Source organism: Pseudomonas graminis (assembly GCF_004364335.1).
GTDB classification, from domain to species: Bacteria; Pseudomonadota; Gammaproteobacteria; order Pseudomonadales; family Pseudomonadaceae; genus Aquipseudomonas; species Aquipseudomonas graminis_D.
Genome location: NZ_SOCR01000006.1, coordinates 383,634 through 441,304, shown reverse-complemented (window position 1 = coordinate 441,304; position 57,671 = coordinate 383,634). Strand labels below are relative to the sequence as shown.

Genomic DNA, 57,671 nt, shown 5'->3' with positions numbered 1-57,671 from the left:
CGATCGCGATCATCCCGCCGCTGTTCATGGGTGCGGTGTGGTTCGACTGGATCTACCGCGCGCTGGTGCTGCTGGTGGTCGCGTGCCCGTGTGCGCTGGTGATTTCCACGCCGGTGACGATCGTCAGCGGTCTGGCGGCGGCAGCGCGCAAAGGCATCCTGGTCAAGGGCGGCGTGTACCTGGAGATGGGGCACAAGCTCGATTACCTGGCGCTCGACAAGACTGGCACCATCACCCACGGCAAGCCGGTGCAGACCGATTACGTGTTGCTCGATGCTTCATTGGGCGAGCAGGCTGTGGCGATCTCGGCAAGTCTGGCGGGTCGCTCGGATCACCCGGTGTCCCAAGCCATTGCCAAGGCTGCGCAGGACGGCACCCGGCTGCCGGTTGAGGCGTTCGAAGCCCTTGCCGGGCTTGGCGTGAAAGGCGAGGTGCAAGGGCGTTTGTATCACCTGGGCAATCACCGCTTGGTGCATGACGCCGGGTATTGCTCGCCGGAACTGGAAGCGCAACTTGAAGCGCTGGAAAGCCAAGGCAAAACCGTGGTGCTGCTGTTCGACGCCTCCGGCCCGTTGGCGTTGTTTGCGGTGGCTGATACCGTCAAGGACAGCAGCCGCGAGGCCATCGAGCAACTGCATGCGCTGGGCGTGAAGACGATGATGCTGACGGGCGACAACCCGCACACCGCCAAGGCCATTGCCGCGCAGGTGGGCATCGATCAGGCCCAGGGCAATCTGATGCCGACCGACAAGCTGCAAGCCATCGAAGCCCTGTACGCGAAGAACCACCGGGTGGGCATGGTCGGCGACGGCATCAACGACGCGCCAGCGCTGGCCCGGGCGGAGATCGGCTTTGCCATGGCGGCGGCGGGTACGGACACCGCCATCGAAACCGCCGACGTGGCGCTGATGGACGATGACCTGCGCAAGATCCCGACTTTCATTCGCCTGTCGCGGGACACGGCTGCGGTGCTCAAGCAGAATATTGCGCTGGCACTGGTGATCAAGCTGATCTTTCTGGCGGTGACCTTCGCCGGGATGGCGACCATGTGGATGGCCGTGTTCGCCGACATGGGCGTGAGTTTGCTGGTGGTGTTCAACGGGTTGCGGTTGTTGAAGAAGTAATACTCACCCTCAGGACACTGATGGTGCTCAGACAGGCCTCTTCCCGGTTAAAGCCGGTCCCACTAAAGGCACCTGCGCAGCCAGTTCTGTAGGAGCCGGCTTGCTGGCGAACGCGTCAGGCCAGTCACTTGTTTAGTCGACTGACCCAATGCGTTCGCCAGCAAGCCGGCTCCTACAAATTCAGGCCGCTGTCCGGGCATCGAATATCCATTCCGCCGCGTACGTCGTTGGCAGAGGCAAGGCTACTTCCCGTATTTCTCCCGCCCCCAGGCGATCATTTCTGTCAGCAAACTCTTCAACACCACCTGCGTCGGCTCCGCCAGATCCGGGCGGTAGTGGAAGGGCACAAACTCATCCATGTACGTGCTCTGCGCCAGTTCCAGTTGCACGGCGTGGATGTGGTTGGCCGGGTCGCCGTAGTGGCGAGTGATGTGGCCGCCCTTGAAGCGGCCGTTGAGCACATGGCTGTAAAGCTTCGCGGCAGCGCACGCGGTATCCACACGCTCGGCCAGCGCTTCATTACAGCTCGCGCCATTGAAGGTGCCGAGGTTGAAGTCCGGCAGCCTACCGTCGAACAGATGCGGAATGTGCCCACGAATGGAATGCGCGTCGAACAGCAGCGCATAACCGAACTCGGCGCGCAGGCGTTCGAGCTCGCTGCGCAGGGTGTCGTGGTAAGGCGTCCAGATCTTCTCCAGATAAGTGGCGCGTTCTTCCTTGCTCGGCGCCAAACCTTCCTTGAACAACGGGTCGCCCTCGAACAGCGTCGAGGGGAACAGTCCGGTGGTCGCGCCGGCGTACAGCGGCGTGTCGTCGGAGGGGCGGTTGAGGTCGATGACGAAGCGCGAATATTCCGCCGAAAGTACGCTTGCCCCCAGATCAGACGCAAAGTCATACAGACGCGGAATGTGCCAGTCGGTGTCCGGCAGGCTTACAGCCTCATCCACCAGGCCGTCACGCACGGTAGGCGTCAGGTGCAGTCCCGGATGCGGCATGCTGATCAGCAGCGGTACGCGACCGCGAGTGAAATTCAGAACCTTGTCCACAATATTCCCCTGATTAGAGAGTGCGTTCCACGCCATGACGCACGACGCGTTTGTCCAGATCGCCGCCCAGCCAGTAGGCGAGGTCGGCGGGCCGTTCGATGTGCCAGGCGACGAAATCCGCCGTTTTGCCAACTTCCAGTGAACCATGGGTCTCGGCCATGCCCAGCGCCTGTGCTGCGTGGACAGTTGCGCCGGCCAGGGCTTCTTCCGGGGTCATGCGGAACAGCGTGCAGGCCATGTTCAGCATCAGCCGCAGCGACAGGCCCGGCGATGTGCCCGGATTGAGGTCGGTGGAAATGGCGATCTTCACCCCGTGTTTGCGCAGGGTATCCATCGGCGGCAATTGAGTCTCACGCAGGAAGTAGAACGCCCCTGGCAGCAGTACGGCGACCGTGCCTGAGGCCGCCATCGCGATGGCGTCTTCTTCGGTCATGAACTCCAGATGGTCAGCCGAAAGCGCCTGATAACGCGCCGCCAGACTCGAACCGTGCAGCGAAGACAGTTGCTCGGCGTGCAGCTTCACCGGCAGACCCAGCTGGCCGGCGGTGATGAACACCTGCTCGACCTGGGCCGGCGAGAACGCCAGGTATTCGCAGAACGCATCAACGGCATCCACCAGATTTTCCGCCGCGAGCGCCGGCAGCATCTCGCTGCAGATGTGGGCGATGTAGTCGTCGGCGCGGTCTTTGTACTCCGGCGGCAAGGCGTGGGCGGCCAGGCAAGTGCTGCGCACGGTGACCGGCAGGTTTTCCCCCAGCTGACGGATGACGCGCAGGATTTTGCGTTCGCTGGCGAGGTCCAGGCCGTAGCCGGATTTCATCTCGATCGTGGTCACGCCGTCCCTGAGCAGGTGCAGCAGGCGGCGTTCGGCGCTGGCGTAGAGTTCTTCTTCACTGGCGGCGCGGGTGGCGCGCACGGTGCTGGCGATGCCGCCGCCTGCTGCGGCGATCTCCGCGTAGCTGACGCCCTGCAAGCGCTGCTCGAATTCACCGCTGCGGTTACCGCCGAACACCGTGTGGGTGTGGCAGTCGATCAGTCCGGGCGTCACCCATGCGCCGTTGAGGTCGACCCGCTTGACGTCGCCCTGGTCCGGCAACGCGTGGAGTGGACCGATCCAGACGATCTGCGCTGCATCGGTCACGATGGCGGCGTCCTCAATGATCGAGTACGTGCCGTTCGCCATGGTTGCTGCGTGACAGTGGTGCCAGAGCGTTTTCATCAGTACCTCCAGAGAAAAAATCGATCTTGCCTCAGACACGCACCGCAGGAGCCGGCTTGCGTCAGCTATTCGATGTGGCCTTGATCAGGTTCTGCTTGGGCTTGACCCAGATCCAGTAGGCAACCACCAGCAAACCAATCCACACCGCTCCCACCACCAGCGCAGCCTGGCTGTCCGGGAAATAGCCCAGCACGCCGAACACAAACACCATGAACAAGGTGGCGACGATTGGCGCGACCGGCCAGAACGGCACCGGGAATTTCAGCTGGGCGACTTCTTCTGCGCTCATCGAGCGGCGCATGGCGATCTGCGTGACCAGAATCATCAACCACACCCAGACCGTCGCGAAGGTCGCGATCGAGGCGATCAGCAGGAACACGTTCTCAGGAATCAGGTAATTCAGCACGACGCCACAGAGCAGCGCGACGCCCATCACCAGCACGGTCATCCATGGCACGCCCTGGGCGGACAACTGAGCAAAACCTTTGGGCGCCTGACCCTGAATCGCCAGGCCATACATCATGCGTCCGGCACCGAAGATGTCGCTGTTGATTGCCGAGACGGCCGCGGTGATCACCACGATGTTAAGGACGGTGGCCGCGGAGGAAATCCCCAGGTGATCGAAGATCTGGACAAACGGGCTGCCCTGACTGCCGATCTGCTGCCACGGGTACAGCGACATCAGGACGAACAGCGTGAGCACGTAGAACAGCAGAATCCGCAGCGGCACCGCGTTGATCGCGCGGGGAATCACGCGCTCCGGGTTGCGTGCTTCACCGGCGGTGATGCCGATGATTTCGATGCCGCCGAAGGCAAACATGACGACCGCCAGCGATGCCACGAGGCCGCCGATGCCGTTGGGCATGAAGCCGCCGTAGGCCCATAGATTGCTCACGCTGCTGACGCCGCCGCCCGAGACCGTGCCGATGCCGAACAGCATGATGCCGAAGCCTGCGAGGATCATCGCGATGATCGCACCAACCTTGAGCAGCGACAGCCAGAACTCCGTTTCACCGAACACCTTCACGCTGCACAGGTTGAGCGCGCCGATCAGAAAGACGATGCCGAGCACCCAGATCCAGCGTGGCACCTCCGGAAACCAGAAGCCCATGTAGATGCCGAACGCGGTGACGTCGGCCAGGCAGACGATGACCATCTCGAATGCATAGGTCCAGCCGAGCACAAACCCTGCGAGCGGACCCAGATACGTGGTGGCGTACTCGCCGAACGAGCCGGACACCGGATTGCGCACGGCCATCTCGCCGAGGGCGCGCATGACCATGTAAACCGCAGCGCCGGCGATGATGTACACCAGCAGCACGGCGGGCCCGGCCAGTTGGATGGCCGACGCGGAACCGTAGAACAACCCGGTGCCAATGGCCGAGCCCAGCGCCATGAAGCGAATGTGACGCGCGCTGAGCCCGCGTTTCAGATCTGTAGCGTTTTGCGATGTCATTTCACACGTTCCTAGTCTTACTTTTTGCTGCGAAATGAGAGCTGCGCACATCCCTGTAGGAGCGCGCTTGCCCGCGAATTCGGTGTATCAGTAGGCATATCCATGGCTGACACACCGCAATCGCGGGCAAGCGCGCTCCTGCAAAAGCGTCGCGCATACATCATCATTCCAACGACAGGCCATCCCTGCCTGTCCCGATCAGAAGCTCGGCAGCAGGTCAGCAGAAACCAGGTCGCTCAGGCAGTTGGAAGCCAGCAGCTCGATGGCGGCCTCGATATCAGGGGCGAAGAAGCGGTCTTTCTCGTAGAACGGGACTTTTCCGCGCAGCGTGGTGCGGGCAATTTCCAGTTTTTCCGAGGTCTTCAGACCGTTGCGCAAGTCCAGACCCTGACACGCAGCCAGCCATTCTACAGCCAGCACGCCGCGAGTGTTCTCCGCCATTTCCCACAGACGCTTGCCGGCGGCTGGCGCCATCGACACGTGGTCTTCCTGGTTGGCGGACGTCGGCAGGCTGTCGACGCTGTGCGGGTGGGACAGGGCCTTGTTTTCACTGGCCAGCGCTGCGGCCGTGACCTGGGCAATCATGAAACCGGAGTTCACGCCGCCGTTGGCCACCAGAAATGGCGGCAGCTGCGACATGTGCTTGTCCATCATCAGCGAGATGCGGCGTTCGCTCAGCGAGCCGATCTCAGCGATGGCCAGGGCGATGTTGTCGGCCGCCATGGCAACGGGTTCGGCGTGGAAGTTACCGCCGGAAATGACTTCGCCTTCGGCCGCGAACACCAGCGGGTTGTCCGACACCGCGTTGGATTCAATGGCCAGCACTTCGGCGGCCTGACGCAGTTGGGTCAGGCAGGCGCCCATGACTTGCGGCTGGCAGCGCAGGGAGTAGGGGTCCTGAACCTTGTCGCAGTCGCGGTGGGAATCGGAAACCTGACTGCCCTCGCCGAGCAGGTCGCGATAGGCCGCAGCCGAATCAATCTGACCGCGTTGACCGCGTGCCGCATGAATGCGCGCGTCGAACGGCGCGCGGGAGCCGAGCACGGCTTCGACGGTCAGCGCGCCACAGCTCAGGGCACCGGCGAAGAGGTCCTCCGCTTCAAACAGGCCGCGCAACGCATAGGCTGTCGATACTTGCGTGCCGTTGAGCAGCGCCAGGCCTTCTTTGGCCGCCAGCGTCAATGGCGTGAGCCCGGCGATGGCCAACGCTTCCACGGCATTCAGCCATTCGCCCTTGTAGCGCGCCTTGCCTTCGCCCAGCAGCACCAGCGACATGTGTGCCAATGGCGCGAGGTCGCCGGATGCGCCGACTGAACCTTTGAGCGGGATGTGCGGGTAAACCTCCGCGTTAATCAGGGCGATCAGCGCGTCGATGACCTGACGGCGAATCCCGGAGAAGCCCCGGCTGAGGCTGTTGACCTTGAGTACCATGATCAACCGGACCAGCTCGTCGCTGATCGGCCCGCCAACGCCCGCGGCGTGGGACAGCACCAGCGAGCGCTGCAGGTTTTCCAGGTCGGCGCTGGCGATGCGCGTCGAGGCCAGCAGGCCGAAACCGGTGTTGATGCCGTACGCGGTGCGGTTTTCGGCGAGGATCTGCTCGACGCACGCCACGCTGTCTTCAATCTGCCGATTGGCGCTGGCGTCGAGGGTCAACGACACGGGTTGCTGATAGATCGCGCGCAGTTGGGCGAGGCTCAACTGCCCAGGGATCAGATTCAGCGGGGTCGCCTGATGGGTGTCGGTCACGATGCTGCTACTCCTGAATGGGTATCGGTCGTCTGCACTGAACCGGCTCCTGCCTGTCCTGCGCGGGGGGCGCTTGCGCTGCGACCGTTGTTGTCGGTGTCGGGGTTAGCGTCTGCCGCGTAGTCGCGGCAACGCTGGAATACGGTTTCCAATGACTCTTCGTTCTTCAGCAGGGTCACGCTGCTGGCGATGTCCGGGGCCAGCCAGCGGTCTTCGTCGTAGGCTGGCACGCGCTCGCGCAACAGTCGCCACGCCGCTTCGGTGCCGACGCCAAAGCGCGGGCCTTTGAAAAATTCGAACGCCTGGGCGGCCAGCAAATACTCGATGGCGAGGATCTGTGTCACGTTTTCCAGCACCTTGTGCAGCTTCAGGGCGGCGCTGGTGCCCATGCTCAGATGATCCTCCTGCAGGCCGGAGGTCACGTAGTTATCGATGACCGCCGGTTGTGCCAGCTGGCGGTTTTCCGCGCACAGCGAGGCGGCGACGTATTGGGTGATCATCATCCCGGAGTTGACGCCCGGCTGACTGACCAGAAACGCCGGAAGGCCGCTGACCGTCGGGTTGATCAGCCGGTCCAGCCGTCGCTCGGCAATCGAGCCCAGCTCGGCCATGGCGATCGCCAGCAGATCAGCGGCCATCGCCACGGACTGGCCGTGGGGATTGGCCTGGGAGACAACGCGATACGCGTCGGGCGTGCCGAGCAGCAGCGGGTTGTCGGTGGCGGAATTGAGTTCGATCTCGATCTGCCGCGTTGCATGGGCGAGCTGGTCGCGCGTGGCGCCGTGGACCTGCGGGATCGAGCGGATGCTCAAGGCGTCCTGGGTGCGGATGCCCTGACTGTTGGCGAGCACTTCGCTGCCAGCGAGCAGGCCGCGCAGGTTTTTGCCGACTTGCTGCATGCCGGGGTGCGGCTTGAGGGCGATGATGGTTTCGTCGAAGGCGTCGAGCTGGCCGCGCAGGCCCTCGAAGGTCATGGCGCTGATGACGTCCGCCCACTGCATCAGGCGATTGACGTCGGCAATCGCCAGGCAGCTGAGGCCAGTCATGCACGGCGTGCCGTTGACCAGACACAGACCGTCCTTGGCTCCCAGCTCCACCGGCGACAGGCCTTCTTCGCTGAGTGCCTGCAACGCCGACATCACTTGCCCGCGATAACTGACTTGGCCCACGCCGAGCAGCGCGACACCGATGTGCGCCATGTGGGTGAGGTAACCCACAGAGCCCTGGGACGGCACTTGCGGGGTGATGTGTCGATTGAGCAGGGCGAGCAAGGCCTCGACCACCTGACGGTGAATCCCGGATTTGCCCTGGCTGTAGTTGATGATCGCGGCACAGGTGATTGCGCGGGTTTGCTCATCCGGTAACGCCGGGCCAACGCCGCAGGCATGGCTGAGCAATGTGTTGCGCGACAGTCGACCCAGTTGCTCGCCCGCCAGCGACACATTGCACAGCGCGCCGAGGCCGGTGTTCACGCCATAGGCGCGCTCCCCGCTGGCAACGATGCGCTGCACGATCGCCTGGGCATTGTCGATGCGCGCCCACGCGCCTTCGGATAACGACAGCGTCGCGCCATGACGGGCCACGGCGGTCACATCCCGCCAGCTGAGCGGGCCTTCGCCGATGATGATCTGTTCTGCTCGCGACATGACCACAGCGTCCTTAAAGAGTCGCCACGCGCCGCTGCACGAAACGATCAACGTAATCGTCGGCAGGCGAGTAGAGGATTTCTTTCGGTGTCCCGACCTGAATCAGCCGACCGTCCTTCAGAATGGCAATGCGATTGCCGATGCGCACGGCTTCGTCGAGGTCGTGGGTGATGAACACGATGGTTTTCTTCAGGCTCGACTGCAGCTCCAGCAACTGGTCCTGCATCTCGGCACGGATCAGCGGATCGAGCGCGCTGAACGCTTCGTCCATCAGGATGATGTCGGTGTCAGCCGCCAGCGCCCGTGCCAGGCCGACACGCTGACGCATGCCGCCGGAGAGCTGATGGGGGTACTTTTTCTCGTAGCCTTTCAGGCCCACCGTGGTGATCCAGTGCTGCGCGCGCTCGGCGCATTGCGCTTTGCTCTCGCCACGAATGGTCAGGCCGTAGGCGACGTTGTCGATCACGGTCTTGTGGGGCAGCAGGCCGAAGCTCTGGAACACCATGCTGATCTTGTGTCGGCGGAAGTTGCGCAGCGCTTCCATGTCGTAGGTCAGGATGTTCTCGCCATCGACCAGGATCTCGCCGCTGGTGGGGTCGATCAGGCGATTGAAATGCCGCACCAGGGTCGATTTGCCGGAACCCGACAGGCCCATGATCACAAATATCTCGCCGCTGGAGATTGACAGCGACAGGTCGTTCACGCCGACCACGCAGCCGGTCTGCGCCAGCACCTGATCCTTGCTCTGATTCTGCTGGACCATCGCCAGTGCATCCTTGGCGCGGTTGCCGAAGATCTTGTACACGTTCTTGACGACGATCTTGCCGCCCGGGCTCACCGCACTGTCTGGGCTGCCCGGGTTCGCTGGATTAATTATCTCGACGCTCATTTGTTCGCCTCATGCCGTGGACGGCCGTAGGCCTGCGTAATGCGATCGATCACGACCGCCAGAATGACGATGGCCAGGCCCGCTTCCAGACCGCGTCCGACGTTGAGGGTCTGAATGCCGACCAACACGTCTTCGCCCAGACCGCGGGCACCGATCATCGAGGCGATCACCACCATCGACAGCGCCATCATCGTGGTCTGGTTGATTCCCGCCATGATGCTTGGCAGGGCCAGCGGCAGTTGCACGCCGAACAGTTGTTGCCAGCGGTTGGCGCCGAACGCGTTGATCGCTTCCATGACCTCGCCATCAACTTGACGAATGCCCAGATCGGTCAGGCGAATCAGCGGCGGCGCGGCGTAGATGACGGTGGCGAAGATCGCCGGGACCTTGCCCAGACCGAACAGCATCAGCACCGGAATCAGGTACACGAAGCTGGGCATGGTCTGCATGATGTCCAGCAGCGGCATCAGCACCGAACGCAGGCGATTGCTGCGCGCCGACAAAATGCCGAGCGGTATGCCGATGACCACCGAGATGAGCGTGGCGACCAGCATCAGCGCCAGGGTCTGCATCAGCTTGTCCCACAGTCCCACGGCACCGACCAGAAACAGCAGGCCGACGATGACCACCGTGGTGGTGACCTTGCGGGTCGCGTGCCAGGCGATCAGGCCGACGATGGCCAGCAACAGCCACCACGGCGCAACGCGCAGCAGGCCTTCGAGCTTGACGATGGCCCACAGCAGCGTGTCGGAAATGTGCCGGAACACGTCGCCGTAGTTGGTGACCAGCTTGTCGACCCAGTCATTGACCCAGTCGGCGATGGAGAACGTGAAGCTTTCGGGGAACATATCGTTATCTCGATGTTTAGAGTGGCGGCCTGGTTCCTGTAGGAGCGTGGCTTGTCCCGCGATATGTCGCGAAGCGGCAGCAAAATCAAACGCTGCGGTGTGTCTGACATACCGCGTTCGGCTTATCTACGACCGGTTCCCGGCCGCTCGCGGGACAAGCCACGCTCCTACAGACAGCGGTGCCTGTCAGAGAGAGGCATCCACCTTCTTCGCCGCATCCTCGCTCACCCACTGATGCCACACTTCCGGGTGTTCCTTGAGGAAGATCTTCGCCAGCTTCGGCGACTCGATGCGCTCCTTGGTCATGCGCGCCAGATTCTGGTTGAGCAGATCGATCGGGATGTTGACCTTCTCCATCACCGACACCAGTTCAGGCGCCTGTTCGTGGAATGCCTTGGACAGGCCGACCTTGATCTCGATGGTCTTGTTCACGCCGGCTTTCTCTTCCAGACGCACCATGTCCACCTGGCCCATCAGCGGCGTTGGGGACCAGTAATAAGCCAGGATCGGCTCGCCACGCTTGTAGCTGGACAGAATCGCCGCATCCAGGGCCGGGCCGGTGCCCGGGCGGAAGTTGGTGTACTTGCTTTCCAGGCCGTAGCTTTTCAGCATTTCGCTGTTTTCCAGCTCACAGGTCCAGCCGGCCGGGCAGTTATAGAAACGGCCTTTCTCCGGCTCTTCGGCGTCCTTGAACAGGGCTGCGTATTTACCCAGATCGGCGATGGACTTCAGGTCCGGCGCCTTGGCTTCCAGCTTGCGCTTGGCATCGCCTTCGATCACGTAACGCGGCACGTACCAGCCTTCCACCGCGCCCTTGACCGGCGAACCGACGCCGACGACTTTGCCGGCGGCCTCGGCCTTGTTCCAGACTTCGCTGCGGCCGACCCACTCTTCGGCAAACACTTGAATATCATTGGTGCTCAGGGCGTTTTCCATGGTGATGGAGTTGCCCGGCAGGCTGTCCACTTCGCAGCCATAGCCCTTGTTCAGCACAACTTGCAGCACGTCGGTCAGCAGCATTGCGCTTTCCCAGTTCAGGCCGGCAAATTTCACCGGCTTGCCGGACTCACACCATCCCGCAGCCTGACTGGCGCCACTGGCGAGCACGCCCGCAGTGAGCAACGTGGATAGCAGGGCCTTTTTCGTGTTCATTGAGTGACGCTCCGGTCTTTTAGTGGATGACGGCAGTAACGAAAACAGACGGCTTCCAGCCAAGGGGAGAGGCACTTGTCGGCCTCGTCCCGCTTCTCTCTCCAGCATGCCCCCTGCAACAGACGTGCATGACGAACGGTCAGTTCACCGCGACGTGCGCAGGGGCAACGGTGCGACTTGCCTCAGGCGCCCCAGAATCCGTCGGCAGGATCAGGCGATCGGCCACGTTACCCGGCCACATCTTCGCCGCCACGTAGTACAGCACAGCAGGCACGATGAGGCCGATGATCCACGAGATGTCGGTGTCATCGAGGCTCGCCACCAGTGGGCCTGTGTAGAAATGCGTGGAGATGAACGGCATCTGAATCAGCACGCCCAGCACGTAGATCGCGATGCCCATTGCGTTCCATCGGCCATAGCGACCGTTCGGGTCCGACAGCGCCGGGATGTCGTAGCGCTCTTTGGTGATGCAGTAGAAGTCCACCAGATTGATCGCGCTCCACGGCGTGAAGAACGCCAGCAGAAACAGGATGAAGGCCGAGAAGTCCTTGAGGAACGAGTCCTTGCCCAGCAGCGCCAGGGCTGTGGCGATGCCGACCATGGCGAAGATGTACGTCAGCCGCAGCGCGCTGGAGATGTGCCGGTTGCCGCGAAAGCCGCTGACGATGGTAGCGATGGACATGAAGCTGCCGTAGGCGTTGAGCGTGGTGATGGTCACCTTGCCGAACGCGATACTGAAATACAGTGCTGCCGCCACTGCGCCGGTCCCGCCAAGGCCGACGATGAACGAGACCTCATGATGGGCAAAGTTCTTGCCGGCCAGCGCCGCCGCGAACACGCCGAAGACCATCGACGCCTGCGCGCCGATCACCGACCCCAGGCCCACCGCCCAGAAGGTTTTGCCAGCCGGGGTGCTGCGCGGCAGATAGCGTGAGTAGTCCGCAACATAAGGGCCGAAAGCGATCTGCCAGGACGCAGAGAGGGAGATCGCCAACAGGAAACTGCTTAGCGAGAAGTGCTTGTTGCCCAGCAGCGCGCCGACGTCATTGCCTGCCAGCAGCGCGGCGAACAGGTAGACGAAGGCGATCACACCGATGAGGCTGGCGACCCGGCCGATCATGTGGATGACCCGGTAGCCCAGGATCGTCAGCACCACAATGGCGGCGGCGAAGATCACCACGCCTTGCCAGTCCGGCACGTTAATCAGTTGCGCCACCGCTTGCCCTGCGAGCAGCGAGCCGCTGGCGGAAAAGCCGATGTACATCAGGCACACCAGCACCAGCGGAATCACCGCGCCATAGACGCCGAACTGCACCCGGCTGGAGATCATCTGCGGCAGACCGAGCTTCGGCCCTTGCGCCGCATGCAGCGCCATGACGCCGCCGCCGATGAGCTGACCGATGAAAAGCCCGATCAGCGACCAGAACACATCGCCGCCCAGCACCACCGCCAGCGCCCCGGTGACGATCGCGGTGATCTGCAGGTTGGCGCCCAGCCAGAGGGTGAATTGACTGAACAGACGCCCGTGTCGTTCGGCATCAGGAATGTAATCGATCGAACGCCGCTCGATCACGGAAGCAGGTGCAGCACGATTATCTGGAACAGCCATCTCAAACATCTCCCCTCAAGCGAGTGTCGGCACGCGTACTTGTGCTGCCGAACTTCTGTAGGAGCGCGCTTGCCCGCGAAGAGGCCGGTACATCCGCAGCATCAACTGCGTCTGACATCAGTCTTCACGAGCAAGCTGGCTCCCACAGGTGCCTTGTGCACCCCTGGCATTGATCAGTTATTGATCATCGGCAGGTTCAGGCCCTGCTCTTTGGCGCAGTCGATCGCGATCTGATACCCGGCATCGGCATGACGCATCACGCCGGTGGCCGGGTCGTTGTGCAGGACGCGGGCGATGCGTTCGGCGGCTTCATCGGTGCCGTCGCAGACGATGACCATGCCCGAGTGTTGCGAGAAGCCCATGCCGACGCCGCCGCCGTGGTGCAACGAGACCCAGGTCGCGCCGCTCGCGGTATTGAGCAAGGCGTTGAGCAGCGGCCAGTCGGACACGGCGTCGGAGCCGTCCTGCATCGATTCGGTCTCGCGGTTCGGGCTGGCAACGGAGCCGGAGTCCAGGTGATCGCGACCGATCACCACCGGCGCCGACAGCTCGCCGCTGCGGACCATTTCGTTGAAGGCCAGGCCCAGCTTGGCGCGCTGACCCAGGCCGACCCAGCAGATGCGTGCCGGCAGACCCTGGAAGCTGATGCGCTCACGGGCCATGTCCAGCCAGTTGTGCAGGTGCGCGTCGTCCGGGATCAGTTCTTTGACTTTGGCGTCGGTCTTGTAGATGTCTTCAGGATTGCCCGACAGTGCGGCCCAGCGGAACGGACCCACGCCACGGCAGAACAGCGGGCGAATGTAAGCGGGCACGAAACCGGGGAAGTCGAAAGCATGGGCGACGCCCACTTCCTTGGCCATCTGACGGATGTTGTTGCCGTAATCGAACGTCGGCACGCCCATTTTCTGGAACGCCAGCATGGCTTCGACGTGCTCGGCCATGGATTGCTTGGCAGCCTTGACCACCGCAGCAGGCTCGGTGGCGGCGCGCTCGCGGTACTGCTCCCAGGTCCAGCCTTTTGGCAGGTAGCCGTTGAGCGGGTCGTGGGCGCTGGTCTGGTCGGTGACCATGTCCGGGCGCACGCCACGGCGGACCATTTCCGGAAGGATCTCGGCGGCGTTGCCGCACAGCGCGATGGAGATCGCCTTGCCTTCAGCGGTGTATTTGGCGATGCGGGCGAGGGCGTCGTCCAGGTCAGTGGCTTGCTCGTCGACGTAACGGGTCTTCAGGCGGAAATCGATGCGGCTCTGCTGGCATTCGATGTTCAGCGAGCAGGCGCCCGCCATGCCGGCAGCCAGTGGCTGCGCGCCGCCCATGCCGCCGAGGCCTGCGGTCAGCACCCAACGGCCTTTCAGGTTGCCGTCGTAATGCTGGCGACCGGCTTCGACGAAGGTTTCGTAGGTGCCTTGAACGATGCCCTGGCTGCCGATGTAGATCCAGCTGCCGGCGGTCATCTGGCCGTACATTGCCAGACCTTTGGCGTCCAGTTCGTTGAAGTGTTCCCAGCTCGCCCAGTGAGGGACTAGGTTGGAGTTGGCGATCAGCACGCGGGGCGCATTGCTGTGGGTCTTGAACACGCCGACCGGTTTGCCGGACTGCACCAGCAGGGTTTCGTCATCGTTCAGGTTGGTCAGGCTCTCGACGATCTTGTCGTAGCACTCCCAGTTACGCGCCGCACGACCGATACCGCCATAGACCACCAGCTCGTTCGGGTTCTCGGCGACTTCCGGGTCGAGGTTGTTCATCAACATCCGCAACGGCGCCTCGGTCATCCAGCTCTTGGCGGTCAGTTGCGTGCCACGGGCTGCGCGGATTTCCACATCGCGGCGTTTGGTCCATTGCTGAGCAGGGGTGTTGTGGTCAGTAGTCACTTAACAATCCTCGATGATCAATCCGGCCTGGACGCGGGGGTCCGTGACGAACGTGGGAATAAGGTTCTGCATGAGTGCCGCCGTTGTCATCCGAACTGGCGAGCGCGCCTTTTAACGACTCATGCTTACTTGTACATACAAGCATATGCAACCAAGGGGCCAATGTTAGCTTTGAATGCGGATAAAACGCGTTTGGAGGCTCTGGCGCAGGCTTTTCAACGATCAACAGGACGGGGGCGGGGAAAGGCTCGAGAGCGGTTGCAGGAAGGAAATTGTTACTTTTCGGTGCGAACGCCCCAGCACAGTGCGTGGTTGGGGGTAACAAAGGGGTGGTGAGCGACCAGGATTCTCCGTAGGAGCCGGCTTGCTGGCGAACGCAGTAGATCTGGAATAAAGATGTCGACTGAGACGTCGCATTCGCCAGCAAGCCGGCTCCTACAGGCTGCGTGTGATTTCGACCATCATCCACTGCAACCGGTGTAGGAGCGCGCTTGCCCGCGATTAGGGTGTTTCAGGTAACGGTGAAGTTGGCAGGCCTGACGCATTCGCGGGCAAGGTGGATCGCCACCCCGGTCGCTCCTGCATTGAAATCGGCGATTGAGATCAGTGCCGAGCCAGCTTGCTGCGCAACAGCCACACCCCGGCAAGGGCTGACGCGATTGAGCCGAGCAACACGCCCACTTTCACTTCATCGATCAGATGCGCGGCGCCCGGGAAGGCCAGGTTGCCGATGAACAGGCTCATGGTGAACCCGATCCCGCAGAGCAGGGCCACGCCATACAGCTGGGGCCAGTTGCTGCCTTCCGGCAGTGTCGCCAGGCCGGACCGGATTGCCAGCACCGCCGCGAGAAACACACCAATCTGCTTGCCGACAAACAACCCCAGCGCCACACCAAGCGGCACCGGATCGACCAGATTGCCGAGGGTAATCCCCGACAGGGACACGCCCGCGTTGGCGAAGCCGAAAATCGGCACCACCGCAAACGCTACCCAGTAGTGCATTTTCTCTTCAAGAAACAGCAGCGGCGAGCGGGCTTCCTCCTTGCGCGTGCCCAGCGGAATGCACAGCGCCAGCGCCACACCGGCCAACGTTGCGTGGACGCCTGATTGCAGCACGAAGAACCATAACAGCAGGCCGAGCAGCAGGTACGGCAGCAGTCGTTGCACGCCCATGCGGTTCATGATCACCAGCACGGCCAGCGTCGCGAACGAGGCGCCGAGCATCGGCATGTTCAGGCCGCTGCTGTAGAACAGCGCGATGATGGTGACGGCGCCCAGGTCATCGAGAATCGCCAGCGCGGCCAGAAACACCTTCAACGACGTCGGCACTCGCTTGCCCAGCAACGAGAGCACGCCGAGCGCGAAGGCAATGTCGGTGGCCGCAGGAATCGCCCAGCCGCTCAATGTTTCGGCGTTGCCCATGTTGATGCCGATGTAGATCAGCGCCGGCACCAGCATGCCGCCCGCTGCCGCGAAGCCGGGAAGTGCGCGCTGGCCCCAAGTGGCAAGGCCGCCGGCCAGGACTTCGCGTTTGATTTCCAGGCCGACCATCAGAAAGAAGATCGCCATCAGGCCGTCGTTGATCCACAACTCGATCGACAGCCCGCCCCAGACGCTGTGCAGCGCGGCGAAATAAGAAGGAGCGAGGGGGGAGTTGGCGACGATAATTGCTGCGAGGGCGGCGCCCATCAGCACGAGGCCGCCTGCTGATTCCGATGCGAGAAAACTGGCAAGGATGGCGAGGGCTCGTGGGCTTTCTTTGTTGTTGAGCGTCGTCATGTTCGTCCCTGTGCTGGCGAAAAAAAGACGCAATCTAACACAGGGGCGGCGGGACTCAGACGCGGGACAGTTCGATCACGCACACGCGGCTGGCGCGAGGGGCGTAGAGCACCGTCTCCAGCAGCGTCCCCGGTGAATTGTCCAATTGTAAGCAGTCATGTTTTTCGAGTAATTGCGGCGGGTGCTCGCCGATGTTGGCGGCCATCTCCTCGGCTGCACTGAACACGACGAACACGTCAGCCGAACTGAAAAACCGCTGAGGCTGCATCACGTCGATCCATTGCAGCCGCGCACGGTAACGGGCTGGCGAGTAGATCAGGTTGAAGTCGCGGATCGGGCCGTCGAGCAGCGTGCATGCCACAACGCTGTCGCCGCTGAACGCGAACGGATCGGACGGCAGCAGTGCCTCGCTGTCCTTGCCATCGATATTCAGCGTCATGCCTGCGCCTTGCAGCACCGTGATGATGCGCTGATAACCGGGGAACACCGAAAAGCCGCCCGACTCGCCGATGTCGGCAATCGACAACCGCCAGCCGAAGCCTTCCAGGCCCTCGCCGGCATCGCGGGTGATTTCCTCAGTGCTGCCGCCACCGTTTTTCCAGGGCATGCGCGGGTAGTCAGCGGCGCGCAGAACAGTCAGTTGAGTCATTTGCTGAAGCGTCCTTCAAGGCGGTGGCGTGAACCAGGGTGGATCAGGCGTGCGGCAGTCACCGGTTGGCGGCCGGACCAGGTTCGCCGACGCACCAGCAGGCACGGCTCGCCCTTCTCGATCTGCAGCAACTTGCACTCGTCGGGCTCGGCAAGAATCGCCTCAACCACGTGTTCGCCTTCGGTCAGCGGCGCGACCTGGGAAAGGTAGGCGTAGGGCGTTTGTTGGGTGAAATCCTGCTGCAGGTAGTCCGGCGCGACGAGGGCGTTGACGAAACGGTCTTCGATTTGCACGGGAATATCGTTTTCGAAATGCACGATCAGCGAGTGAAAGACCCGCTGGCCTTCACGCATGTCCAGCGCCAGCGCGCGTTCGGAACCGGCGGCTTCTTCGGTGAGAATGATCACCTGGCAGGTGTGGGCGTGTCCGCGGGCGGCGATTTCATCGGCGATGTTATGCACTTCGAACAGCGCGGATTGAGTCTTGGGCTCGGCGACGAATGTACCGACGCCTTGCATGCGCACCAACATCCCTTCGGCGGTCATCTCGCGCAAGGCACGGTTAATGGTCATGCGGCTGAAGCCCAGTTGCGTCACCAGTTCGCTCTCGGACGGCACGCGGTGGTGTGGCGGCCAGGTGCCGTTTTGAATCTGTTGGGTGATCATGTGCTTCACCCTGGCGTACAGCGGCGCCGGACTGTCACCCATCTGGGAAGCCAGCGGCAAATTGGCAGGTGGAGTCGGCACAGAGAAATCCTTGTTATGGCGTTATTCAGGCGAAAGAGGTTACAGCCTCCACGCTAACCATTAACACGTGTGCCGACAAGCGCGGCGCAGTTTACCGGCCGTATAAACGTCTGTATATGTATAGACAATTTCAAGCAAGCGGTGCCGAGTCATGTCCGTTTTCTTTGCCGAACGCGCGTTATTGCCCACCGGATGGGCCAGCAACGTACGTTTCGAGGTCAGCGTTGATGGCCTGCTGAGCCAGGTTCAGGCCGACGCCGAACGCGGTGATGCCGAGTTGCTCAACGGACCGGTCGTGCCGGGCATGCCCAATCTGCACTCCCACGCTTTTCAGCGCGCCATGGCGGGCCTGGCGGAAGTGGCCGGCAATCCCAACGACAGTTTCTGGACCTGGCGCGACCTGATGTATCGCCTCGTCGGGCAGATCAGTCCGCAGCAGCTCGGCGTTATCGCGCGGCAGCTGTACATCGAAATGCTCAAGGGCGGCTTCACCTCGGTTGCGGAATTTCATTACGTCCATCAGGACACCACCGGCAAGCCCTATGCCGACCCTGCCGAGCTGGCACTGCAGGCCAGTCAGGCGGCGAGTTCAGTCGGCATCGGCATGACACTGTTGCCTGTGCTCTACAGCCACTCCGGTTTTGGCGGCTTGACGCCGAACGAGGGGCAGCGCCGGTTCATTAACAGCACCGACAGTTATCTGGATTTGCAGTCTCGCCTGAAATCAGTCATCGCCGCGCAACCCGCCCAGGCGCTGGGGCTGTGCTTCCACTCGCTGCGCGCCGTGACCCCGCAGCAGATCAGCGAGGTGACGGCCGCCAGCGATCCCCATTGCCCGATCCACATTCATATCGCCGAGCAGCAAAAGGAAGTCGACGATTGCCTGAGCTGGAGCGGTCGCCGGCCATTGCAGTGGCTGTACGAAAACGTCGACGTGGATGCGCGCTGGTGCCTGGTTCATGCGACCCATGCGGAGGCGGACGAAGTGGCATTGATGGCGAAAAGTCGTGCGATCGCGGGGCTCTGTCTGACCACCGAAGCGAACCTGGGCGACGGGATTTTCCCGGCAGTGGATTACATCGCCCAGGGCGGGCGTTGGGGCATTGGTTCCGACAGCCATGTGTCGCTGAGCGTGGTCGAAGAGTTGCGCTGGCTGGAATACGGCCAGCGTCTGCGCGATCAGCGCCGTAATCGGCTGTACCGGCCTGATCAGCCCATGGTTGGGCGCACGCTGTACGACGCGGCCGTGGTGGGCGGTGCCCAAGCGATGGGGCAACCGGTAGGCGCTTTGGAAGTGGGCAAACGTGCGGACTGGCTGGTGCTCGATGGCAACGACCCGTATCTGGCGACCGCATCCGGCGATGCCATTCTCAATCGTTGGTTGTTTGCTGGCAGTGATCGTCAGATCAAGGATGTGATGGTCAATGGTCGCTGGGTGATCCGCGACGGGCACCATGCCGATGAAGAACAGAGCAGCCGTGCGTTCGCTCAGGTATTGCGGGAGTTGCTGGGCTGATGCATCGGCGGTGAATGGCCCGACAGCTTCGCGAGCAGGGTGGCGCTCCGCCCTGCTCGCAAATGGTTAATCCGCCTTGCCTACTTTCGAGTTCGCTACCCGCCAGATCAGCTTGGTGGTGTCGTAACCCTGTTGCTGGGCTTTCATCAGCAAATCGTTGCGCACTGCATCCGGCACATGAGGCGTGCGCGACAGCAGCCACAGGAACTTGCGGTTCGGGCTGCCAACCAGTGCCACCTTGTAGTCGGGGCTCACGTACAGCACCCAGTAATCACCCTTCGCCACACCCGGGAAGAGGTTCGAGAACCAGTTGTCGAACACGACCCACAGCTTGTCGGTCTTGCCCTGAATCTGCGGTGAAGCCGTTCCGGTTGCTTCCTCCCACTTGCCCTCGATCGTGCGGCAGCGGTTGGTGACAGCGATGTTGCCATCATCCTTCAGCGTGTAGTGCGCTTCGGACTGCGCGCAGTTGCGCTGGAAGAACATCGGCAGCCGCGCTACTTCGTACCATGTGCCCTGATAACGCTTCAGATCGACGTGATCAACCGTCTTCGGCGCCATGGCGTCAGCTTCAGGCTTAACCGCACAGGCACTGATCCACATGGCTACCAGCGCCACAGCGCCGATTTTCATGGCCTGACGAATACTCATTCAAGGCCCTGCCCGGTAAACAGCACGACCTTGTCGGCGGCATATTGGACGCTGATGAACGTTTTCGCATCGCCCCACGTACAGCTCGACATCCCCAACGCGCCGGAGCATTCGGTCGGGCTGCCGAGCAATTGCTCGACCTGCGCCTTGGACATGCCGGCCGAAATTTTCGAGTAATTTTCCTGAGTGACCTTGCTGCAGGCCGCCAGCAAAACGCACAACGACAACACCGCGAGAGTGCGCAAAGACATGAGATGAAGCTCCTGAATCGAAGGAGGGGCGGCGTCGCAGCGCCTAATGCCAGCAAATGATGATAACGGCGAATTCAGCATTCGATACATTTCTGTAGGAGCCGGCTTGCTGGCGAACCCGTCGGGACAGGCAACCAGGCGGCGACCGGCCCATTGCATTCGCCAGCAAGCCGGCTCCTACAGACACGCGCTGCTGCTCAATGCGTCAGTCAGCGCTGACATTGAAAAAAATGGCCGCTAAAAGCGGCCATTCAGAACGTTATTCCTTGTGATAAGCCGTGGCGCGTTCCACTTCTTCCTTCGAACCCAGGAAGACAGCAACACGCTGGTGCAGACCTTCTGGCTGGATGTCGAGGATGCGCTGATGGCCGTCGGTCGACGCGCCGCCGGCTTGTTCCACCAGGAACGACATCGGGTTGGCTTCGTACATCAGACGCAGCTTGCCCGGCTTGGAAGGCTCGCGGGAGTCGCGCGGGTACATGAACAGACCGCCACGGGTCAGGATGCGGTGGACGTCGCCCACCATTGCCGCGACCCAGCGCATGTTGTAGTTCTTCTTCAGCGGGCCGTCTTCGCCGGCCAGCAGCTCTTCGACGTAGCGCTTGACCGGGGCTTCCCAGTGACGCTGGTTGGACATGTTGACCGCGAATTCCTGAGTGGACTCCGGAATCCGGATGTCTTCGTGGCTGAGGACGAAGCTGCCCATTTCGCGGTCCAGCGTGAAGCCTTTGACGCCGTCACCCAGGGTCAGCACCAGCATGGTCTGCGGGCCGTAAATGGCGTAACCGGCGGCCACTTGCTGGGTGCCTGGCTGCAGAAATGCCTTCTCGTTCAGCGCTTCGTTCTGGCTCAGGTACTCGTTCGGGCAACGCAGCACCGAGAAGATCGTGCCGACCGGCGCGTTGATGTCGATGTTGGACGAACCGTCCAGTGGGTCGAATACCAGCAGGTAGGCGCCTTTGGGGTATTTACCGGGGATCTGATAGGCGTTGTCCATTTCTTCGGACGCCATGCCGGCCAGGTGACCGCCCCATTCGTTGGCTTCGAGCAGGATCTCGTTGGACATCACGTCCAGTTTCTTCTGCACTTCACCCTGCACGTTTTCGGTGCCCATGCTGCCGAGCACGCCGCCCAGAGCACCTTTGGATACCGCGTGGCTGATCTCCTTGCACGCACGCGCCACGACTTCAATCAGAAAGCGCAGATCGGCAGGGGTGTTGTTGGTGCGGGTCTGCTCGATCAGATAACGACTCAAGGTAACGCGGGACATGGAGAGCTCCGAAATGGGGGATAAAAACGCGCACAGTCTAGCGTGAGCGGAGATTTAATACTGCCTGTCAGACCGGTTAGGTAGTGATTCGGTTCACGGGCTACATCCTGGTGGGACCGGCTTTAGCCGGGAAGAGGCCAGTGTGAACACCGCAAATCTTGCAGCGTGACGACCGACGCCTCCCGGCTGAAGCCGGTCCCACAAGGGACCGCCGTACCCAGTCGCATCGGTTGTACGTTAAGCGTAACGCGATCAGGGTGATGAATTGGCGGGCATCGTCTGCAATTTTTTCGATGCCGGATCGATTCAGCGTCATCACCCCGACACTTATAATTTGGCGCGTTATTTGGGACGAGACCCGCGCAGTGTGCCGAGCGCCATCCATGCCAGAAACATCACGCCGAGTATCAGCACGGCCCACAAACCAAGGCGCTTGATGTCGGGGCCACTGGCTTCCACGGGCGCGGCCGCAGCAACCGGCGCAACCGGTGTGGAGGCCATGGACGCGCTGCCCAGCGCCGCCAGTTTCTCGGGGCTGACACCGGGAATCAGCGTCGCCAATGGCAACGCAGCGCTTTTCACCATGGCGTTGCCAACGGCCAGACTGTAAGGCGGCGCACCGCGACCGAGGAACACCAGTTGCGTGGCGCGCACGGCAAAACTCAGCGTCGGCGCGTCGTTGCCCAAGCCGCCGCCACGGTCATCGACCTCAAGTTTCAGCTGCTGTACGACATTGCCGGGCAGCTCCATTTCGTCCTGCACAACGTCCTGACCGTTCTGGCTGAGCCGATAAAGCAGCCCGTTGTCGATCAGGTGCCATGGCGCGTTACTGTCACGGCGCCCATACAGCGTGGCGGGCGCGAGGCTGTTGGGTTGTGTGATGTCGATCCGCATGCGTTCCAGCGGCAGGGCCACTGGCAATTGCCACACATACACGCCGGGCTTTTCGACGCGACCATTGATGGCAGGCGACCAGCTCAACGGCAGCACGCCGGGCTGCGTGCCGATCAGTTGCACGCCGCTCAGCGTCGGCGCGGACAGGGGCGATTGCCACAGCAGACGCAGATAGCGGGCGCTGCGCCCCGGCAGATTCACGACGCGCTGCTCAACCAGTTCTTCCGCGAATGACAGCCTCGCTATCTGACCGTCACCCCAGCGCTGCCAGTGCTGGAGGTCGTCGCTGGCCTCGATGCTGAACCGCTGAAAGCCGTCGCGCTCGCTGCTCCAGTCCAGAATCAGTTGATCCAGCGGCGCGTTGATCGCGCTGGTGTCGAGCAGCCAGCCGCGCAGAATCTCTTCGCCCGCTTCAATTTCGCCCTGGGGCTGAACCTCCACCAGCGTGCCGTTTGGCGTGCGCTCGACGCGGATTTTCGGCTCGGCGTCTTTCGCGGCGTCGCTGTTGTATAGCGGGAACCACTTCACGGAGACCGGGCTTGCGTCGGCTGCCCGCTGGGGCGGGCTTTGGGTGATAGCGTAGGGTTGGGCCTGGCCGTCTGCGTTGAAAACGCGCACGTCGTTGAGATTGCTCTGGCGAGCGTTCAACTGCACGCCGAGGGGCAACTCCAGCCGATACCAAGGCCCCTCACCGCTGACGGTCAGGGGCGCATGGGTGGTGAAATCATCCGGCAGATCCTCCGCCTGACTGAGCGGGGTCGCGCAAAGCAGCCAGCCCAGCAACGGGGCAAGCAGGGCGGCCTTGATGACGAACTGACGACTCAACTGAACACTCCTTACGCACTTCATTTCGATGCCCGGTCCGCAATATCCGCCTCGGTCATTCCCCCGCTTCGGGCCGGATGCCGGGGCGGCAGGGGGGCGAAATATCCCACCACCAGCAACAGAACGCCAACGCCGATAAAGGAAATGATTCGCTCCAGACCGCCACGATTGCTCAGCTCGACGAAGAACAGTTTGGCCACGACGACCCCGATCAATGCGGCGCCGGCAATCCACAGGTCCCGACGCGCACGCAGATGACCGCCGATCATCAGCGCCAGCGCGGTCAGCGTCCAGACGATGGAAAGCCCGGCCTGCACACGCATGGATTCAAACAGCGCGTCGGGGTACCAGGCCACGCCGGCCCAGTGATGCGCTGTGCGCAGAACCATGGCGGTGATCAGCGCGAACAGCGATGCGCCGGCCATGACCAGCGCCGCTTTCTGAGCACGCTCCTCGCCGACGCCCAATTGCGGCAGTTGCTGGCGAGTCCAGCTGTAGATGCCGGTCAGGGTGATCAGCAAGCCCAGCTCCAGCGGGTTCAGCAATGGCAGATAGGGCAGGGGATCGGCAGCGCCTTCGCTGAACCCGTTCGCCAGCCAGAACCAGGCGAGCATCAATGCAGCCAGCGGCGCGGCAGCCCAGACACGGTACTCACGCGGATAGGCGCTGACGGGCCAGGGCCACGTGCGGGAAGCCGTCATCGCCAGCAGATACAGGCTCGGCAGCAACGCCCAGCCCAGCCAGCGCCAGGCGTTATACGATTCCGACAACACCAGCAATCCGTAACGAAGCTGCAACGAGAGCACGCCGATGATCAGCCAGCAGCCGATCACATGGGCCCCACTGCGCAAGCGCGGGAGCAGCAGTTTATCGAGCTGCTTCAGTGACCACAGATGAACTGCAAACACCGCGAGCCAGCCTAGCCAGCCCCAATCGGCGGCAGGGTTGTAGTAGGATTTGAAGCTCATCAGCGCGAGCAACACAGCGCTCATCGGCGTCAGCAGCGTGGTCAGCTGTGCGATTCCGGCCCAGTTCAGGCGCAGGGCCGCCATTGTCCACAGCGCGACACTGACCGCCCCCAATAGCAACAGCGTCGAAAACTCGGCTTCTTCCGGCACGTAATGGTTACTGACGCACACTGCTGCCGCCCACCACAGCGCGCTCCAGATCAACAGCAACGGCTGCAAGAAACGATTGCTCAACGACAAACGCAGGGTACCGATGCGCTCGACCGTGAATGCACTGACCAGGCCGGCCAGGGCGATGATCAGCGGTGTCCAGAAGTCGCCGTGGTTGAAGTTCGGCACATACCAGCGACCGACCGCGCCGAGAAACGCGGTCCCTGCGCCCAGTTGCAGCATCAAGCCGAAAGCCCGCGCCAGCAATCGGTTCTGGCGCATGCCGAGCCAGAACACTGCAGCCCCTTCGACGGCCCAGGCGACCGTCGTCCATTGCGCGCTGAGGCCGAGGGGAATCGCCAGGGTGCCGAATACCACGCCCAGGGACAGGCACGTTTCGACCAGCAGCAACGCCCGACCCGGTGCGCGCCCGGCCAGGAACCGAGCGATGCCCATGTACAGCAAGCCCAGCGCCAGTGCGCTCAACGCAGCGCCGAATTCCAGATGTTTGACGAGCGCGTATTGCAGGCCGAAACCGACGATGGGCGTGCCGAACAGCAGGCTGCCATCGACGTAGTGGGTCTGGCGCGCGGACCAGCGCAGAGTGGCTTCCCGGCTGTCGTCGTCGGGCCCGGCCGAGTGTTCTTGCAGCTTGCGCCGGGCGAACAGCAGACCGATGGCCAGATACATCAGGAAGAAGAGAATCAGGAAGGGTTCGGTACTCCAAAACAGCTCGGGCGTGTACGCATCCATGCCCCAGGCGAAGCCGATGCCGAATGTGCCGATGAAACCGATCAGGTTCAGCGGGCGCCAGGCCTTGAACCACGCGATGGCGAAAATGCCGGCGTTGAGTAGGGCGAAATAACTGAACAGTGCGACATGACTCCCCTCGCCGGAGGACGTCAGCAGTGGCGCGGCAAATCCACCCAGCGCGGCGACGCAGGCGAGGGCCAGAGAGTTCTGCGTGACGGCGAGAATGGCCGAAAAGACGGTGACCGCAACCAGCAGGCTGAACGCCATCCCCGGCGCCAGCAGGGTATGGACTTTCATGGCGGCGAATACGGTCAGGTACAGCACCGCGACGCCCGTCCCCTGCAGCATGAGTGCAAAGGACTCATTGCGTTGACGTAGCCACCAACCCAAGCCCAGCAATGCCAGCGCTGCCACTGCGACGCCGGCATACCGGGCTTCGATCGGGACCACCATGCCTTCGGTGGCGTAGCGCAGCAGAAACGCCAGACCGAGAAACAGCAGCACCACGCCGACCCGCAGCACGGTGTTGCCCCCGAGCAGCCAGTTTTTCGCGCGCAGCAAGGCGCTGTCGAACAGGCTGTGCTGGGCAGGAACGGGCTGGGTTGAAGCGGGCTGAGAGGCGGATGCCGCAGCGGGCGGGTAGCTCGGGGCTGTGGGTGATGGCGCCGGTGCAGGGCGACTCCATTCTGAATCGCCGACATCCGAGGCGGCCGACTCAAGGTCCGGAAGGTCCCACAGCAGTTCCGGGCCGTCGTTTGCGATGGGCTGAACATTCAGCGGCGCCGACACGGGCGCATCCGGCAATCGCGCGGCGGCGGAATCCAGCTGGCTGAGGCGTTGTTGTACGGCGTTAAGGTCCAGCCGGGTCTTGGCAAGTTCGGCTTTCTGCGCGGCGGTTTCCCGCGTCAATGCACCAAGCCGGAAGCTCAAACCCGCAGCCAGGCCAATGACCGCGCCGACAGCGCCGCCCAACAGCGACTCATCAAGAAGCGCCCCGACCACCAGACCGGCCAGCAGAAGAATCCATTGCACGCGACGACATCCCTTTTCGGCCGATTACCGGCGATGCCGAAAAGTATATCGGGCGTCAGGAAAGGGGAAACATTTTGTGTCGGGCAGGAGACCCGGTTCGCTCATGCGTCTGGCAGCAGAAAGGTCCGGCGGTTGGAAACTGATTCCACGGTCGAACCTGGTCTGTAGGAGCCGGCTTGCTGGCGAACGCGTGCCGCCAGCCACCTCGCAGGCAGCTGACCCAACGCCTTCGCGGGCAAGCGCGCTCCTACATTGGTTTTTGCGGCGTTTCGAAATTCGCGGTTATCCACAGAACCCGTAGGAGCCGGCTTGCTGGCGAACGCGTGCCGCCAGCCACCTCCCAGGCAGCTGACCCAACGCCTTCGCGGGCAAGCGCGCTCCTACATTGGTTTTTGCGGCGTTTCGAAATTCACGATTATCCACAGAGCCCCGTAGGAGCCGGCTTGCTGGCGAACGCGTCCTGCCAGTTGTCTCTCAGGCAGCTGACCCAACGCCTTCGCGGGCAAGCGCGCTCCTACCTTGGTTTTTGCGGCGTTTCGAAGTTCACGGTTATGCACAGAACCCCGTAGGAGCGGGCTTGCTGGCGAACGCGTGCCGCCAGCCACCTCGCAGGCAGCTGACCCAACGCCTTCGCGGGCAAGCGCGCTCCTACATTGGTTTTTGTGGCGTTTCGAAATTCACGGTTATCCACAGACCCCCGTAGGAGCCGGCTTGCTGGCGAACGCGTCCTGCCAGTCACCTTCCAGGCAGCTAATCCAACGCCTTCGCGGGCAAGCGCGCACCTACATTGGTTTTGGTGGCGTTTCGAAATTCGCGGTTATCCACAGAACCCGTAGGAGCCGGCTTGCTGGCGAAGGCGTCCTGCCATTCACCTTCCAGGCAGCTGATCCAACGCCTTCGCGGGCAAGCGCGCACCTACATTGGTTTTTGCGGCGTTTCGAAGTTCACGGTTATGCACAGAACCCGTAGGAGCCGGCTTGCTGGCGAACGCGTGCCGCCAGCCACCTCGCATGCAGCTGACCCAACGCCTTCGCGGGCAAGCGCGCTCCTACATTGGTTTTTGCGGCGTTTCGAAGTTCACGGTTATGCACAGAACCCCGTAGGAGCCGGCTTGCTGGCGAACGCGTCCTGCCAGTCACCTTCCAGGCAGCTGATCCAACGCCTTCGCGGGCAAGCGCGCTCCTACATTAGTTTTTCCGGCGTTTCGAAGTTCACGGTTATCCACAGAACCCGTAGGAGCCGGCTTGCTGGCGAACGCGCCCTGCCAGTTGCCTTCCAGGCAGCTGATCCAACGCCTTCGCGGGCAAGCGCGCTCCTACATTGGTTTTTGCGGCATTTCGATATTCACGGTTATCCACAGAACCCCGTAGGAGCCGGCTTGCTGGCGAACGCGTGCTGCCAGTCACCTTCCAGGCAGCTGACACAACGCCTTCGCGGGCAAGCGCTCCTACATTGGTTTTTGCGGCGTTTCGAAATTCGCGGTTATTCCACAGAACCCGTAGGAGCCGGCTTGCTGGCCAACGCGTGCCGCCAGCCACCTCCCAGGCAGCTGACCCAACGCCTTCGCGGGCAAGCGCGCACCTACATTGGTTTTTGCGGCGTTTCGAAGTTCACGGTTATGCACAGAACCCCGTAGGAGCCGGCTTGCTGGCGAACGCGTCCCGCCAGTTGCCTCTCAGGCAGCTGACCCAAAGCGTTCGCCAGCAAGCCGACTCCTACAGGGGGGGCATAGAACCCGTCATTTCAGTGGGCTGCCTATGCAAAGCAGCGGTGATCGTTTCGGGGAGAAACGATCACCTCAACGCTTTTAATCCAGCGCGTTCCAGATTTCGGTCGCGTACTCGCGAATGGTCCGGTCCGAAGAGAACCAGCCCATGCGCGCGGTGTTGAGCACCGCCGAGCGCCACCATTGTTTCGAATCGTGCCAGTGCGCTTCCACCTTGGCCTGGGCGTGCCAGTACGACTCGAAGTCAGCGCAGACGAAGAAGCGGTCGTAGTTGATCAACTGATCGATCAGCCCGGCATAGCGATACGGATCATCCGGCGAGAACACCCCGCCACGGATCGCTTGCAGCACGTCATTCAAACGCCCGGACGCGGCGATGTCCTGATGCGCGTTGAACTCGCCGGCATGCTTGCGCGCTTCGACTTCCTGCGCGGTCATGCCGAAGATGAACATGTGCTCCAGGCCGACCTGCTCGCTCATTTCGACGTTGGCGCCGTCGAGGGTGCCGATGGTCAGTGCGCCGTTGAGGCCGAACTTCATGTTGCTGGTACCGGACGCTTCCAGACCTGCCGTGGAAATCTGCTCCGACAAATCCGCCGCCGGAATGATGCTTTCCGCCAGGCTGACGTTGTAGTTGGGCATGAACACCACTTTCAAACGACCGCGCAGCGTAGGGTCGTTGTTGACCGTGCGTGCGATGTCGTTGGTCAGCTTGATGATCAGCTTGGCCGAGTGATAACTGGCCGCCGCCTTGCCGCCGAAGATCTTCACCCGCGGCACCCAGTCGGTGCTCGGGTCGGCACGCATGGCCTGATACAGCGCCACCGTGTGGAACAGGTTCAACAGTTGACGCTTGTACTCGTGGATGCGTTTGACCTGCACGTCAAACATCGCCTCAGGGTTAACCGCGATGCCCATGCGATCCTGAATGATCGTGGCCAGCGCTTGCTTGCTTTGCAGGCGCTGAGCGGCGAATTCCTTCTGGAAACGTGCGTCGTCGGCCAGCGGCTCCAGTTTCAGCAGCGCGGTCTCGTGGTTGTCGAGCACTTGTTCGCCCAACTCGTTGACCAACATCGAAGTCAGTTGCGGGTTGGACTGGAACAACCAGCGGCGGAAGGTGATGCCGTTGGTTTTGTTGTTGATGCGGTCCGGGTGCAGCTTGTGCAGATGGGCGAAAACGGTCTTGCGCATCAACTGCGTGTGCAACGCAGACACACCGTTCACGCTGTGCGAGCCGAGGAACGCCAGGTTACCCATGCGCACGCGACGGCCGTTGTCTTCCTCGATCAGCGAGACGGCGCGCAGCAGGTCGAACAGGCCAGGGTCGTCTTTGAAGTCCTGGCGAACCTTGTCGATGTGCTGGGCGTTGATCATATAAATGATCTGCATGTGGCGCGGCAACATGCGCTCCATCAGGCCAACCGACCAGGTTTCCAGTGCTTCAGGCAACAGCGTGTGGTTGGTATACGCCAAGGTTCCGACGGTGATGCGCCAGGCCTCGTCCCATTCCACGTCATGCAGGTCGATCAGAACGCGCATCAGCTCCGCCACGGCGATCGACGGGTGCGTGTCGTTCATCTGGATGGCCACGTGTTCCGGCAGGCTGCTGATGCTGTAGCCCATGTTCTTGTGGCGGCGCAGCAAGTCCTGCAGCGACGCCGAGACAAAGAAGAATTCCTGACGCAGGCGCAGTTCCTGGCCCGCTTCGGTGCTGTCGTTCGGGTAAAGCACTCGGGAAATACTTTCTGCCCGCACCACTTCCGCCACCGCCCCGACGTGGTCGCCGGCGTTGAAGCGTTCCAGGTGCAGGTCTTCCACGGCGCGCGCACGCCACAAGCGCAGCGTGTTCACCGCCTTGCCGCGCCAGCCCACAACCGGGGTGTCGTAAGCAATCGCGCGGACGGTTTCGCCGGCGGTCCAGACCTGACGGGTTTCGCCTGAGGCATCGAGAACAGGCGCGCCGGCTGCATCAAGCTGGGGCTGCACGCTGCCGCCGAAACCGATCTGGTAAATCACTTCAGGGCGTTCGAATTCCCACGGGTTACCGAAGTCCAGCCAGTTCTCGGTCTGCTCCTGCTGCCAGCCATCGACGATGGCCTGACGGAAGAGGCCGTGCTCGTAACGAATGCCGTAGCCATGACCGGCAATGCCGAGGGTCGACATGCTTTCCATGAAGCACGCGGCCAGACGGCCGAGGCCGCCGTTGCCCAACGCAGCGTCAGGCTCCAGCGAGCGAATCTGCTCAAGGTCGACGTTCAGGCCTTTCAACGCTTCGCGCGCGGTTTCGAGAATGCCCAGGTTGCTCAGGCTGTCGAACATCAGACGGCCGATCAGGAACTCGAGGGAGAGGTAATAGACGCGCTTTTTTTCCTGCCTGTAGACGTAGCGCGTGTGGTTCATCCAGCGCTCGGCCATTTTGTCGCGAGTCGCCAGGGCGATTGCCATAAACCAGTCATGGTCGAAGGCATGGTCGGGGTCTTTACCGACGGCAAACTCGAGTTTGTTCAGCACAGCTTCTCGGAAGGCTGCCACTTCAGCGTCACGAACGTTGGGTTCCGGAGACATCGGGTACGACCTCAAGTTGTTTTGACGATTAAATGGGTGGGTTGACTGTAGGGCGTGTCATTGGTTATTTCCTCCTGGTCGGATGAAAAATACGCGGTTGCACGACCCTCGGTTCGACTCGAACAAGCTACCTCGGTTCGCCGTCATTGCACACCGGCGGCGAATCTCTGGCGCTTTCCCATGATCGGGAGACGGCTTGCATTGATCGTTCCACTCTGGCGTTGATTATGCTCATGCTTGCTTTCAGCGGGCATATGCCGCGTGAAACAGGGGATCACAGTTGGCCAGAATCAGGCAGGCATGTTCATTCGCCGATTCGGGTTTATGATGCCCCACGGCAGATAGACCGCAGCCCTGAACTGGACTTTTGGAGCACCTATGCAGACTTTGTACCCGCAGATCAAACCTTACGCCCGGCACGATCTGGCAGTGGAAGAGCCGCATGTGCTGTATGTCGATGAAAGCGGCTCGCCGGACGGCCTGCCGGTCATCTTCATCCACGGCGGGCCGGGTTCGGGATGCGATGCACAGAGCCGCCGCTACTTCGACCCGAACCTCTACCGCATCATCACCTTCGATCAGCGCGGCTGCGGCCGGTCAATTCCTCACGCCAGTCTGGAAAACAACACCACCTGGCATCTGGTCGATGACCTCGAACGCATTCGCACTCACCTTGGCATCGACAAATGGGTGGTGTTCGGTGGCTCGTGGGGTTCCACGCTTTCCCTGGCTTACGCGCAAAAGCACCCTGATCGGGTTCATGCACTGATTTTGCGCGGCATCTTTCTAAGCCGGCCCCAGGACATCAAGTGGTTCTATCAGGAAGGCGCGAGCCGCCTTTTCCCGGATTACTGGCAGGACTACATGGCGCCGATTCCGCCGGACGAACGCCACGACGTGCTCGCCGCATTCCACAAGCGCCTCACCGGCACCGACCAGATCGCCCAGATGCACGCCGCCAAGGCGTGGTCGACCTGGGAAGGGCGCACTGCCACGTTGCGTCCGAACCCGCAGGTGGTCGATCGTTTCACCGAGCCCCATCGCGCCTTGTCCATCGCGCGCATCGAGTGTCATTACTTCACCAACGGCGCATTCCTCGAAGAAAACCAGCTGATTCGCGACATGCCGAAGATCGCCCATCTGCCGGGCATCATTGTGCATGGCCGCTACGACATGATCTGTACGCTGGACAACGCCTGGGAGCTGCATCAGGCGTGGCCGAACAGTGAGCTGCAGGTCATCCGCGACGCCGGGCACTCGGCGTCCGAACCGGGAATCACCGACGCATTGGTGCGCGCAGCGTCAGAAGTGGCGCGACGTTTGCTGGATTTGCCGCCGGAAGAGGCCTGAATGAAAGCCTTGCTTCAGCGCGTTTCCCAGGCGCGCGTCGACGTCGCCGGCCAGACCATTGGCGCGATTGATCAAGGATTAATGGTCCTGATTGGCATCGAGCCTCAAGACACGCCCGTCAGCGCCGACAAGATGGTGCACAAGCTGCTTAACTACCGGGTGTTCAGTGACGCCGACGGGAAGATGAATCTTTCGTTAAACGACGTTAACGGCGGGTTACTGCTGGTCTCTCAGTTCACACTGGCGGCGGATACTAAAAGCGGGATGCGGCCGAGCTTTTCAAAAGCTGCACCCCCGGCCCTCGGCGCCGAGCTGTTTGGCTATCTGGTGACAAAGGCCAAAACCTCTCACGCCACGGTGGAAACGGGCCAGTTTGGTGCAGATATGCAGGTGCATCTGATCAATGATGGCCCCGTGACATTTTTGCTTGAGACCTGAACAGCCCGGCCTGTTTGATGGCCCCGGATTTACGCGCTTTAAACGCAATAAATAGTTTGCGTCACCTGATGCGTTGTAACGCGAGCTACTGGATAATCGCGCGCTACAAAGACGGGCCAAGGCCCGTCAAATCGGTAAAACGCAGACTGGTCCGACACCGCTTGGGGAATCATTGGCCCCTTTTGGAGTCGGAACAATGCTCGCCAACCCGGCATTTGATAGCTGGCCGTTGGTTTCTTCATCTGTTTTCGGCGAGGGTTGCTCGTGATTGTTAGTCCATGTAATGCACCAAAGAACCCGGGCGGCCGCTTGCGCAGCGCGCTGCTGGCAGGGTCGGCTTTGTTTTGTCTGTTCGGCGCCAGTCAGCTCTGGGCGTTCGACCTCGACGACGTGGCGACAAAGGCCAAAGATCTGGCCGGACAGAAATTCACCGCGCCGAAGAGCAATCTTCCGGCCGAATTCCGCGACATGAAGTTCGCGGATTATCAAAAGATCCGCTTCCTGCAAGACAAAGCTGAATGGGCCAATGACAAGACCCCGTTCAAGGTCTCGTTCTACCACCAGGGCATGCACTTCGACACCCCGGTCAAAATCAACGAAGTCACTGCCAACTCCGTCAACGAGATCAAGTACGACCCAAGTCGCTTCGATTTCGGCGACGTGAAGTTCGATCCCAAGTCGACCGAGAACCTGGGCTACGCCGGTTTCCGCGTCACCTACCCGATCAACAAAGACGACAAGCAAGACGAAATCATGACCATGCTGGGCGCGAGCTACTTCCGCGTCATCGGCAAAGGTCAGGTTTACGGTCTTTCTGCGCGCGGGATGGCGATCGACACGGCCATGCCATCGGGTGAGGAATTCCCTCGCTTCACCGAATTCTGGATCGAGAAGCCGAACCCGGATGACAACCATCTGGTCATCTTCGCCCTGCTCGACTCCCCTCGTGCCACTGGTGCGTACAAGCTGACTCTGCGTCCGGGCACCAACTCACTGGTTGATGTCCAGTCGCGCATGTACCTGCGTGACAAGGTCGGCAAACTGGGCGTAGCCCCGCTGACCAGCATGTTCCTGTTCGGTGCCAATCAGCCGTCGAAAGTCCTCAACTACCGTCGCGAGCTGCACGACTCCAGCGGTCTGTCGATCCAGGCCGCCAATGGCGAGTGGATCTGGCGTCCGCTGAACAACCCTAAACACCTCTCGGTCAGCAGCTTCTCGGTCGAGAACCCGCGCGGTTTCGGTCTGCTGCAACGTGGCCGCAATTTCAGCCATTACGAAGACCTGGACGACCGCTACGACAAGCGTCCAAGCGCCTGGATCGAGCCGAAGGGCGACTGGGGCAAGGGCACTGTTGATCTGGTCGAAATCCCGACTGCCGACGAAACCAACGACAACATCGTTGCGTTCTGGAAGCCGGAAACCCAGCCAGAGCCGGGTCAGCCGATCGACTTCAACTACCGTCTGCACTGGACCATGGATGAGGATGCCATTCACTCGCCTGATCTGGGCTGGGTCAAGCAGACCCTGCGCTCCACCGGTGACGTGAAGCAATCGAACCTGATTCGTCAGCCTGACGGCAGCGTTGCCTACCTGGTCGACTTCGTTGGCCCGACCCTCGCGAAACTGGGCGAAGATCCGTCGATCCGCAGTCAGGTCATCACCGACGACAACACCGATCTGGTCGAGAACAACCTGCGCTACAACCCGGTGACCAAAGGCTGGCGCCTGACGCTGCGCCTGAAGGTCAAGGATCCGGGCAAGTCGGTTGAAATGCGTGCTTACCTGCTGCGCGAAACCCCTGCCGAGCCAGGCAAGGAGCCAGCGGTGATCACTGCTGACAAGTCGGACAAGAAGCCGGCCACCAAGGCTGATGCCAAAGCGGCTGTTGCTGCGGCGCCAGTGGTTGCTGCACCGAAGGACGAGAAAGCCGAAATCGTCAAAACCGACGCTTTGAAGGCCGGTGATGCGAAGGAAGCGAACGCCAAAGGCCCTAAAGCGGACAGCAAAGATGCTGCCAAGTCAGCCGATGCCACCAAGGTTGCCGAAGCCAAGTCGGACGAGGCGTACAAGCCTGAAGCCGCCCTGGGCGACGCTGCCAAGGCCAACAAAGGCATGAAAGATACCCCGCAGCCAGCGGTAGAGGCTGCATCCACCCAACAGGGGCCGGCCATGATTCAACAAGTCCTGACCGAAACCTGGAGCTACCAGTTGCCAGCCGATGAGTAATTCACACGCGGTGCCAGAGCCTTTGAATGAGTCTCTCAGCGAGTACCTGGCGCATTTGCCGATGACCGACGCGCAGCGGGCAGAACTTGCCAGCTGCACCTCGTTCGCTGAGCTGCACGAGCGCCTTTCGGCGCAAACCGTCGCTGACCCTGCCGAGGCCTCCCAGGCTTCGGTGGGTCGTCGCCTGACCCTGACGACCGCTGATGAACTGCACGAAGCCGAGATGCTGAGTGTCGACGCCAGCGGCCGCGTTGTCCTGAAAGCCACGCCGCCGATCCGTCGGACCAAGGTCGTGCCGGAGCCGTGGCGGACCAACATCCTTCACCGCGGCTGGCGTCGACTGACCGGGAAGACCAATCCGCCGCCGCCCAAGGACGATCTGCCTCGCGATCTGCCGAAGGCGCGCTGGCGCACCGTGGGTTCGATCCGTCGCTACATTTTGTTGATCCTCATGCTGGGCCAGACCATCGTCGCCGGCTTCTACATGAAAGGCATCCTGCCGTACCAGGGCTGGTCGCTGGTTTCGTTCGACGAAATCAGTCACCAGACCCTTTGGCAGACCGCTGTTCAGGTCATGCCGTATGCGCTGCAAACCAGCATCCTCTTGTTGTTCGGGATTCTGTTCTGCTGGGTATCGGCAGGTTTCTGGACCGCGCTGATGGGCTTCCTCGAACTGCTGACTGGCCACGACAAGTACCGTATTTCCGGTGCCAGCGCGGGCCACGAGCCGATCGAAGCCGGTGCGCGCACTGCGCTGGTGATGCCGATCTGCAACGAAGACGTGCCGCGCGTATTCGCGGGTCTGCGGGCTACGTTCGAATCGGTGAAAGCCACGGGCGATCTGGATCGTTTCGACTTCTTCATTCTCAGCGACTCCAACGAAACCGACATCTGTGTGGCCGAGCAACAAGCCTGGCTGGACGTGTGCCGTGAAACCGGTGGTTTCGGCAAGATCTTCTACCGTCGTCGCCGTCGTCGCGTTAAGCGCAAGAGCGGTAACCTCGATGACTTCTGCCGTCGCTGGGGCGGTGAATACCGCTACATGGTCGTGCTTGACGCTGACTCGGTCATGAGCGGCGAATGCCTGACCAGCCTCGTGCGTTTGATGGAAGCGACGCCGGACGCCGGCATCATCCAGACCGCGCCACGTGCCTCGGGCATGGACACGCTGTATGCCCGCATGCAGCAATTCGCGACTCGCGTATACGGCCCGCTGTTCACAGCCGGCCTGCACTTCTGGCAGTTGGGTGAATCCCACTATTGGGGTCACAACGCGATTATTCGCATGAAGCCGTTCATCGAGCACTGCGCCCTCGCGCCGCTGCCCGGGAAGGGTGCGTTTGCGGGCGCGATTCTGTCCCACGACTTCGTCGAAGCCGCGCTCATGCGCCGTGCCGGCTGGGGCGTGTGGATTGCTTACGATCTGCCGGGCAGTTACGAAGAGTTGCCCCCGAACCTGCTGGACGAACTCAAGCGTGACCGTCGCTGGTGCCACGGTAACCTGATGAACTTCCGGCTGTTCCTGGTCAAAGGCATGCACCCGGTGCACCGCGCGGTGTTCCTGACCGGGGTGATGTCGTATCTGTCGGCGCCGCTGTGGTTCTTCTTCCTGGTGTTGTCCACCGCGCTGCTGGCGGTGAACACGCTGATGGAGCCGACCTACTTCATGGAGCCGCGTCAGCTGTATCCGTTGTGGCCGCAGTGGCACCCGGAAAAAGCCGTCGCCTTGTTCTCCACGACGGTCGTGCTGTTGTTCCTGCCGAAGCTGCTCAGCGTGATTCTGATCTGGGCCAAGGGCGCGACCGGCTTTGGTGGTCGTATCAAGGTCACTATGTCGATGCTGCTGGAAATGCTGTTCTCCATGCTGCTGGCGCCAGTGCGCATGATCTTCCACACCCGCTTTGTACTGGCTGCTTTCCTGGGCTGGGCAGCGACGTGGAACTCGCCGCAGCGTGATGATGACTCCACGCCGTGGAGCGAAGCGGTCAAGCGTCACGGCCCGCAGACGCTGCTGGGTTTCTGCTGGGCGCTGCTGGTGGCCTGGCTGAACCCGAGCTTCCTGTGGTGGCTGGTGCCGATCGTAGGTTCGTTGATGCTGTCGATCCCGGTGTCGGTGATTTCCAGCCGTACAAACCTGGGCTTGAAGGCGCGTGACACCAAGCTGTTCCTGATTCCGGAAGAGCACACGCCGCCTCAAGAGCTGGTGTCCACTGACAAGTACACCCACGAGAATCGCTGGCACGCGCTGAACGACGGCTTTGTTCGCGCCGTGGTTGATCCACAGCAGAACGCTTTGGCCTGCGCGCTGGCGACCTCTCGCCATCGTGATGCCGAGCCGATCGAGTGGATGCGTGTCGAGCGTGTGCGTCATGCGATCAAGGGCGGTCCTGAGCTCCTGAACAACCATGAGCGCCTGCAATTGCTGAGCGATCCGGTAGCGCTGGCTCGGTTGCACGAGCTGGTCTGGAGCGAAGGGAATTCTGCCTGGCTCAATGCCTGGCGCGCGTCGGTGGAAGCCGATCCCCATGCGCCGCTGCTGCCTCTGCAGCCAGCGACCCATGTGAATGACGCGACCCCCGTCCACGCCTGATTCATGCGCTGAGCAAAACGCCGCCGAAGAGTGATCTTCGGCGGCGTTTTTGTGTCCAGCCTGCGGACGTCTGCGCAGGGCTCATGGCCATGCGCAAATCAATTGTAGGAGCGCGCTTGCCCGCGAAAGCATTCCGTCAGCAAATCACAAGTCGTCTGCCCCACCGCAATCGCGGGCAGGCGCGCTCCTACACGTGAGGAGGTGCTATCTCCGCAATCAACTCACCCGAAACTTCCCGACCATCTCCTGCAACTGCACGCCCAACCGCGCCAGTTCGATGCTTGAAGCGGCGGTTTCTTCGCTGGATGCTGCGGTTTGCTCGGACACATCCCGAACGTTGAGCACGCTGCGGTTGATCTGCTCCGCCACGCTGCTCTGTTCCTCGCCCGCCGCAGCGATCTGCTGGTTCATCGCCTGAATCGTCGACACTGTGCGTGTGATGTGTCCCAGCGCGCTGCCGGCCTGGCGACTCAACTCGACGCTGTTGTAGGTCAGGGCTCGGCTGGCATCAAGGGTCATGACCACTTGCTGGGTGCCGGTTTGCAGCGCTGCGATGAGCACTTCGATTTCCTCGGTGGATTCCTGAGTGCGTTGCGCCAGGCCGCGAACTTCATCGGCCACCACCGCAAATCCGCGTCCCGCTTCGCCTGCCCGGGCGGCCTCGATAGCGGCGTTCAGTGCGAGTAGATTGGTCTGCTGTGACACCGACTTGATCACGTCGAGCACCCCGCCGATCTTGTCGCTCTCCAGCTTTAGCTTGCCCATGGCTTCAGTCGAATTATTCACCTCCAGTGCCAGACGCTCGATCTGCGCGATGGCGTCGTTGACCACCTTGTCGCCGTCCCGCGCCTGCTGATCAGCGTGCCGCGCCGCCTCGCTGGCTTCTTCCGCATTGCGGGCCACTTCCATCACGGTCGAGGTCATCTGGTTCATCGCCGTGGCGACGCAGTCCGTTTCGTCTTTCTGGCTGGTGACGCCCACGCTGGTTTGAGCAGTGACGGCGGACAATTGCTCGGCCGCGCTGGCGATCTGGGTCACGCCGTCGCTGATGCCACTGATGAGCTGGCGCAGGCTCAGGGTCATGTCCTGCATGCTGCGCTGGAGCATACCCATCTCGTCGCGACGGCCGACTTCCAGGTCCTGACTCAGATCACCCTTGGCGATGCGCGCAGCGGCACTCAAGGTCAGCCGTAGCGGCGTGATGATCTGCTGGGTGATCAGCCACGCCGCGAGCAGGCCGAGGAGCATTGCCAGCCCTGCGACACCGCTGAGTGTCTGCCGCGACTGAGTGGCTTCGGCATCACGGCGCTGACCTTGCAGTGCCGTGATCTCGCCGGTGGAGGTGAGCAGGCTCTCGCTCAGCGCCTCCATGGACTCCTGAGCCGCTTCAACCTTGACCTGCAGGTCCTTGAACTGACCCATGTGCTCTCGGTACTTGAGCAGCGTCTTACGGGCGTCGAGCAATTCGCTGACATTGCCATCGGCCTGATCGCTGGCGATCTGCTCGACTTCCTTGAGCGCTTCGTCGATGGCGGTAATGGCGGCGATCTCGTAGGACTCTTTGCCGCTGAACACGTACGCCTGGACTTCGTAACGGGCGTTTTGCACCTGGCCGCGCAATTGCTGGATGTTGGTGAACTCCCCAAGACGCTCGCTGCTGTCCTGCTCCTGACTGACGGCTTTCAAGACCTCGCTTTCCACCTGACCGATCGACTTGATCGCCTCCTCAGACAGAGCGGCCAGTTGCGCACGTGCATCTGCTCGCGCACTTAACAGCTTGGCCAGATCGGCAAAGGTGGCTTCGAGCGCCCTGACAGTGTCGCTCTGCCCATTGAGCAGCTTGAGGATGTCGGCAGGCGGGGCGTCGTCACGCAGTACCGCCAGATGCGCCTCGATCTCGTTGATGCGGTCAACGACCCGAGAGGCGCTGTCAGCGGTGTTTTCTACCCGAAAGACAATGCGCTCGGCGCGCAGGTCTTTGGTCATCGCGTTGAGTTGGGCGATGGAGGTCAATGACTCCGAGCGCTCGATCATGGTGTCGAGCCCATGCCAGCCGGTCAGCGTTATGGCCAGGGTCAGAAGCAGAACCAGGCCAAAGCCCAGCGAGAGTTTGAGTTTGACGCTGGTATTGGCCAGCGCCCGGTTGATGCCTTGCAGCATGATGCGTCTCCTGCGGATGAGCGATAAACGCGCATCGGCAGGGAAAGCGGAGGCGTGACCTGATCAGGTCGTAGGAGATTTCCGAGGGGCGGGAAGGGGTGACGCGTGTCACACATTCCGCCCGCCGGGGAGGCTGTTTCGGTAGTGGTATGGCTAGTTTCAGTCCGCTAAACCGTAGGAGCCGGCTTGCTGGCGAACGTGGTGGTTCAGTCAACATCTCTGCTACTGATGCACCGCATTCGCCAGCAAGCCGGCTCCTACAGGAGAATTGCATACGGTCAGCAGGCCGGCCCTACAGGAGAATTGCATACCTCCAGCACGCCGGCTTCTACAGGGGAATTGCATACGGTCAGCAAGATTGTGCGAACCGCTCCGGGCGATTAGTCAGACCCGGAAGCGGCCCACCAGTGCTTGCAGATGGCTGCCCAGTCGCGCGAGCTCGACGCTCGATGCGGCAGTTTCCTCGCTGGCCGCCGAGGTCTGTTCCGACACGTCGCGCACGTTGAGCACGCTGCGATTGATCTCCTCGGCGGTGGCGCTTTGCTCCTCGGCCGCTGCGGCGATCTGCTGGTTCATGGATTGAATCGCAGACACGGTGCGGGTGATGCTTTCCAGGGAGGTGCCGGCGCGGCGGGTCAGCTCAACACTGCTGACCGTGAGTTCGCGGCTGTTGTCCATGATCGTCGCCACTTGCCGGGTGCCGTTCTGCAGGCCGGAAATCAGCTCTTCGATCTCTTCCGTGGACTTTTGCGTGCGCTGCGCCAGGCTGCGCACTTCGTCCGCGACCACGGCAAATCCGCGCCCGGCCTCGCCAGCCCGCGCGGCTTCGATAGCAGCGTTCAGGGCGAGGAGGTTGGTTTGCTGTGCGACGGACTTGATCACATCAAGGACGCTGCCGATCTTGTCGCTCTCGCGCTTGAGTTCAGCCATCGCCTCGGTGGAGTGACCCACTTCGGTCGCCAGACGCTCGATTTGCGCAATGGCCTCGTTGACCACTTTGTCGCCTTCGCGCGCCTGGAGGTCGGCGGCTACGGCAGCCTCGGACGCTTCTTCGGCGTTACGCGCCACTTCCTGCACCGTGGCGGTCATTTCGTGCATCGCGGTCGCCACCTGGTCGGTCTCGATCTTCTGGCTGTTGACCCCGGCACTGGTCTGTTCGGTAACCGCCGACAGCTCTTCGGCGGCGCTGGCGATCTGGGTCACACCTTCGCCGATCCCGCCGATCAATTGGCGCAGCTCCACCGTCATGCGCTGGATGCTGCCCTGCAACTGACCAAGCTCGTCGCGCCGGTCAACGCTTAAGTTGTGGGTCAGATCACCGGACGCCACGCGCTCGACGGCAACGAGCGTCTCGCCCAGCGGCACGGTGATTTGCCGGGTGATGACCCAGGCGGCGATAACACCGAGGATCAGGGCCACTATCGTAACGATGACCAGGGTTGATAGAGCCTGACGGGTGTCTGCATCGCGCTTGGCGTTTTGCGAAATGTTCAATTTGCCGCTGACGTCGAGCAGTTGCTGGCCCAGCTCGGTCATCTTCGCCAGCGCCTGAACGCTGACCAGTTGTGCGTCACGGTATTGACCGACAGCGTCGCGGTAGCCTTTGAGCGCCAGGTTGGCCTTTTGCAGCTGCGGTATGTATTGGGAGGAAACATCGCCCGCCAGCGTGTTGACTCCGACGATGGCTTCGTCGATGGCGGCGGTGGCGTTCTTTTCGAATTCCGGTTTGCCGCTGAAGGTATAGCCGCGCACCTGAAAGCGTGCCTGCTGAATCTGTTTGCTCACATCCACTGCGCTGTTGAATTGCAGGATGTTGTCGTGCTGGATCAATGCTTCTTCGATCTTTTTGACGACATCCACAGCGGCATCGGCGGTAGTCCCCAGGTTGGCTCGGCTGGCTTCGCGGGTCTGGATGGCTTGGGTCATGTCGGCAAAGGCGCGGCGGTATTCGCCGGCGTCCTGAGCTTGAGCGTCCATCAGTTTAAGATCGTCAGGGCTTTTGACCATGCTCTGGCCGGTTTTCAGGTCGGCATCGAGCTTGTCCAGCGCGGTCATGACAGCCGTTGCGGCTTCAGCGCTGTATTGGGTTTCATACACCATGCGTGCCGTGCGCAGATCCATCGTCCGCTCACTGATCTGCGAGATCATCCCCAGCTTGTCGCCGCGCTCGATCACTGCCTTCACGCTTGACCAGCCCGTCGCCGTGATGAGCAGCGTGAGCAACAGCACCACGCCGAAACCGATGCCGAGTTTGAGACGGACGCTCATATTTCCAAGGCGTTGGGTAAACCAGCCAGACATGATGATTCCTTGCGAATTTTTATAGACGCCTGTGCATCGGCCGGTGGGCGAGGAACTGAAGCGGGGTGTGAGGGAGGGTGGGCAGGTTTCACGACTGCTGCGCAGCCGATCGCGGGCAAGCGCGCTCCTACGCCTTCGGCAGAAGCGGGTCAGGCATTGATCGGCAGAGATGGGTTCGGTATTGATCGTCATGTGGAGTATCGCTGATGCGGATGCGGATGCGGGTGCGAATGCGGGTACGGATGCTGATGCTGATGCTGATGCTGATGCTGATGCTGATGCTGATGCGGATGCGGATGCTCATTGCGAGTCCCGCGCGTCCGTATGTCGGCGCTTTGCCTTGGATTCTGCCCGAAGGGCGTAGGAGCGCGCTTGCCCGCGAACTGGCGCGAAGCGGCAGCAAACCAGGCGCCTCGCTAGAGGCAGATCCAACGCAGCATTAAAACAGTCGGGCGAGCAGCGCGGTCACGGCGGTTTCGACGCGCAGGATCCGCGTGCCCAGTTGGACGGGATTCAGGCCCGAGGCCTGCAAAAGGTCGACTTCGTAGGGAATCCAGCCGCCTTCAGGACCGATGGCCAGGGTGACAGGCTGCTCGACCGCGCGCGGGCAGGCCGGGAAATCACCCGGATGGCCGACCAATCCCAGCGTGCCTTCAACAACAGCGGGAAGGCGGTCTTCAACGAACGGCTTGAAGCGCTTTTCGATGACAATCTCCGGCAGCACGCTGTCCCGGGCCTGCTCCAGCCCGAGAATCAACTGCTCGCGAATCGCCGCAGGCTCCAGAAAGGGGGTCTGCCAGAAGCTTTTTTCAACGCGGTAGCTGTTGACCAGGATGACCTTGGGCACCCCCATCGTCGCCACGGTCTGAAACACCCGACGCAGCATTTTCGGGCGTGGCAAAGCGAGGATCAGCGTCAGAGGGAGCTTTGCCGGCGGGGCGTGCTCGAAGCTTACCGAAAGCTCGGCTTCCCGAGCTTCCAGACGCAGCAACTGTGCGCTGCCTAGAAGCCCGTTAACCCGGCCGACCCGCAGGCTGTCGCCTACCTCGCTCCGATGCACTTCCTGCATGTGCTTGAGGCGCCGGTCACGCAGCACAACCCGGTCCGCCGCGATGAAGTCGGCTTCCTCAAGCAACAGCAGGTTCACGGCTGGGTCGCTGGCGGTTGGCTCTGTTCGTCTTCGGCTTTTTCGTCGTCTTCATGATCGCCACGCTTGGTGATCATCGAACTGCACAACACACCAATTTCAAACAGCAGCCACATCGGCACGGCCAGGAGGGTCTGCGAGAAGATGTCCGGCGGGGTGAGGATCATGCCGACCACGAAGCAGCCGATCACCACGTACGGGCGAATCTTCTTCAGGTATTTGACGTCGACGATGCCGATCCACACCAGCAGCACAACCGCCACCGGGATCTCGAACGCAACGCCAAAGGCCAGGAACAGCGTCATGACGAAGTCCAGATAACTGGCGATGTCCGTCATCATCGACACCCCTTCCGGGGTAACGCTGGCGAAGAAGTGGAAGATCAGCGGGAAGACCAGGAAGTAGGCAAACGCCATCCCGGCATAAAAAAGAATGATGCTAGACACCAGCAGCGGCACTGCCACGCGCTTTTCATGCTTGTACAGGCCTGGCGCAATGAAGCCCCAGATCTGATACAGGATGACCGGCATCGCCAGGAACAGCGCCACCATCATCGTCAGCTTGAACGGCGTGATGAACGGCGAGGCCACATCGGTCGCGATCATCGTGGCGCCGTCAGGCAGAAACTTGCGCAGCGGAGCAGAAACGAAGGTGTAGATCTTCTGGGTGAAGTAGAACAGCGCGCCGAAGATCACGAAGATCGCCAGCACGCAGCGCAGCAGGCGCGAGCGCAGTTCTGTCAGGTGCGAGACCAGCGGCATTTGCTGGTCGTTTTCCGGAATTTCGCTCATGGGGCTCGTGGTGGCAGTGACGAATCGTTGGCAGAAGGCGCGCTTTGCACCGCTGTTGCGGGGGTGATCACGGGCGCGGGTGCAGATCCTGGCCCGGCAGGCGAGTCCGCAGAGGCCTTAGGCTCTCCATGGACGGGCGGCGGCGTGACCGACGCGCTTTCGGCCGGGGCGGCCGGGCCAATGTCGGCGCTCTGTACGGGAGCAGCCGCACCGATAACCGGTGCCGTGGAGGCCGGAGCCGGTGAAGCCGGCGTCTCGGCAGCAGGTTCGGCCGGCGCCGGCGCAACAGTTACCGGGGCCACCGGGGCGACAGGCGCAGCAGGCGGTTGCTGAGGCTGCATGATCTTGCGAGCCTCTTCTTCCAGCGAAAGAATGTGCTCGTTGTGCAACTGACGCCGAATCTCGTCAGCGCCGATTTCGCGCTCAACTTCCTGTTTGATCGCATTGAAGCTGCGTTTCAGGCGGCCGATCCAGAGCCCGGCCGTCCGTGCTGCGCCCGGCAGACGCTCGGGGCCCAGCACCAGCAGGGCAACGAGGCCGACCAGCAGCAGTTCAGAAAAGCTGATACCAAACATGCGTCACGACCTAGTCTTTGCGGAGGGGGTCTTCGACTCGTTGTGCCTGAGCGTCGATGGTGTGCGGCTGGTGCAGCGGCTGAGTCGGAGGCACAGGCTGCGCAGTCGGCTGTGGCTGAACCGGCGGTTGAACCGTTGGCTCTTCCGGATGCTTGTCGTCGTCATTCATGGCCTTGCGAAAGCCCTTGATCGACTCACCCACGTCAGTGCCCAGGTTCTTGAGTTTCTTGGTGCCGAACACCAGCACGACAACCACAAGAATGACGATCCAGTGTTTCCAGTCAAAAATGCCCATGACGCGTTCCTCACAAGAAATTTCGGGCTGCAGCCCAGGTGTTTATTCCGCCGGGCGGGATGCTTTCTCGGCGTGGCCGGACAGGCCGAAACGGCGGTCCAGCTCATCGAGCACGGCGTGCGGGTGTTGGCCCAGTTGGGCAAGCATCACCATGCTGTGGAACCACAAATCGGCGGTTTCGTAGATGACATCACTGCAGTCACCGCTGATGGCAGCGTCCTTGGCAGCGATTATGGTTTCGACCGACTCTTCGCCGACCTTCTCCAGAATCTTGTTCAGTCCCTTGTGATAAAGGCTGGCGACGTAAGAGGAGTCGGCAGCCGCGCCTTTGCGTGATTCAAGCACCTCGGCAAGGCGTGACAAGGTATCAGTCATGTTCAGTGTCCTGCTTGGTAAATGGCGTCCGGGTCTTTGAGCACCGGGTCCACAGTCTTCCAGCCAGCGGCGTCATAGACGCGGTAGAAGCAGCTCTCGCGGCCGGTATGGCAAGCGATGCCGCCGATTTGCTCGACCATCAGGATAATGACGTCGGCATCACAGTCCAGGCGCAGTTCATGAACCTTCTGCACGTGGCCCGATTCTTCGCCTTTACGCCACAACTTGCCACGCGAACGTGACCAATAGATAGCGCGCTGTTCGCTGGCAGTCAGGCTCAAGGCTTCGCGGTTCATCCAGGCCATCATCAGCACGCGACCGGTCTTGTGGTCCTGCGCGATGGCGGGCACCAGACCGTCCTTGTCCCACTTAATCTCGTCCAGCCAGTCTTTCATCATCGGCTCCGGCCGCTCCAGGGGAGGGTTAGTGTGCCAGCGGCTCGCGCCGATGGCTATCGGCGAACGACCAGATAGACGCCTGCCGCCAGCATCAGCAAGGCAGGCCAGGCACTCAGCGTGTTCAGCGCTGCGCCGGTCTGGGTATGGGTGATCGCCAACAATACGCCGCCGGCCAGCAGGCCAGCGCCGAGCAAGCGAAGGGCCCAATGATCGCCATCACGCCGATAGGGCGGGGGTGGATCGTGACGATGGGGCTGCGACAGACGCTCGAGCAGATCCCGGGTCATGTTGGCCAGATGCGGAATCTGTTCGACCTGGGATTGCAGGTTGCCCAGCAGGGTTTTCGGGCTGACGCGTTCACGCATCCAGCGTTCGAGGAACGGCTGCGCGGTCGCCCAGAGATCCAGCTCCGGGTACAGCTGACGGCCGAGGCCCTCGATGTTGAGCAGCGTTTTTTGCAGCAGCACCAGTTGCGGCTGCACTTCCATGTTGAAGCGGCGAGCGGTCTGGAATAGGCGCATCAGCACCTGTCCGAAAGAAATGTCCTTCAGCGGCTTCTCGAAAATCGGTTCGCACACGGTACGAATGGCCGCTTCGAATTCATTCAACTTGGTCTCGGCCGGCACCCAGCCCGAGTCGATGTGTAGCTGTGCAACACGGCGGTAGTCGCGTTTGAAGAAAGCAAACAGGTTGCGCGCCAGATAGTCCTGATCCTCAGGGGTCAGGCTGCCGACGATGCCGCAGTCGATAGCGATGTACTGCGGATCCCACGGCGTGACCGTGCTCACGAAAATGTTGCCCGGGTGCATGTCGGCGTGGAAAAAACTGTCACGGAAGACCTGGGTGAAGAACAGCTCGACGCCGCGCTCGGCCAGCTTCTTCATGTCGGTGCGCTGATCGGCGAGGGTCGCCAGATCGGTCACTTGCACGCCGTAGATGCGCTCCATGACCAACACCTTTGGCCGGCACCAGTCCCAATAGACCTGCGGCACGTAAAGCATGGTCGAGCCCTCGAAGTTGCGGCGCAGCTGGCTGGAGTTGGCCGCCTCGCGCAACAGGTCGAGTTCGTCGTAAATGGTTTTTTCGTAATCGGCGACCACGTCCACCGGATGCAGCAGTCGCGCGTCTGCGGAAACCCGCTCGGCAATCTTCGCCAGAATGAACAGCCACGCAAGATCAGAACCAATGATCGGCTTCAAGCCCGGCCGCACGACCTTCACCACCACTTCTTCGCCAGTCTTCAGGCGCGCGGCGTGAACTTGAGCGACAGACGCGGAGGCGAGCGGGGTGACGTCGAAACGGCTGAAGACTTCGCTGATCTTCGCGCCCAACTGCGATTCGATCAGCGCAACGGCCTTGGCGGAGTCGAACGGCGGCACGCGGTCCTGCAGCATCATCAGCTCGTCGGCGACGTCCTCAGGCAGCAGGTCGCGGCGGGTGGACAGCAACTGCCCGAACTTGATGAAAATCGGCCCCAGGTCCTGCAACGCCAGACGCAGGCGCGCGCCACGGCTCAATTCGTTCTTGCGCCGCGGCAGCCAGCGCCATGGCAGCACGAAGCGCACGGCCAGCAGCCACCACGGCAGGGGCAGGGCGAACAACAGATCATCGAGGCGGTAACGGATTACGACACGCTGGATGCGAAACAGGCGGCGGACGGCAAGCAGGCTCATGCGTTATCGCTGGATTTGAGGGAGTGGGCCAGACGCTCGAAGCGGGCTTCGAGGCGTTCCAGGTCTTGTTTGGTCTGATCCAGTTCGGCGAAGCGGGCTTCGGCCTCGCGTTTGCCGACCAGCGAGCGGGATTCTTCGGCCAGGTATTCGGCCATGTTGTGGCTGAGGCTGGCCGCGCTGTCGCGGGTCCAGCGCGCGCTATTGCGCAGGTGCCCACCGATCAGGGGCGCGGCGACGGGACCGAGCCAGCGTTGCAGCTCGTATTCCCAATCGAGGTCGAGATCCTGCAGCACGCCCACCAGCTCAAGCAGCACGGCGCTTTCGCCGTCCAGCTCGACTTCCCGGCTGTGCAGCACGGCGTTTTTGTCTTTGCTCATCGCCAGGCGCATCAGGCTCGCAGTGGGTGCGCGCAAGGTCACGTCAGCGCCGCCTTCCCAGTTCGCCGCCAGCATCAGGCCGTCGTCACTGGGCAGTACGTGCAGATGAAATGCCGGGCGGGTGCATTCAATCGCAATAACCTTGCCGCTCAGCCGGTCAAGGCGCGGCAAGGCGGTGCTGTCCATGCGCAGCACGCGGTTGATGCCGTGTTCGGCACTGGCGAGCAAGCCGTTGATCAGCATCAGGGTTTGATGCCCCGATGCAGCGCAACGATACCGGAGGTCATGTTGTGGTAGGTCACGCGGTCAAAACCGGCCTGGACCATCATTGACTTCAGGGTTTCCTGATCGGGGTGCATGCGGATCGACTCCGCCAGATAGCGGTAGCTTTCCGAATCGTTGGTGATCAGCTTGCCGGCCAGCGGCATGAAGGCGAACGAGTAGGCGTCGTAGATCTTGGACATGACTTTGCTGGTGGGCTTGGAGAATTCCAGTACCAGCAAACGACCACCCGGCTTGAGCACGCGCAGCATGGAGCGGATCGCGTCTTCCTTGTGCGTCACGTTGCGCAGGCCGAAGGCGATGGTCACGCAGTCAAAGTAGTTGTCAGGGAACGGCAGCTTTTCAGCGTCGGCCTGGACGAACTTGATGTTGCCGGCCACGCCGCGATCGAGCAGGCGGTCACGGCCGACCTTGAGCATCGACGCGTTGATGTCGGCCAGTACGACTTCGCCGGTCGGGCCGACAAGATGGGAAAACTTCTTCGCCAGATCACCGGTGCCACCCGCAATGTCGAGCACGCGGTTGCCGCTGCGAACGCCGGACAGTTCGATGGTGAAGCGCTTCCAGAGGCGATGCATGCCGCCGGACAGGACGTCGTTCATCAGGTCATATTTGGCCGCGACGGAGTGAAACACCTCGGCGACTTTCTCGGCCTTCTGGCTTTCCGGTACGTTTTTGTAACCGAAGTGGGTGATGGGTTCGGCATCGCTGCCTTTGCGCGGATCATTCATATCGCTGTCACCGGAATAAAGTGGCGCCATTCTAATCGTCGGGGCTGGCTTTGTCTTGACAAGGCGCACGGCCAACAGTTTCTTCGGTCCGGGCCGCTGGTATAGTGCGCCGACGATTTAAGCCGAAGCAGGAGCCCGTCAGTGGCCAGAATCACCGTGGAACGCCAGCACACGCTGGGAAAGGAAAAGGCCCGCGAGAAGGCTGAGATCATGCTGCAGAAGCTGTCCGACAAATACGGCATCGAGCACGAGTGGACAGGCGACACCGTGGCCCTGGAAGGCAAGGGCGCAAAAGGCACGGTCGCAGTCGAAGATGAATGGGTGCGGGTCAACATCGACCTTAACTTCTTCCTCTCGGCCATGAGCGGTTCGATTCAATCGGAAGTTGAGCGGCAGCTGGACAAAGTGCTGACCGCCTGAGGGGCCGCAAGCATAGATCCCCTAACTTCACGGCGCATCTGCCGCCGCAATGACGTCTGGCGGTGCGCAAATATGTAGGAGCCGGCTTGCTGGCGAATGCGCTTTGTCAGTCAGCTTCGCTTCGTCAGGTATACCGGTTCGCCAGAAAGCCGGCTCCTACGGATTGGAAGTGGCGGTCGGGGGCATCCGTGGGTATCAGAGCATCAGCTTGATGACCTGCTCGGAAGGGTCGCGGGATTTGCCGGCGGCCTTGAGCTCGGCCAGATACTCATCCCACAGTTGCGCCTGGCGTTGCGCCAGTTGCTCCAGGTATTCCCAGGTAAATAACCCGCTGTCATGACCGTCGTCGAAGGTCAGCTTCAACGCGTACTGGCCGGCGGGCTCCACCTTGGTGAGCCCGACGCCCAGCTTGCCGAATTGCAGAATCGGATTGCCATGGCCCTGCACCTCCGCCGAAGGCGAGTGCACCCGCAGAAATTCCGCCGGCAGGCGGTATTCCTCATCCGCGCCGTATTTCAGGCTCAGGACTTTGGACGCTTTGTGCAGCTGGACAGCAGTGGGGATTCTCGACATTGGGGTAAGGCCTTGGACCGGTGGTTGCAGGAAGGTCTGTAGCGAGCCGCGATGTTGCAGCAAGGCAGACAGCCTGTCGCCGCAACGGATATCCATACGCCGAAAGACCTGTAGGAGCCGGATTGCTGGCGAATGCGGTGTATCAGACGCAGATGATCGCCTGACAGGTTGCCTTCGCCAGCAAGCCGGCTCCTACAAATCGTGGTGCAGCGCGTTAGAGGATATAACGCGACAGATCTTCGTCTTCCGCCAGCTCACCCAGGTGACTGTTCACGTATTCAGCGTCGATCTGAATCGTCCCGCCGTCCTGCGCACCCGCCAGGTCACCGGCACTGAAAGACACCTCTTCCAGCAACCGCTCAAGCAGCGTGTGCAGGCGACGCGCACCGATGTTCTCGGTCTTCTCGTTGACCTGCCAGGCGATCTCGGCCAGACGCTTGATGCCGTCCGGCAGAAACGCGATGTTCAGGCCTTCGGTCTTCAACAGCTCGCGGTATTGCTCGGTCAGCGACGCATGGGGCTCGGTCAGGATGCGTTCGAAATCCTGCGGGCTCAGCGCTTTCAGCTCGACGCGAATCGGCAGACGACCCTGCAGCTCCGGCACCAGATCGCTCGGCTTGCTCAAGTGGAACGCACCTGACGCGATGAACAGAATGTGATCGGTCTTGACCATGCCCAGCTTGGTGTTAACCGTGCAGCCTTCGATCAGTGGCAGCAGGTCGCGCTGCACGCCTTCGCGGGACACATCGGCGCCGCCAACGTTACCGCGCTTGGCCACTTTATCGATCTCGTCGATGAACACGATGCCGTGCTGCTCAACCGCTTCCAGCGCCTTGGCTTTCAGTTCTTCGTCGTTCACCAGACGGCCCGCTTCTTCATCGCGAACCATCTTCAGCGCGTCTTTGACTTTCAGCTTGCGGCTCTTCTTCTTGCCCTTGCCCATGTTGGCAAACAGGCTCTGCAGCTGGTTGGTCATCTCTTCCATGCCCGGCGGCGCGGAAATATCGACGCCGCCCATTTCAGCGACTTCGATCTCGATTTCCTTGTCGTCCAGCTGACCTTCGCGCAGGCGCTTGCGGAACAGCTGACGGGTGTTGGAATCGCTGCCCGACGTCGCGTCTTCGTTGAAGCCCGCCCGTGCCGGTGGCAGCAGGGCGTCGAGAATGCGGTCTTCGGCGGCGTCTTCGGCGCGGTGGCGAACCTTGGTGATTTCCTGTTCGCGCAGCAGCTTCATTGCCGCGTCGGCCAGATCACGGATAATCGACTCGACGTCGCGGCCCACATAGCCGACTTCGGTGAACTTGGTCGCTTCAACCTTGATGAACGGCGCGTTGGCGAGCTTGGCCAGACGACGGGCGATTTCGGTCTTGCCGACGCCGGTCGGGCCGATCATCAGAATGTTCTTGGGGGTGACTTCGACGCGCAGCTCTTCAGGCAGCTGCATCCGGCGCCAGCGGTTACGCAGCGCGATAGCGACGGCGCGTTTGGCATCGTCCTGGCCGATGATATGGCGATTGAGTTCGTGGACGATTTCACGGGGAGTCATGGACATGGTTTTCAACGGTCCTCGGCAGAATGCAGGTCGGGCAGGCCGCGATGAACGGCGGCCAGCGCCCGAGGCTTACTCGGCGAGGTCCTGCTCCTCAATGGTGATGTTGTGGTTGGTGAAGACGCAGATGTCGCCGGCGATGTGCAGGGCGGTTTCGGCGATTTCACGGGCAGAGAGTTCGGTCTTCAGCAGCAGTGCGCGGGCCGCAGCCTGGGCAAAGGCGCCGCCGGAACCCATGGCGATGAGGCCGTCTTCAGGCTCAACGACGTCGCCGTTACCGGTAATGATCAGCGAAGCGTCTTTGTTGGCAACGGCCAGCATGGCTTCAAGGCGGCTCAAAGAGCGGTCGGTACGCCATTCTTTTGCCAGCTCTACGGCGGCGCGAATGAGGTGACCCTGGTGTTTTTCCAGCTGGGCTTCGAAGCGCTCGAACAGGGTGAAGGCGTCAGCGGTGGCGCCTGCGAAGCCGGCGATGACCTGGCCGTGGTAAAGGCGCCGGACTTTCTTGGCGTTGCCTTTCATGACGGTATTGCCCAGGGAAACCTGGCCGTCACCGGCCATGACGACTTTGCCTTGGCGGCGCACTGAAACGATGGTGGTCAAGGGGAGAGTCTCCACGCTGCGGGGCGAAAATGCCCTGATGGAAACTCATATGGGGGTGGGGGCGGGTTTTTCAACCGTTGAGCGGGTTGAGAGATGAATGGTGACTTTGGTGGGTATCTTCCCTGAAGTTGCGGTTGTCTCGCCCCTTGTAGGAGCGGGCTTGCCCGCGATGGCGGTGTGTCAGGCAATGGATCGGTTGCTGATCCACCGCATTCGCGGGCAAGCGCGCTCCTACAGTTGATCGTACCCGCGTGAAGCGGGAACGATCAGTTGGCTGTGCGGATGCCGATCAGCATTGGGTTGCGGTGCCCTAGCGAGCCTGGCGCTGTTGCAGCAGCAGGTTGCTGAAGCCACCGCCCGCCAGTTGCTTCTGCGCCGTTGTCAGCTGTTCGCGGTTGCTGAACGGGCCTACCAGTACGCGATACCAGGTTTCGTCCTTCACCGTGCCCGACTCCACCGTCGACGTTTGCCCCAGCAGAATGATCTGCGCGCGCACTTTCTCGGCGTCGGCCTGTTTGCGGAACGAGCCCGCTTGCAGGAAGAACGTCGTCACCGCCGCCGGCTTGGTTACCGGAGGCGCTGGCGGTGGCGTCAGGCCGCTGAGTGCCGCCTGGGCGCGAGCAGTGTCGATCTTCGCGGCCACTTCAGGCGTAACCGGCGTGCTTGGGGCAACGACCGGAGGCGTCTTCTCCGGCACCGCTTCGTTGGGCACGATGACTTCCGACTCAGGCAACAGCGTGTAGAAGTCGTACTTCGGCTTCACCGGTGCGGTCGGGCTTGGCGGCGTCTTGTTCGCTTCGGCAATCTTCGCGGCCTTGGCGTCGGCCTTCACGCGCTTGATGTCGTCGCCACTGCCGGGTTCTAGCTTCATCAGGAAAACAACGAACGCGCCGACGGTCAGGCCGATCGCCATCCACACCCAGCCCGGAATCGGCGTCTTTGCGGGAGCCTGATACCGGCTGGCGCCGCGCTTGGGAGCAGGTTTCTTTTTAACGGCCAACTTACATACGCTCCAGTGTGTCCAGACCCAGCAACTGCAGGCCTTGCTTGAGGGTGCGACCGGTCAGGGCGGCGAGGCGCAGACGGCTTTGTTGTTGTTCAGGGTTTTCTGCCGCGAGGATCGGGCAGTTCTCGTAGAAACTGGAGAACAGGCCGGCGAGGTCGTACACATAGGCGCAGAGCACATGGGGCGTGCCCTTGTCGGCGACGGTGTTGACGGTCTCGCCAAACTGCGCCAGACGCGCGGCCAGGTCTTGCTCCTGGGGTGCGTCAAGCATGATCCGGCCCTCGTTCGCGTCGAAGGTTTCGCCCTTTTCTTCGAGCTTGCGGAACACGCCGGCCACACGGGTATAGGCGTACAGCAGATAAGGTGCAGTGTTGCCTTCGAAACTGAGCATCTGATCGAAGTTGAAGCTGTAATCGCTGGCGCGATGCTTGGACAGGTCCGCGTATTTCACGGCGCTGATGCCCACGACCTTGGCGATCGAGCGCAACTCGTCTTCGGCGACGTCCGGGTTTTTCTCTTTGACCAGTGTGTAGGCGCGCTCTTCGGCTTCGTCGAGCAGGTCGACCAGCTTGACCGTGCCGCCATCGCGGGTCTTGAACGGACGGCCATCGGCGCCATTCATGGTGCCGAAGCCCATGTGCTCCATCTGCATGCCGTTGGTGACGAAGCCTGCGCGGCGCGCCACTTCGAAGACCTGCTGGAAGTGCAGGGCCTGACGCTGATCGACGAAATACAGCGAGCGGTCGGCTTTCAGTACGTTGCTGCGGTAGCGAATGGCGGCGAGGTCGGTGGTGGCATACAGATAACCGCCACCGGCCTTTTGCACGATCACCGGCAGGGGCGTGCCTTCAGCGGTTTTGAATTCTTCAAGGAACACGCACTGCGCGCCGTTGCTCTCGACCAACAGGCCGGCTTTTTTCAGGTCGGCGACAACATTGGCGAGGTCGTCGTTGTAGGCGCTTTCGCCCATGACGTCCTTCGGCGTGAGTTTGACGTTCAGGCGTTCGTACACTTCCTGGCAGTGAGACAGGGAGATGTCTTTAAAGCGCGTCCACAGGCTCAGACACTCGGCGTCGCCCGCTTGCAGCTTGACCACCAGCCCACGTGCGCGCTCGGCGAACTCTTCGGACTCGTCGAAACGGCCCTTGGCGGCGCGGTAGAAGTTTTCGAGGTCAGCCAGCTCGTCGCTGGTCGCCGGGGTTTCCTGCAGATAGGCCAGCAGCATGCCGAACTGAGTGCCCCAGTCACCGACGTGGTTCTGGCGAATCACGGTGTCGCCCAGGAACTCGAGGACGCTGGCCACGCCGTCGCCAATGATGGTCGAACGCAAATGACCGACGTGCATCTCTTTGGCCAGATTCGGTGCGGACAGGTCGACCACAACCCGTTGAGCGGGGCCGTTCTTGCGCACGGACAGGGTCGCGTCGGCGAGGGCTTCGTCAAGGCGCGAAGCCAGAGCCTGGGTATTCTGGAAGAAATTGAGGAAGCCGGGGCCGGCGATGTCGACCTGGGTGATCTGCTCGTCAGCGGGCAACGCGGCGACGATTTTCTCGGCCAGATCGCGCGGTTTCAGACCGGCGGGCTTGGCCAGCATCATGGCGATATTGCTGGCGAAGTCGCCGTTTTTCTTGTCCTTGGCGTTCTCCACCTGAATCGCCGGCGTCAGCCCTTCTGGCAAGACGCCATCGGTGACGAGTTGGCTCAGAGCTTGTTGAATCAGCTGGCGAATGGTGTCTTTCATGGTGCTCTCTTTCGACCGCAAGCGCGGCCGCGCCTGGATGCGCGGGTGGAAAAACTGGGCATTATCCGTGGCCGGAGCCACCTTGCCAACCGCGCTGGATGCGCGGTCAACCGATGAGAATCAATAAAGGTCCACCGGGTCCACGTCCAGCGACCATCTGACCTGGCGCCCGCTCGGCATGTTTTCCAGTGCCAGCAGCCAGGTGGCGAGCAGCTTGTGCAGGGGTGCGCGGGCGTTGGCCTGGACCAGTAACTGAGCGCGGTAGCGTCCGGCGCGTCGTTCCATCGGTGCTGGAACCGGGCCCAACAGCTCGATGCCGCCCAGTGCCATGTCCTTCAGCAATCGCTCGGCTTCGGTGCAGGCTTCGTCGAGAAACCCCTCGGCCTGACCCGGCTTGTGCGCTTCGGCGCGCAACAACGCCAAGTGTGAAAACGGCGGCAGCCCGGCGGCGCGACGTTCACTCAGCGCCTGCTCGGCAAAGGCGAAGTAGCCCTGCTCGGTGAGTTGGATCAGCAAAGGATGGTCCGCCAGGTGAGTCTGAATGATCACCTTGCCCGGCTCTTCGGCACGCCCGGCTCTGCCTGCGACCTGCACAATCAATTGCGCCATGCGCTCGCTGGCGCGGAAGTCACCGGAGAACAACCCGCCATCGGCGTCGAGAATCGACACCAGCGTCACGCGAGGAAAGTGATGCCCTTTGGCGAGCATCTGTGTGCCCACCAGAATGCACGGCTGGCCTTTCTGGATGGTCGCGAACAGCTGATTCATCGCGTCCTTGCGCGAGGTACTGTCGCGATCGACGCGCAGGACCGGGTAGTCGGGAAACAGAATCGCCAGCCGCTCCTCGGCACGCTCGGTCCCTGCACCCACCGGGCGCAGATCAACCTTGCCGCATGCCGGGCAATTGCGTGGGACGCGCTCGACATGGCCGCAATGGTGGCAACGCAGCTCGCCCGACCGCTGGTGAACGGTCATGCGCGCGTCACAGCGAGGGCATTCCGACAGCCAGCCACAGTCGTGACACAGCAGCGTTGGGGCAAATCCACGTCGGTTGAGGAACACCAACACTTGCTGGCCCGCGGCCAGGGTCTGGCCAATGGCTTGCTGCATGGGGCCTGAAATGCCGCTGTCGAGGGGGCGGCTTTTTACATCCAGCCGCAGGAAGCGAGGTTGTTGCGCACCGCCCGCGCGCTGATTCAGACGCAGGAGCGCGTACCGACCGGTGTGGGCGTTGTGCAGGCTCTCCAGCGAAGGCGTCGCCGAGCCGAGCACGATCGGGATGTCCTCCTGATGCGCCCTCACCAGCGCCAGATCCCGGGCGTGATAGCGCAGGCCTTCCTGCTGTTTATAGGAGCCGTCGTGCTCCTCGTCGATGATGATCAGCCCCGGGTTTTTCATCGGGGTGAACAGCGCCGAGCGCGTGCCGATGATGATGTCGGCTTCGCCATCGCGTGCCGCCAGCCAGGCGTCCAGCCGATCGCGGTCGTTGACCGCCGAATGCAGCAGCGCGATGCGCGCGTTGAAACGCTGCTCGAAGCGCGCAAGGGTCTGCGGGCCGAGGTTGATCTCCGGAATCAGCACCAGCGCCTGCTTGCCCGCTTCCAGCGTCTCGCGGATGAGCTGCAGGTACACCTCGGTCTTGCCGCTGCCGGTGACGCCCGCCAGCAGTGACGCGTGAAAACTGCCAAAACCCGAACGGATGGCCTCATAGGCGGCCCGTTGTTCGGTGTTGAGCGGCAGTTCCGGCTGCGCCAGCCAGTGCTCATGCCGTTCGACCGGCCCGTGACCGCGCACTTCGACGGTCACCAGTCCCTTGGCGAGCAGCAGATTCAGGCTGTCCCGGTTGAGCATCAGCTTGCTCAGCAGTTGATGAGCCACACCGTGGGGATGCTGGGCCAGGGTGCGCAGCGCTTCCTTTTGTTTGGGCGCCCGGGCGATGCGCGGGTCATCGACGCTGGCCTCTGGCGCCGCGTGCCAGAACCGCTCTTGCCGCGCTTCCGCAGGTTCCCCCTGGCGCAGCAATACCGGCAACGCCCAACTGAGCGTGTCACCGAGGCTGTGCTGGTAATACTGGGCAGTCCACAGACACAGTTTGAACAACGCAGGCGGCAGCGGCGCTTCGGCGTCCAGTACGGCAATGGCCGGCTTGAGCTTGTCGGCTGGCACGTCGCTGTGATCGACGACTTCCACCAACACACCGATCATTTCCCGACGGCCGAACGGCACGCGCAGGCGCATCCCCGGCTGCAAGGCACTGCGGGCCACACCTGCGGGGGCAAGGTAGTCGAACAGGCGGCGCAGCGGCGAGGGCAGGGCGAGGCGCAAGATGGCGTCGGGCACGCGGGGGATATCCTGTTACGGAGTATGACGAAGGGCGCGATCTTAGCAGACGACCGGCGTGAACGTTCCCTTGCGTGATTGGCGTTGTCTGTTAATATGCTCGGCCTAATTCCGTGCGGTATTCAACAATAGTGTTGGGTGGCGGCACGATAGCCTGAGGAAATACCCATGAAAGCTGATATCCATCCAGTTTACGAAGCCATTGACGCAACCTGCAGCTGCGGCAATGTCATCAAAACCCGTTCCACATTGGCCAAGCCTCTGAGCCTGGACGTGTGCAACGAGTGCCACCCGTTCTACACCGGCAAGCAAAAAACTCTGGACGTCGGCGGTCGTGTCGACAAGTTCAAGTCGCGTTTCGGTGCGTTCGGTCCTACCAAAGCTCCTGCTGCTGCAGAGTAAGGTTGGCCGTTCTGGAGTCGCCGATGCGTTTCTCCAGGCTGCTTAAAAAGGCGTCCCTCGCGGGCGCCTTTTTTATGTCCGCGATTTGGCTTTCGGCGGCCCAGGCCTTGTGCCCGGCGCCGCCCTCGCTGCCTGTGGCCCAGGTACAGCGAGTGGTCGATGGCGACACGGTGCGCCTGAGCGATGGTCGCAGCGTTCGCATGATTGGCCTGAATACGCCCGAAACCGGCAAAAAGGGTCGGTCCGCCCAGCCGTTTGCCGAAGCGGCCAAACGTCGTTTGCAGGCGTTGGTGGAGGCCAGCGACGGGCAGGTCATGCTGCGCGTTGGTGAAGAGCCGGCCGATCACTACGGGCGCATCCTCGCCAACGTGTATGGCCGCGATGGCGCCAACCTTGAGGCTCAACTGCTGGCGGAAGGCCTTGGCTATCTCGTCGCAGTCTCTCCGAACGTTGCGCTGGTCAGCTGCCAGCAGGCCGCAGAGAAGTCAGCTCGCCAGGCTGGCCTGGGCCTGTGGCGCAACTCGCCGGTTCAGCCGGCGGAGCAGATCAACACCGGCGGGTTCGCGCTGGTCAGCGGGCGCGTGACCCGCGTGCAGCGCAATGGCGGCGGCCTGTGGATCGAATTCGGCGATGCGCTAGTGCTGCGCATTGCCCCCGGGCTGCTCGGCCAGTTCGACGCTGCCGCGCTGCAGCGATTGAAAGGTCAGCGAATCGAAGCCCGTGGCTGGGTGGTTGATCGTTCGCGTCGGGGCGGTCTTAAACCAGGTCAGCCACGCTGGATGATGCCGATCACTCATCCAGCGATGTTGGATACAGTTAACAAATAAATTGTAGACATTATTTTTCCAGATTGTCGCCGCTGGAGGCCTTGTGTCCTGTGGCTCTACGCTGAAAGTCGTAGATGCGGCCTCTTGACACAGGTGACCCGCCAGTCTTGTTAGGAC

Annotated in this window: 45 protein-coding genes and 1 pseudogene (1 of these 46 only partly in view); 9 read left to right on the top strand and 37 right to left on the bottom strand. The window is 61.8% G+C overall.

The features are described 5' to 3' along the window. Positions 1-1,124, top strand: partial view of a heavy metal translocating P-type ATPase gene (locus EC919_RS14025; RefSeq protein ID WP_133774809.1) — the end only. It extends 1,216 nt beyond the left edge of the window; only the last 1,124 of its 2,340 coding nucleotides appear in the window; its start codon lies beyond the left edge, outside the window; its stop codon occupies positions 1,122-1,124. 242 nt (positions 1,125-1,366) lie between these two features. On the opposite strand, the gene hutG is transcribed toward EC919_RS14025, so the two are convergent. The 13 genes from hutG to hutC form a co-directional block, all read right to left on the bottom strand. Continuing rightward, positions 1,367-2,170 (bottom strand): N-formylglutamate deformylase, encoded by an 804-nt coding sequence (hutG, locus tag EC919_RS14020; RefSeq protein WP_133774807.1) that lies wholly within the window; start codon positions 2,168-2,170, stop codon positions 1,367-1,369. A 13-nt stretch (positions 2,171-2,183) separates the two neighbouring features. Beyond that, positions 2,184-3,389: an imidazolonepropionase gene (gene hutI / locus EC919_RS14015; RefSeq protein WP_133774805.1), complete on the bottom strand. Its 1,206-nt coding sequence runs from the start codon at positions 3,387-3,389 to the stop codon at positions 2,184-2,186. 61 nt (positions 3,390-3,450) lie between these two features. After that, positions 3,451-4,845, bottom strand: coding sequence for an amino acid permease (locus tag EC919_RS14010; RefSeq protein WP_133774803.1), 1,395 nt, complete (start codon positions 4,843-4,845; stop codon positions 3,451-3,453). Between the two features lie 198 nt (positions 4,846-5,043). Beyond that, positions 5,044-6,594: a histidine ammonia-lyase gene (hutH, locus tag EC919_RS14005; protein WP_432213813.1), complete on the bottom strand. Its 1,551-nt coding sequence runs from the start codon at positions 6,592-6,594 to the stop codon at positions 5,044-5,046. Then, positions 6,591-8,240, bottom strand: a complete 1,650-nt coding sequence (hutH, locus tag EC919_RS14000) for a histidine ammonia-lyase (RefSeq protein WP_133774801.1) — start codon at positions 8,238-8,240, stop codon at positions 6,591-6,593. The genes hutH (EC919_RS14005) and hutH (EC919_RS14000) overlap by 4 nt, the downstream gene beginning before the upstream one ends. 13 nt (positions 8,241-8,253) lie before the next feature. Beyond that, on the bottom strand, positions 8,254-9,129 hold the full coding sequence (locus EC919_RS13995; protein WP_243842258.1) for a quaternary amine ABC transporter ATP-binding protein: 876 nt from the start codon (positions 9,127-9,129) through the stop codon (positions 8,254-8,256). Continuing rightward, a complete protein-coding gene (locus EC919_RS13990; protein ID WP_133774799.1) occupies positions 9,126-9,977 on the bottom strand; it encodes an ABC transporter permease in 852 nt (283 codons plus the stop codon). The genes EC919_RS13995 and EC919_RS13990 overlap by 4 nt, the downstream gene beginning before the upstream one ends. Positions 9,978-10,163: 186 nt before the next feature. After that, positions 10,164-11,129 (bottom strand): ABC transporter substrate-binding protein, encoded by a 966-nt coding sequence (locus tag EC919_RS13985; protein ID WP_065986702.1) that lies wholly within the window; start codon positions 11,127-11,129, stop codon positions 10,164-10,166. 139 nt (positions 11,130-11,268) lie between these two features. Then, complete coding sequence (locus tag EC919_RS13980; RefSeq protein WP_133774797.1) at positions 11,269-12,738, bottom strand: purine-cytosine permease family protein; 1,470 nt, start codon at positions 12,736-12,738, stop codon at positions 11,269-11,271. Between the two features lie 173 nt (positions 12,739-12,911). Further along, a complete protein-coding gene (hutU, locus tag EC919_RS13975) occupies positions 12,912-14,609 on the bottom strand; it encodes a urocanate hydratase (protein WP_133774795.1) in 1,698 nt (565 codons plus the stop codon). Positions 14,610-15,212: 603 nt separating this feature from the next. Beyond that, entirely contained in the window at positions 15,213-16,388 is a 1,176-nt protein-coding gene (gene nhaA / locus EC919_RS13970) for a Na+/H+ antiporter NhaA (protein WP_133774793.1), read from the bottom strand. 55 nt (positions 16,389-16,443) lie between these two features. Then, positions 16,444-17,037, bottom strand: coding sequence for a HutD/Ves family protein (locus EC919_RS13965; RefSeq protein WP_133774791.1), 594 nt, complete (start codon positions 17,035-17,037; stop codon positions 16,444-16,446). Continuing rightward, positions 17,034-17,744: a histidine utilization repressor gene (hutC, locus tag EC919_RS13960; RefSeq protein ID WP_166650545.1), complete on the bottom strand. Its 711-nt coding sequence runs from the start codon at positions 17,742-17,744 to the stop codon at positions 17,034-17,036. Before hutC ends, EC919_RS13965 begins: the two co-directional genes overlap by 4 nt. Positions 17,745-17,934: 190 nt before the next feature. Between hutC and EC919_RS13955 the strand changes: the two genes are divergently transcribed. Next, positions 17,935-19,299: a formimidoylglutamate deiminase gene (locus EC919_RS13955; protein WP_133774788.1), complete on the top strand. Its 1,365-nt coding sequence runs from the start codon at positions 17,935-17,937 to the stop codon at positions 19,297-19,299. 66 nt (positions 19,300-19,365) lie between these two features. Here the strand turns inward: EC919_RS13955 and EC919_RS13950 are convergent, their stop codons facing one another. From EC919_RS13950 to EC919_RS13925, 6 genes are all read right to left on the bottom strand, one after another. Next, entirely contained in the window at positions 19,366-19,902 is a 537-nt protein-coding gene (locus tag EC919_RS13950) for a lipocalin family protein (protein ID WP_243842262.1), read from the bottom strand. A gap of 44 nt (positions 19,903-19,946) precedes the next feature. Beyond that, the gene (gene bamE / locus EC919_RS13945; RefSeq protein WP_133774786.1) at positions 19,947-20,201 is read right to left on the bottom strand and encodes an outer membrane protein assembly factor BamE domain-containing protein; all 255 of its coding nucleotides are present in this window, start codon (positions 20,199-20,201) and stop codon (positions 19,947-19,949) included. Positions 20,202-20,460: 259 nt separating this feature from the next. Next, positions 20,461-21,471 (bottom strand): class 1 fructose-bisphosphatase, encoded by a 1,011-nt coding sequence (locus tag EC919_RS13940; RefSeq protein WP_133774784.1) that lies wholly within the window; start codon positions 21,469-21,471, stop codon positions 20,461-20,463. 342 nt (positions 21,472-21,813) lie between these two features. After that, positions 21,814-23,214, bottom strand: a complete 1,401-nt coding sequence (locus EC919_RS13935) for a DUF3999 domain-containing protein (protein ID WP_133774782.1) — start codon at positions 23,212-23,214, stop codon at positions 21,814-21,816. Then, complete coding sequence (locus tag EC919_RS13930) at positions 23,211-26,093, bottom strand: DUF2339 domain-containing protein (protein WP_133774781.1); 2,883 nt, start codon at positions 26,091-26,093, stop codon at positions 23,211-23,213. Before EC919_RS13930 ends, EC919_RS13935 begins: the two co-directional genes overlap by 4 nt. Positions 26,094-27,900: 1,807 nt before the next feature. Further along, the gene (locus EC919_RS13925) at positions 27,901-30,384 is read right to left on the bottom strand and encodes a glycogen/starch/alpha-glucan phosphorylase (RefSeq protein ID WP_133774779.1); all 2,484 of its coding nucleotides are present in this window, start codon (positions 30,382-30,384) and stop codon (positions 27,901-27,903) included. A gap of 378 nt (positions 30,385-30,762) precedes the next feature. Here EC919_RS13925 and pip point away from each other — a divergent pair, with 378 nt between their 5' ends. The 4 genes from pip to mdoH all read left to right on the top strand — a co-directional run bounded on the left by pip (position 30,763) and on the right by mdoH (position 36,988). Next, a complete protein-coding gene (gene pip, locus EC919_RS13920) occupies positions 30,763-31,734 on the top strand; it encodes a prolyl aminopeptidase (protein ID WP_133774777.1) in 972 nt (323 codons plus the stop codon). Next, positions 31,735-32,172 (top strand): D-aminoacyl-tRNA deacylase, encoded by a 438-nt coding sequence (gene dtd, locus EC919_RS13915; RefSeq protein ID WP_133774775.1) that lies wholly within the window; start codon positions 31,735-31,737, stop codon positions 32,170-32,172. 264 nt (positions 32,173-32,436) lie between these two features. Further along, the gene (locus EC919_RS13910) at positions 32,437-34,398 is read left to right on the top strand and encodes a glucan biosynthesis protein G (protein WP_133774773.1); all 1,962 of its coding nucleotides are present in this window, start codon (positions 32,437-32,439) and stop codon (positions 34,396-34,398) included. Further along, complete coding sequence (mdoH, locus tag EC919_RS13905) at positions 34,391-36,988, top strand: glucans biosynthesis glucosyltransferase MdoH (RefSeq protein ID WP_133774771.1); 2,598 nt, start codon at positions 34,391-34,393, stop codon at positions 36,986-36,988. Before EC919_RS13910 ends, mdoH begins: the two co-directional genes overlap by 8 nt. A 216-nt stretch (positions 36,989-37,204) precedes the next feature. On the opposite strand, the gene EC919_RS13900 is transcribed toward mdoH, so the two are convergent. The 12 genes and pseudogenes from EC919_RS13900 to ubiE all read right to left on the bottom strand — a co-directional run bounded on the left by EC919_RS13900 (position 37,205) and on the right by ubiE (position 48,093). Then, entirely contained in the window at positions 37,205-39,148 is a 1,944-nt protein-coding gene (locus EC919_RS13900) for a methyl-accepting chemotaxis protein (RefSeq protein ID WP_133774769.1), read from the bottom strand. A gap of 384 nt (positions 39,149-39,532) precedes the next feature. Further along, positions 39,533-41,449 (bottom strand): methyl-accepting chemotaxis protein, encoded by a 1,917-nt coding sequence (locus EC919_RS13895; protein WP_133774767.1) that lies wholly within the window; start codon positions 41,447-41,449, stop codon positions 39,533-39,535. A gap of 127 nt (positions 41,450-41,576) precedes the next feature. After that, positions 41,577-41,753, bottom strand: coding sequence for a hypothetical protein (locus EC919_RS27165; protein ID WP_166650540.1), 177 nt, complete (start codon positions 41,751-41,753; stop codon positions 41,577-41,579). 135 nt (positions 41,754-41,888) lie between these two features. Next, entirely contained in the window at positions 41,889-42,596 is a 708-nt protein-coding gene (locus tag EC919_RS13885) for a 16S rRNA (uracil(1498)-N(3))-methyltransferase (RefSeq protein WP_133774763.1), read from the bottom strand. After that, complete coding sequence (gene tatC / locus EC919_RS13880; protein WP_133774761.1) at positions 42,593-43,387, bottom strand: twin-arginine translocase subunit TatC; 795 nt, start codon at positions 43,385-43,387, stop codon at positions 42,593-42,595. Before tatC ends, EC919_RS13885 begins: the two co-directional genes overlap by 4 nt. A gap of 137 nt (positions 43,388-43,524) precedes the next feature. Continuing rightward, positions 43,525-43,962 (bottom strand): annotated as a pseudogene (tatB, locus tag EC919_RS27425) (Sec-independent protein translocase protein TatB); the annotation flags it as partial. A 10-nt stretch (positions 43,963-43,972) separates the two neighbouring features. Beyond that, positions 43,973-44,257, bottom strand: coding sequence for a twin-arginine translocase TatA/TatE family subunit (locus EC919_RS13870; protein ID WP_065986662.1), 285 nt, complete (start codon positions 44,255-44,257; stop codon positions 43,973-43,975). Positions 44,258-44,299: 42 nt separating this feature from the next. Beyond that, positions 44,300-44,632 (bottom strand): phosphoribosyl-ATP diphosphatase, encoded by a 333-nt coding sequence (locus EC919_RS13865; protein WP_133774757.1) that lies wholly within the window; start codon positions 44,630-44,632, stop codon positions 44,300-44,302. Between the two features lie 2 nt (positions 44,633-44,634). Next, positions 44,635-45,027 carry a phosphoribosyl-AMP cyclohydrolase gene (gene hisI / locus EC919_RS13860; protein WP_133774754.1) on the bottom strand — a complete coding sequence of 131 codons (393 nt, stop codon included), beginning with the start codon at positions 45,025-45,027 and terminating at the stop codon, positions 44,635-44,637. 56 nt (positions 45,028-45,083) lie between these two features. Continuing rightward, positions 45,084-46,703, bottom strand: coding sequence for a ubiquinone biosynthesis regulatory protein kinase UbiB (ubiB, locus tag EC919_RS13855; RefSeq protein ID WP_133774752.1), 1,620 nt, complete (start codon positions 46,701-46,703; stop codon positions 45,084-45,086). Beyond that, a complete protein-coding gene (locus EC919_RS13850) occupies positions 46,700-47,323 on the bottom strand; it encodes a ubiquinone biosynthesis accessory factor UbiJ (RefSeq protein ID WP_133774750.1) in 624 nt (207 codons plus the stop codon). The genes ubiB and EC919_RS13850 overlap by 4 nt, the downstream gene beginning before the upstream one ends. Further along, the gene (gene ubiE / locus EC919_RS13845; RefSeq protein WP_122534362.1) at positions 47,323-48,093 is read right to left on the bottom strand and encodes a bifunctional demethylmenaquinone methyltransferase/2-methoxy-6-polyprenyl-1,4-benzoquinol methylase UbiE; all 771 of its coding nucleotides are present in this window, start codon (positions 48,091-48,093) and stop codon (positions 47,323-47,325) included. Before ubiE ends, EC919_RS13850 begins: the two co-directional genes overlap by 1 nt. A 141-nt stretch (positions 48,094-48,234) precedes the next feature. Between ubiE and EC919_RS13840 the strand changes: the two genes are divergently transcribed. Then, positions 48,235-48,513, top strand: a complete 279-nt coding sequence (locus EC919_RS13840) for a polyhydroxyalkanoic acid system family protein (protein WP_065986644.1) — start codon at positions 48,235-48,237, stop codon at positions 48,511-48,513. A 195-nt stretch (positions 48,514-48,708) separates the two neighbouring features. Here EC919_RS13840 and EC919_RS13835 read toward each other — a convergent pair whose 3' ends face one another. From EC919_RS13835 to EC919_RS13810, 6 genes are all read right to left on the bottom strand, one after another. Then, on the bottom strand, positions 48,709-49,086 hold the full coding sequence (locus EC919_RS13835) for a gamma-butyrobetaine hydroxylase-like domain-containing protein (RefSeq protein WP_133774748.1): 378 nt from the start codon (positions 49,084-49,086) through the stop codon (positions 48,709-48,711). A 214-nt stretch (positions 49,087-49,300) separates the two neighbouring features. Then, entirely contained in the window at positions 49,301-50,638 is a 1,338-nt protein-coding gene (gene hslU / locus EC919_RS13830) for an ATP-dependent protease ATPase subunit HslU (protein WP_122533939.1), read from the bottom strand. A 69-nt stretch (positions 50,639-50,707) separates the two neighbouring features. Next, a complete protein-coding gene (gene hslV / locus EC919_RS13825; RefSeq protein WP_065986638.1) occupies positions 50,708-51,238 on the bottom strand; it encodes an ATP-dependent protease subunit HslV in 531 nt (176 codons plus the stop codon). A 310-nt stretch (positions 51,239-51,548) separates the two neighbouring features. Next, entirely contained in the window at positions 51,549-52,238 is a 690-nt protein-coding gene (locus EC919_RS13820) for an SPOR domain-containing protein (protein ID WP_133774746.1), read from the bottom strand. Between the two features lies 1 nt (position 52,239). Further along, positions 52,240-53,985, bottom strand: a complete 1,746-nt coding sequence (gene argS, locus EC919_RS13815) for an arginine--tRNA ligase (protein WP_133774744.1) — start codon at positions 53,983-53,985, stop codon at positions 52,240-52,242. 120 nt (positions 53,986-54,105) lie between these two features. Beyond that, positions 54,106-56,325, bottom strand: a complete 2,220-nt coding sequence (locus tag EC919_RS13810) for a primosomal protein N' (RefSeq protein WP_133774742.1) — start codon at positions 56,323-56,325, stop codon at positions 54,106-54,108. A 168-nt stretch (positions 56,326-56,493) separates the two neighbouring features. Between EC919_RS13810 and rpmE the strand changes: the two genes are divergently transcribed. Together rpmE and EC919_RS13800 are read left to right on the top strand one after the other, a co-directional pair. Then, positions 56,494-56,727 (top strand): 50S ribosomal protein L31, encoded by a 234-nt coding sequence (rpmE, locus tag EC919_RS13805; RefSeq protein WP_065986634.1) that lies wholly within the window; start codon positions 56,494-56,496, stop codon positions 56,725-56,727. 23 nt (positions 56,728-56,750) lie between these two features. After that, positions 56,751-57,554 carry a thermonuclease family protein gene (locus EC919_RS13800; protein WP_133774740.1) on the top strand — a complete coding sequence of 268 codons (804 nt, stop codon included), beginning with the start codon at positions 56,751-56,753 and terminating at the stop codon, positions 57,552-57,554. Positions 57,555-57,671 lie beyond the last annotated feature (117 nt).

Bases quoted from the DNA above. Each gene is read 5' to 3' on its own strand.
- rpmE (WP_065986634.1), top strand. From the start codon at position 56,494: ATGAAAGCTGATATCCATCCAGTTTACGAAGCCATTGACGCAACCTGC.
- dtd (WP_133774775.1), top strand. From the start codon at position 31,735: ATGAAAGCCTTGCTTCAGCGCGTTTCCCAGGCGCGCGTCGACGTCGCC.
- EC919_RS13940 (WP_133774784.1), bottom strand. From the start codon at position 21,471: ATGTCCCGCGTTACCTTGAGTCGTTATCTGATCGAGCAGACCCGCACC.
- EC919_RS13850 (WP_133774750.1), bottom strand. From the start codon at position 47,323: ATGCTGATCAACGGCTTGCTCGCCAGTGCCGAACACGGCATCAACCGC.
- tatC (WP_133774761.1), bottom strand. From the start codon at position 43,387: ATGAGCGAAATTCCGGAAAACGACCAGCAAATGCCGCTGGTCTCGCAC.
- EC919_RS13900 (WP_133774769.1), bottom strand. From the start codon at position 39,148: ATGCTGCAAGGCATCAACCGGGCGCTGGCCAATACCAGCGTCAAACTC.
- EC919_RS13800 (WP_133774740.1), top strand. From the start codon at position 56,751: ATGCGTTTCTCCAGGCTGCTTAAAAAGGCGTCCCTCGCGGGCGCCTTT.
- EC919_RS13950 (WP_243842262.1), bottom strand. From the start codon at position 19,902: ATGTGGATCAGTGCCTGTGCGGTTAAGCCTGAAGCTGACGCCATGGCG.
- EC919_RS13935 (WP_133774782.1), bottom strand. From the start codon at position 23,214: ATGAAGTGCGTAAGGAGTGTTCAGTTGAGTCGTCAGTTCGTCATCAAG.
- EC919_RS13990 (WP_133774799.1), bottom strand. From the start codon at position 9,977: ATGTTCCCCGAAAGCTTCACGTTCTCCATCGCCGACTGGGTCAATGAC.
- EC919_RS13925 (WP_133774779.1), bottom strand. From the start codon at position 30,384: ATGTCTCCGGAACCCAACGTTCGTGACGCTGAAGTGGCAGCCTTCCGA.
- argS (WP_133774744.1), bottom strand. From the start codon at position 53,985: ATGAAAGACACCATTCGCCAGCTGATTCAACAAGCTCTGAGCCAACTC.
- EC919_RS13955 (WP_133774788.1), top strand. From the start codon at position 17,935: ATGTCCGTTTTCTTTGCCGAACGCGCGTTATTGCCCACCGGATGGGCC.
- hutC (WP_166650545.1), bottom strand. From the start codon at position 17,744: ATGGGTGACAGTCCGGCGCCGCTGTACGCCAGGGTGAAGCACATGATC.
- EC919_RS27165 (WP_166650540.1), bottom strand. From the start codon at position 41,753: ATGAGCATCCGCATCCGCATCAGCATCAGCATCAGCATCAGCATCAGC.
- EC919_RS13995 (WP_243842258.1), bottom strand. From the start codon at position 9,129: ATGAGCGTCGAGATAATTAATCCAGCGAACCCGGGCAGCCCAGACAGT.
- bamE (WP_133774786.1), bottom strand. From the start codon at position 20,201: ATGTCTTTGCGCACTCTCGCGGTGTTGTCGTTGTGCGTTTTGCTGGCG.
- ubiB (WP_133774752.1), bottom strand. From the start codon at position 46,703: ATGAGCCTGCTTGCCGTCCGCCGCCTGTTTCGCATCCAGCGTGTCGTA.
- EC919_RS13965 (WP_133774791.1), bottom strand. From the start codon at position 17,037: ATGACTCAACTGACTGTTCTGCGCGCCGCTGACTACCCGCGCATGCCC.
- EC919_RS13835 (WP_133774748.1), bottom strand. From the start codon at position 49,086: ATGTCGAGAATCCCCACTGCTGTCCAGCTGCACAAAGCGTCCAAAGTC.
- EC919_RS13895 (WP_133774767.1), bottom strand. From the start codon at position 41,449: ATGTCTGGCTGGTTTACCCAACGCCTTGGAAATATGAGCGTCCGTCTC.
- nhaA (WP_133774793.1), bottom strand. From the start codon at position 16,388: ATGACGACGCTCAACAACAAAGAAAGCCCACGAGCCCTCGCCATCCTT.
- mdoH (WP_133774771.1), top strand. From the start codon at position 34,391: ATGAGTAATTCACACGCGGTGCCAGAGCCTTTGAATGAGTCTCTCAGC.
- hisI (WP_133774754.1), bottom strand. From the start codon at position 45,027: ATGAAAGACTGGCTGGACGAGATTAAGTGGGACAAGGACGGTCTGGTG.
- pip (WP_133774777.1), top strand. From the start codon at position 30,763: ATGCAGACTTTGTACCCGCAGATCAAACCTTACGCCCGGCACGATCTG.
- hslU (WP_122533939.1), bottom strand. From the start codon at position 50,638: ATGTCCATGACTCCCCGTGAAATCGTCCACGAACTCAATCGCCATATC.
- EC919_RS14010 (WP_133774803.1), bottom strand. From the start codon at position 4,845: ATGACATCGCAAAACGCTACAGATCTGAAACGCGGGCTCAGCGCGCGT.
- ubiE (WP_122534362.1), bottom strand. From the start codon at position 48,093: ATGAATGATCCGCGCAAAGGCAGCGATGCCGAACCCATCACCCACTTC.
- EC919_RS13985 (WP_065986702.1), bottom strand. From the start codon at position 11,129: ATGAACACGAAAAAGGCCCTGCTATCCACGTTGCTCACTGCGGGCGTG.
- hutH (WP_133774801.1), bottom strand. From the start codon at position 8,240: ATGTCGCGAGCAGAACAGATCATCATCGGCGAAGGCCCGCTCAGCTGG.
- EC919_RS13980 (WP_133774797.1), bottom strand. From the start codon at position 12,738: ATGGCTGTTCCAGATAATCGTGCTGCACCTGCTTCCGTGATCGAGCGG.
- hutI (WP_133774805.1), bottom strand. From the start codon at position 3,389: ATGAAAACGCTCTGGCACCACTGTCACGCAGCAACCATGGCGAACGGC.
- EC919_RS13870 (WP_065986662.1), bottom strand. From the start codon at position 44,257: ATGGGCATTTTTGACTGGAAACACTGGATCGTCATTCTTGTGGTTGTC.
- EC919_RS13865 (WP_133774757.1), bottom strand. From the start codon at position 44,632: ATGACTGATACCTTGTCACGCCTTGCCGAGGTGCTTGAATCACGCAAA.